This window comes from Roseibium alexandrii DFL-11 (genome assembly GCF_000158095.2).
Classification (GTDB): domain Bacteria; phylum Pseudomonadota; class Alphaproteobacteria; order Rhizobiales; family Stappiaceae; genus Roseibium; species Roseibium alexandrii.
In genome coordinates this window covers 4,270,187-4,325,888 of record NZ_CM011002.1, presented here as the reverse complement: position 1 = coordinate 4,325,888, position 55,702 = coordinate 4,270,187, and the positions used below count along the sequence as shown (strand labels likewise).

The following is a 55,702-nucleotide window of genomic DNA, read 5'->3' as shown; positions in this document are numbered from 1 at the left end:
CACCATCTTCGAAATGGGTCCGCGCGACGGGCTTCAAAACGAAAAACGGTTTGTCCCGACGGAAGACAAGATCGCGCTTGTCGACCGTCTCTCCGAATGCGGCTTCCGCAAGATCGAAGTCACCAGCTTTGTCAGCCCCAAATGGGTGCCGCAAATGGCCGATGCGCAAGAGGTCATGGAAGGCATCCACCGCCATCCGGCTGTTGTCTATTCGGTCCTGACACCAAATGTAAAAGGCTACACTGCCGCCCTGAAGGTCTCCGCTGATGAGGTGGCCATCTTCGGCTCCGCATCTGAGGGCTTTTCGAATAAGAACATCAACTGCTCGGTCGCAGAAAGCATCGAACGTTTCAAGCCGCTGCTCGAAAAAGCCCGTTATGATGAAATGCCGGTGCGCGGCTATGTTTCCTGCGTCACCGACTGCCCTTATGACGGCCCAACGCCGCCCGAAAAGGTCGCCGAAGTCGCAAAGATCCTATACGAGCTTGGCTGCTATGAGATTTCTCTTGGGGACACGATCGGTGCTGCCACGCCCGAAACCATTGGCCGCATGCTCGATGCCGTTCTCGCCGTGGTGCCAGCTGAAAAGGTGGCCGGGCATTATCACGATACCAAGGGCCGGGCGCTGGAGAACATCGAGGTCAGCCTCGACAAGGGCCTGCGCACGTTCGACAGCACCATTGGCGGGCTGGGCGGCTGCCCCTATGCCCCCGGCGCCAAGGGCAACGTTGCAACAGAAGCCGTTGCAGAGCTGATGCAGCGCCGCGGTTTTGAGACCGGGCTGAGACTTGAGAAACTGGCCGAGCTTGCCGAATTCGCAAAATCCCTCCGGAGTGACACCGCATGAGTTTTGAGACGATCTCGATTGAAACGGATGACCGCGGCGTTGCCACGCTGACCCTGAACCGTCCGGAAAAGCACAATTCCCTATCGGCCAGGATGATCGATGAGCTCACTGCAGCGGCAGACCAACTCGGGTCTGATGGCTCGGTTCGTGTTGTTGTCCTGACAGGCGCAGGAGAAAGTTTTTGCGCCGGAGGCGATCTCGCCTGGATGCGCGAGCAGATGGCGGCCGACCGCGACACACGCATGGCAGAAGCCCGCAAGCTCGCCATGATGCTGAAGGCACTGAATGAACTGCCAAAACCTGTGATTGGGCGCGTGCAGGGCCAGGCCTTCGGTGGCGGTATCGGCATGATGAGCGTCTGCGACACTGTGGTTGCCGTCGACACCGCGAAGTTCGGCCTGACCGAGGTTCGGCTTGGCCTGATACCGGCAACAATCAGCCCCTACGTCCTGGCCCGGATGGGTGAAGGCAAGGCGCGCCGGGTGTTCATGTCCGCGCGCATTTTCGGTGCGGAAGAAGCCCGGGATCTTGATCTCGCCGCCAAGGTGGTGAGCGCCGATGACCTTGATGCGGCGATTGAAAAGGAAATCAAACCTTATTTGAGCGCGGCTCCCGCTGCTGTTGCCGCCTCCAAGGCTCTTGCCCGGTCTCTTGGCCCGGTTATCACCGATACGGTCATCGACGATACGATCCGAAGACTTGCGGACACATGGGAAACGCCGGAAGCCAATGAAGGCACATCAGCGTTTTTTGAAAAGAGAAAACCGGCCTGGACGCACTGAGGATCAAGAGCCTATGCGTTCCGGCGGGCGTGCTCGATCAAGGCTGCAATCCGGGCGACATCAAGTTGCTCTGATTTCGGAGCAGGCTCCTCAACGCGGTACATTTTTTCCCGCCGCCTCCGGATCTTCTTGCGTTGCCACTCGCTAATGCCCTCCGGCAAATCCACTTCAGCACGATCCATACCAATCAGGACACGTTGAAGGTCCGGAATGAGCTCGGATGAGATCGTAAATGTGGACCCGTCGTTGCGGCGGAAGACCAGGGTTTTGGTTGTTTCTTCACCGTTCAGGAGCACGGCTTTTTTTCGCCCGCTGGAGCCAATCGTCGACTGGAACCAGGCCACGGCACCCGATGCATGCCACAGCTTTACGCTGACCTTTTCAAGATCGGTATAGGGCACACGCACACGCAAACCGAATTGCGTGAACTCAAAACCATTTCCGAAAAAACGCACCCAAGACGTTTCCTGGCGAACCGCAACCGTGAAGAAAACGAGAGATAAACTGGCCGGGAGCAAGCAAATCAGAGCCAATGCTGCCAAGGCACCCGTTGCCGATGCGAGACCAAGAACCGCGAGCGGCAGAAAGAACAATCCAAACCCAAAACCAATCAGGTCCAGTGTTAGGACAGATGGGCGGGACACTGGCCGGATCGCTCCGGATGCCGGCTGTGGCCGGGGCGGCGCAAGATAGATCGCAGCCGCAGCCACCAGGCACATGATGCTGCTGAGCAGCGTCATAAAGTAAAACCAACCCGCAATGCCGAGCACCGCCAAGCCTAAGGGTAGTATGCGCCGGAGATATTCAAGCCGTGCTGTTTTGCCCACGCCGCGCTCCTTAGGTATCGGGGCGAAATCGCTACACATCCGCTAAAGTTCTGATTCTTTCATTGAATCAACTTGACCGCCCGTAATCAAGACAGACACAGCACTATCCAAAATGATTGTAGGAAAACGGCAAATAATACCGGGAAAATTTGATTTAATCCCGGCATTACAAGTCATCTAGGCGCAGATCCGTGGCTTTGTTTCTTCAGGACGCCTTGCGTTCCCGCTCAATGAAACTGAACACGTCTCTGACCTTGCCGAATTTCGGCTTGTCGATTTCCAGATAGTCGTGCATCAGCATATCGATATCAGCCGCGTTGAAGGGCTTTTTCAAAAAACCGGAGATCCCGACAAAGGCGGCAGATCGTTCGAGGTACGTCGTATCGTTGGTCGACATCATGTAGATGCCAACCTTGCTGGACAAATCCCGAATGGAGCCGGCCAGCTCCAGGCCGTCTATACCCGGCATGTGAAAATCGGTCAGGACCAATTCGAACTTACCGCGAGAAAGCGCTTTCAACGCTGCATCGGCACTGTCTGCGTCAGAAATTTCAAACTCGAAGCGGCTACTCTCCAAGACCTTTCGGGTCAATTTCCGCATTGTTCCAGAATCGTCGACAACCAGGATCGGGTAGGACCGGGTCATCATGCGATAGGTGGCAATTATCTCGGAGATTTCCGCGGGACCAAAGGGTTTCTGAAGGAAATGATAGGCGCCAAAGCGCTTCAGCACTGATTCAGCCTTGTCATCCAGACTACTCGACATCGCCACGGTCAAACAGTCATTCGACTGGGTATCGCGCATTGCCGAAACGACTTCCGGACCGTTCAGGCCCGGCATGTGAATGTCGACGAAGGCGACGTCGATGCGTTTCGCTTGAAGTATCTCGAGGGCGGCCCGGCCATTCGACGCTTGCTCAATCTCGATATAGCGTTCACCACGATGGGCCTGAATGCCTTCCGCAACGATGTCCCGAGCGATTGAGCTGTCGTCCGCGATCATCACGCGTATTATCTTGTGCAGCACGGCTTCCCCATTGCAGAAACGGCCATGCGAACTGATGCCAGTGGCCTAACTATGCAGTTGTTCAAGTAAAGTTATTTCACATCATTCGTATAATTTCGGTTACTGACACCGATACTCAAACAACGCATAAACCTGAACCGACATTCAGTTTTAGCCATCCAACTTCAAGTAGCAACTCAAGCCAAATCTATCGCGTCACAACAACATCCAAAAATGCGAGGGTTTTGTTTTGTTCGATTTGCTTGAGCGCATCTCTCAGAGCTGACTCCAGATCTACCGCCTGCTCGACACGAGCAGCATGGGCGCGGCTGGCCTTGGCGACATGCGTAAAATCCGGCACCGGCGACAGTTGGGTCAACGGCATTCTGTTGCTTCGGGCCGCGTAACCATCCGGATAGTGATCCAGAACAGACTGGCGAACTGCGCCCCATTCCGCATTGTTCAAAACGATCACAAGGATCGGCAGGTCGAGAGCTTCGGCAATCTGATGACAAACCACCGGGTTGGAAAACATGTACGACCCGTCCCCCATGGTCGCCACGATTGTACGGTCGGGAGATCCGAGTTTCATGCCGAGGGCTGCCGGAAAACACCAGCCGAGGCCTCCCGCATGAGGTTCCTGATACCAAGCCTGCCAATGGTTTAAGCTCATTGGAGCTGGAGGACAACCAAGTTCAGATAGCACCGTTGCCTTGCGATCTCCCAATACGCGAGAAAGGCACAAGCTGATCAAATTCTTGGTGATGCCGCCCGTTCCATCGGCTTCAGCGGACGCGAGCACCGCCTTTCTGTTTGCTTTGTTGCGCGCAGCCCATCGAGCCCGTCTAGGCGCTGCACGGACGGACAGTTCGAGCTCATCCAAAGCGGTTTTCAAAGCCACAAGCCCAGGCTCGACGTCCGCTGCGATTGCCAGGTCACACTGGAAATTTCGCACCGGCACTTTGCTGAAGAGTGGATCCTGCCCAAGGTGGATGACTTTGCATCCGGGCTTCAGATTGTGTTTGTCCGGCGCCCAGGGAGCCAGACTGTCGATAACCAGAACAACATCCGCTTCTTCTAAAAGATCGGACGGGTCATTGCCGGCAGCCATGGGGTGATCAAGATCCATCGCAAGCCGCACGGCCCAATACTGGCAAACGGGGATACCCCATCGCTCCGCCATATCGGCAAGAGCTGCAAAGCCGTCTGCGCTACCCGCTCCGCGCTGCGCGAAAATCACTGGATTGTCAGCTTCCGCGATCCACTTTGCGGCCGTAGCAACAGCGACCTGATCAAGTCCGGGCTGCGGTGCGACCATGATGGCAGGCGCCGCCAATTGATCCATCGGGCAAGGCTCGCACAGAACTTCGCGCGGCAGACTGACATAGACCGGACCACGCGGCGTTGTTTCGGCAAGCGCCTTTGCACGGTCAACCGTTTCGACCGCCTGTTCGGGAAACCGCAGCTCATAGTCCCACTTGCAGGCTTCACGAACCAGAGCCGTTTGATCGCGCATTTCCTGTCCCCAGCCGATTGGAACGGTTCGCGATCCGAACCGCCCCTGCTCTGTTGTTGGGGTTCTTCCCGAAAACAGCATCATCGGGATATTTTCGATCGATGCGTTGATCGCGCCTATCGCGCAGTTGGCGAGACCCACATTCGTGTGTGCCATGACCGCAGCCGTTTTACCGGTGCCGAGGTAATAACCGTGCGCCATGCCCATAGCCGCGCTTTCGTGCGGGATGACAATCGCTTCCGGTAAATCGATGTTCTTGGCATCAGCCTCGGCGAGACCTTCAATCACCGGCGGAAAGTCGGTTCCGGAATTTGCAAAAATGTAGTCAATGCCGATCGCCTTCATCCGGCTGAGCAGAGCCCCTCCGGACGCGATGGATACAGTTTCTCCAATTCCGCTTTTGGAGGGACTTGCATCGTTATCGACAACGGGCGGTGCAGTCTTACTCATGAGGAGAGCTCCAAATTTTCAATGGCGGTTTGAACAGCCAGCCGGAAGACCTGCTCGGCCGGGCTCGGCTGGGCATCCGGGCGCGTCATCAGACCTATCGGCCCTTTTGTGATGTCGCTTTCGAAGGGCAGACGGATCAGATCGCCATCAGCCGTTTCATTGCGCACCACACCAGAGGAAATGATCCAGACAGCGTCCGACTGACGCGTATAAATGCGACCGAACGCACCGGACACGGTTTCGATCCGGTTCGGGATTTCCGCTACGCCGTTGGCGATCAAATACCGCTCAACCAAGGGCCGGATGGCCGACCCTTCCGGTGGATAGAGCACCGGCCAGTCGACAATGCGCTTGATGTCCGGCGCCTCCAGGAGCGGATGATCAGCCCGGACAACAAACTCGACACGCTCGGAATAAAGCTGCGTGAAAGAAACCCCTTCCATAGTAACCGGGCGTCCAAGACGGCCGATCACCAGATCGATTTCACCCAGCCGCAAACGCTCGATGAGATATCCATGCGGACCATCAAGGATCTTCAGCATGACCGCTGGGGCCAGATCCCGGAACTCACGGATGGCGGCCGGCAAGAAGCTTCCTGAAACGCTCGGCAAAGCTCCGACGGTCAACGTGGCCCGCGCCTCCTCACCGGCATCGACCACACCGTCTAGGCCCTGCTGGAGGCTGGCTAGGGAAATCTGGGCAAAATGCAGGAACATCTTGCCTTGCGGCGTCAGCGAAATCCCCGCACGGCTGCGGGACATCAATGTCGCGCCAATAGTTTCCTCCAGCTCCTTGAGCGTCTTGGATATGGCCGGTTGGGTAAGGTTCAACTTGTCGGCTGCGAGCTTCAGACTGCGTTCCTGCGCAATCTCGACAAAGCACTGAATGTGCCGGAATTTTATCCGCCGATCGATCATTTACTTATCCATTTTGGAAATCAAATGACCTAATTTGTCATTTTACTTCACCATTTCAGATAAACAATATGCTCAAAAACGCGGGGAGGTCTAGATGCGTACTCAAGTTGTCATTGTTGGAGGAGGTCCCTCCGGGCTCCTGCTGGGGCAACTTTTGCACCTGAAGGGGATCGACGCGGTCGTTCTGGAACGCAAGACCAAGGACTATGTGCTTGCACGGATCCGGGCCGGTATTCTGGAAACGGGTCTGGTCGAACTGATGCGCGAGGCCGGCGTGTCCGAGCGCATGGACAAGGAGCGGTTTGTCCATACCGGCACCTGCATTTCCTATGAAAACGAGATGTTCTCGATCAACTTTGAGGACCTGATCGGCAAGAGCGTCATCGTTTACGGCCAGACAGAGGTGACACGCGACCTCTATGAGGCCCGCGAAGCTTCCGGTGCAAAGACCATCTCCGAAGCAGAGGGGGTGGCAATCCATGATGCCGATACGGACGCGCCCTACGTCACTTACATAAAGGATGGTAGCGAACATCGCATCGACTGCGATTTCGTGGCAGGTTGCGATGGCTTTCACGGGGTTAGCCGTAAAACCATCCCGGATACCGTCCGCAAGGACTATGAGAAGATCTTTCCGTTCGGGTGGCTTGGTATACTTTCCGAAACACCGCCCGTACATGAGGAGCTGATTTACGCCAATTCCGCCCGAGGGTTTGCGCTCTGTTCCATGCGCAATGAAAACCTTTCCCGCTATTACGTTCAATGCGAGCTCAGCGATAAAGTCGAGGACTGGAGCGATGAGGCGTTCTGGGAAGAGCTGAAACGCCGCCTGCCGGAAGACATCGCGGAAAAGCTCGTCGCAGGCCCGTCGATTGAAAAATCAATCGCGCCCTTGCGCTCCTTCGTTAGCGAGCCGATGCGCTGGGGCAGATTGTTCCTCTGCGGCGATGCTGCGCACATCGTGCCTCCGACAGGGGCAAAGGGCCTCAATACAGCTGCATCGGATGTTCGCTATCTCTACCGCGCGCTCTCTGCCTATTACCTCGACAAGGACAGCACCGGCATCGACACCTACTCCGAGACGGCGTTGGCGCGGGTCTGGAAAGCGGAGCGGTTCAGCTGGGCGACCACCAATTTGCTACACCGGTTCCCGGATCAATCCGAGTTTGATCTGAAAATGCAGCGGGCCGAAATTGAATCTCTGCATTACAATCCGACCGCCCAAAAGTGGTTTGCCGAAAACTATGTGGGACTGCCCTACTGATGCGCATCGCACGGCTCACAAATGCGGACATTCACTGGCGGGAAGACGGCGACCCGAACGGGGCACCTGTCGTGTTTGCAAATTCCCTTGGCACAGATTTGCGGCTCTGGGACAAGGTTATCGACCGGCTCCCCGAAGAAGGTTACCGCTACATTCGCTTCGACAAGCGCGGCCATGGCCTCTCTTCCTGCCCCTCTGATGCTTACTCCATGACGGATCTGGTTCAAGACCTGGAAGAGTTGCTCGACCATATCGGCGTGTCGCAATTCTCGCTGGTCGGTCTTTCCATCGGCGGGATGATCGGGCAACTGCTCGCCCACCGTCAGCCAGATCGCATGACCAGACTTATTCTGGCCTGCACAGCTGCAAAAATGGGAACCGCCGATATGTGGCAGGTCCGGATTGCCGCGGTCCGCAAAGGCGGTGTCGAGAGTATCGCCGACGCAGTTCTGGACCGTTGGTTTTCCGGCCCTTTCCGGCACTCTGACGAATGCATTGCCTGGCTCAGCATGCTGAGCCGGACGCCAGCTGAGGGTTACATCGGCTGCAGTGAAGCCCTGGCCGCACGGATCTCACCGCAACAACCGCCGAATTGACGCTCCCGGCATTGGGGATTGCAGGATCTGAAGATCTTGCAAGCCCTCCGGCGCAGGTAAAGGCCACCACAGACCTGATCCGTGGCAGCCGGTTTGTCGAGATAGCGGGCGCTGGTCACCTGCCCTGTGTTGAGCAGGCGGACGTGTTTACGGCCCACTTGCAGGATTTTTTGAAGGAGAGTGCTCATGTCCGACAGGTATGAGCAGGGTTTGATTGTTCGCCGGACGGTTCTGGGCGATGCCCATGTTGATCGCGCCGAGGCTTCCAAGACAGATCTCGACGCACCGTTTCAAACACTGATCACGGAGGCAGCCTGGGGAACGGTCTGGGCATCCGACGGCATCAGCCCGCGTGAGCGCTCCATACTGACGCTGGCCCTCTTGGCAGCTCTCGGGAATTTCGAAGAAATTGCCATGCACATCCGGGCAACGGCCCGGACAGGTGCAAGCAAGCAGGATGTTCTGGAAGCCTTCCAGCATGTCGCGATTTATGCTGGAGTTCCAAGGGCCAATCAGGCACTCAAGATCGCCAAGGACACCTACGCGGACATGGAACGGGAGGAGGCGGGCGAATAACGCCGGCCGGGAGGAAAGCCACAATGCAACCAGGCCCCTATTACCAGCGTGACCGGCAATGGCAGCCGCCTGCGCTGACGTCGGACTACAAGACCAGCGTATCCAGGTCACCACAGTATTCGATGATAAGCCTGGAAACGACGGTCAGCGAAATCACAGGACCCGTCTTTGGGCACAACGACATCGACCCAATCGACAAGGATCTCCTGTCGAACTACGCAAAGCCGGGAGAAAGCCCGATTGGCGAACGCATCATCCTTCATGGGCGGGTTCTCGATGAAAACGCCAAACCTGTGCCGAACACACTGGTTGAAATCTGGCAAGCCAATTCTGGTGGCCGCTACCGACACAAGAAGGACACCTATCTCGCGCCGATCGACCCGAATTTCGGCGGCTGTGGCCGCACGCTGACGGACGAGAACGGGTACTACGCATTCAGGACCGTGAAGCCCGGGGCTTATCCCTGGCGCAATTGGGTCAACAACTGGCGGCCGGCCCATGTCCATATCTCCATCTTCGGTTCCGCTTTCGCCCAGCGTCTGATCACGCAATGCTACTTTGAAGGCGACCCGCTGATCGCTAAATGCCCGATCGTGAATTCCATTCCTAATCCGGATGCGGTTGATCAACTGGTCGCTCGGTTGGATCTCAACGCCACCATCCCCCTCGACACCATCGCGTACAAGTTCGACATCGTGTTGCGCGGGCGCCGGTCAACATTGTTTGAAAACCGGCCGGAGGGGAACTGATCATGCGCCAGACACTGGATTACTTGAAAGAAACCCCTTCCCAGACGGCGGGCCCTTATGTCCACATCGGCCTTGCGCCGGGAGCCGCCGGCTTTGACATCTACGCCCAGGAGCTCGGGCATGACATTGCAGGGCCAAACGCAAAGGGCGAACGCATTCGCGTTGAGGGCCGTGTCATTGATGGCATGGGGTCTCCGATCAAGGACGTGCTTCTGGAAGCCTGGCAGGCAAATACAGACGGCATCTATGCCCATCCGGAACATCTGGGCGAGGTTGAAGACGGGTTCAGGGGTTGGGGCCGCGTCATTCCGGATTTCGACACCGGCAACTGGACCTTCGAGACAGTCAAGCCGGGTGCGGTCACGGATCTGAACGGCCGTCAAATGGCTCCGCATATCAGCCTCTGGATCGTCGCACGAGGGATCAATGTGGGTTTGCAAACCCGGCTTTATTTCTCAGATGAGACATCCGCCAATGCAGCCGATCCGGTGCTCAATCTGATCGAGTGGGAGCGCCGCCGGGCAACGCTGATTGCAGAGCGAACAGACAGCGACGGCACGCCGGTCTATCGGTTTGACATCAAACTGCAAGGCGAAGACGAAACCGTCTTTTTCGACATTTGAGGCGGACATGAGCAAACCCTGCATCATCTGTGTTGCGATCACCGGCTCGTTGCCGACAAAAGAAAACAATCCGGCTGTCCCGGTGACAGTTGCCGAACAGGTTGAAAGCACTCACGAGGCCTTTGAAGCCGGCGCCACCATCTGCCACGCCCATGTGCGCAACGAGGATCAAAGCCCGACTTCGGATCCGGAGAAATTTGCACGGCTGAAGGAAGGTCTTGATAAACACTGCCCCGGCATGATCATCCAGTTCTCGACCGGCGGGCGTTCGGGCGCCGGAAAGGCACGCGGCGGCATGCTCCCGCTTATGCCGGACATGGCGTCCCTTTCCGTTGGATCGAACAACTTCCCGACGAGGGTTTACGAAAACCCGCCAGATCTTGTGGACTGGCTGGCGGCAGAAATGCGGACTTACACCATCAAACCGGAGATCGAGGCCTTCGATCTCAGCCACATTCACCAGGCAGCCGCGATGAACAAGGACGGCCGCATACCAGGCCGGCTTTATATCCAGTTCGTCATGGGCGTGAAGAACGCCATGCCCGTCGATAAGGATGTCTTCGACTATTATATCAAGACCGTCGAACGGCTCGTTCCGGATGCCGAATGGTGTGCTGCCGGCATCGGCCGTCACCAGCTGACCATCAACGAGTGGTCGATCGCGGCCGGAGGGCACACCCGCACTGGACTGGAAGACAACATCCGCCTCGACAAGGACAGGCTTGCCCCGTCCAACGCAGCTTTGGTCAAACAAGCAGTAGAGCTTTGCGAAAAGTATGACCGGCCGGTCGCGGACTGGCAAAAGGCCCGAGAGATCTTGCGAATTCCGCTCAAGGCGGCTTGACGGCCAGAGCATCGGGCGTTTTGATTGAAACGCCCAAAGATGCTCGACCACTTAAGAGCGATCAGCTTTGGGCGTGAAATCGATCCCGATTTACCGCCCGCTGATCTAGTCATAATGTTTCTTGATCAAGCTCCCTTTGTTTGAGCACAGTTTTCATGCCAATCTCCCTGTTTTCCAGCCCGGTTTTTTCCGATCTTTACTCCGACGCCGATCTGGTTTTGCGATTGGATGAGAACGCCGATCTCCTTCACATGATCCGGTTCGAACAGGCTCTTGCACAAGTGCAAGGCGCCCTGGGCATCATCCCGAAAGGTGCGGCTGCAACAATCGTCTCAGCCCTGGAAACCTGTGAGATTGAGCCTATTGCTTTGAGTAAGGGCACGCGGTCAGCTGGAATTCCCGTGCCCGCACTTGTGGCTTCCTTGAGGAAGGTCGCCGGTGACGACGCAGGCAGCTGGCTGCACTGGGGAGCCACTAGCCAGGACGTGATGGACACCGCACTGGTTCTGCAGGCAAAGAGCTGCCTCCATGTCCTCGAAGAGCGCCTTGGCAAACTGATCGACGCACTTGAAACAGAAAGCGTGCGGCATGCCAATCAGCTTCTAGCTGGCCGGACCAGGTCGCAGATTTCAACGCCGATCACATTCGGCTACCGGATTGCAAAATGGGCACACGGCTTAATCGACGCTGAGGCCGACCTGCCAGCTCTTCGCGAGAAAGTTCTGAGAGTCCAGTTTGGCGGGGCTTCCGGCGTTAACAGCGCGGTTGCTCCGGATGGTCCGCGTATCGCGGAGGCTCTTGCCGAGGAACTCAAGCTCCATTTTTCGCCGTCCTGGCACACGAACCGGTCAAACATCCTCGCGCTGTCCGCCTGGCTGCAAGCCCTCACCGCCAGTATTGCCAAGATGGCCGGCGATCTTCTTTTGCTAGGCCGATCAGATATTGCGGAGGTCTCATCGGGAACAGGCGGCGGATCCTCGACAATGCCGCAAAAGGCCAACCCGGTTCAGGCGGAAGCCATTCTGACACTCAACGCCATCGTGCAAACTTCAGCGAGCGGGATTGCGGCAGCGGCCACTCCGGCAGAAGAACGTGACGGCGCGCGCTGGCCACTGGAATGGGCATTTTTGCCCCAGATGCTGATTGCAACCGGCGCGGCCCTCCGCCACGCCCAAGCGCTTGCAGACAGCATGTCCCCGAACCAGGACCGGATTTCTTCTGGCTTGAAGGACCATCCGGAAATCATGGCAGAGGCCGCAAGCTTCGCGCTTGCCAAAAATGGCGTAGCGAGAGCCGAGGCCAAGGACATTGTTGCCAAGGCCGCGTCACAGACTGACTTCAAATCGACCTTGAAGCAACTGGCGCCAGACGGGATCGATTGGGATACCGTTCTTGATCCGGCTACGGTTATTCCGGCCTGCAAGGAAATGACTGCCGAGATATTTGCCCGGCGGTCGAGATAGCCTCTCCGCTTCGCTCCGAACGCGATGTCTGACAGGCCTCAATCCAATGACTGCAATGCGCGCTAACTGAGCACACTTGGCAACCACAGCGTCAGCGCCGGGAAGCTGACAAGCAGCACCACGCGCACCAACTCCGCGCCAAAGAAGGGCGCAACCCCCTTGAACGTCTCGATCATCGGCGTATCGCGGGCCAGGGAGGAAATCACGAATACATTCATCCCGACTGGCGGCGTAATCAGTCCCAGCTCCACCACGATAAGCGCCAGGATCCCAAACCAGATCTTCAGATCTTCAGTGCTCATGCCGAACCCGGCGCCCTCAGCTGCCTGATAGATCCCGCCATTGATCTCGACAAGAACCGGCCAAAAGAACGGGATAACGAGCAGGATCATCGACAGACTGTCCATCAGGCAGCCGAGCAGGATAAGCGCAACGAGCAAAAGGATCAGGACCGTCATCGGCTCAAGACCCGACCCGGCGATCCAGGCGGCTGTTTCCTGAGGCAGGCGCACCCGCGACATGAAAATCTTCAAAAGTTCCGCGCCGAGGATAATCAGATAAATCATACCTGAGGTCGCGGCCGTTTCCTGCAGCGCGCCCAGCATGTCCGGCCAGGACAACTTGCGTTGCAAGAGACCGAAGACCAGCACCAGAAACACACCAGCAGCAGCAGCCGGGGTCGGGTTGAAAAAGCCGAAGTATATGCCGCCAATGACAAGAGCAAAGATCAGCAGAACCGGGATCATTCCGGCCGTTGCCTCAATAAACTCCCGGCGGTCCGGCATGCCGCCTTTCGGGCCAGCCTCCGGCTTGATCGCCACATAGACCGCGATGGTCAGCAGAAACAGAACAACCGCCAGCAGTCCGGGCAGGAACGCGGCCATGAACATCGTCACGATATTCGCTTCAACGATGATTGCGTAAATGATCAGCACAACGGATGGCGGGATCAAAATCCCGAGCACGCCGCCAGCCGCCAATGTCCCGGTCGCAAGGGCCCCGGAATACTTATAGCGGCGCAGTTCCGGCAAGGCGACCTTGCCCATCGTAGAGGCCGTCGCAAGGGACGAGCCACACACCGCCCCGAAGCCCGCACAGCCGGCAATCGCCGCCATCGCCGTACCGCCACGGAGCCAGCCAAGCCACGCGTTTGCTCCCCTGAACAACGCCTGGCTGAGACCTGTCTTGGAGGCGATCGCGCCCATCAGCACGAACATCGGCACGACGGACAGATCGTAGATTGAGAACTGCCCATATGCCAACGTCTTCAACTGGCTGAAGACCAACGCCGGGCCGTTGAGCAGCATGGTTCCGACACCACCGACTAGGATCATGGCGTAGGCAATCGGCATCCGGATCGCAATCAGGATGATCAGCGCGACGAGCCCGCCCACGCCGAGAACAACAGCGTCTGCCATTTATCGTTATCCTTTCGACAGGGCTGATGTGTCACGCATCAAAGTGACAAGCGCTGCAAGGGCCAGCAATACAAGGGATACAAGGATCGGAACGAACGCCATCCAGTGCGGGATCTGCAAGATCGTGGTTGTATAACCGTATTCTCTTTGGTCGAGCATCCCGTGGAACATGCGCCAGATCAGCAGAGACGCAAACCCAAGCGCAACCAGCGAGCCCAGCAGTGTGAAAAACGCGATCAAGCGCTTCGAGGCTCCAGCTGTGAAAATATCCGCTGACACATTGGCGCCCGTCAGCTGGCAATAAGGCAGGAACGCAAAGACTGCGACCGCAACGCCCATTTCCGTCAATTCAAAGTCACCGGGGAGAGGCTTACCGAACATGGATCCAAGGATGGACATCATGTTCACCGCAACGACGGCCAAGAGAACGCCGCCGCCGAGGAGAGCCCACACCGTGATGACCCGGCTGGCAATCCCGGTGAACCCGGAATTGCCTGTTTGGTGATCTGCGGGCATCAGTTGGACGCGTTGTTCGCGACAGCAGCACGGGCCTTGTCCACCAAAGCGGATCCATCGATGCCTTTGCTGGAGACTTCCTCGACCCAGCGGCCGACAACCGGCTCAAGCGCTGCGTTGAATTCCGCTGTCTCTTCTGGCGTCAAGGTGATGTGCGTGTTGCCAGCCTTCACCGCGAGCCCAATGCCAAAATCATCCGCACCAGCCCAGATATCACCGACTTCCTTGGACCAGACAGCATCAGATGCATCGCGGAAAGCTTTCTGGACATCTTCCGGCAAGCTGTCCCAACGGTCCTTGTTCATGGACACCTGGAACACCGTCGTGCCAAAGCGTTCCTTATCAGCACCTTCGATCTGGTAATTGGTCTGCTCCTGGATCTTCAGCGGCGGAATGATCTCCCAAGGGATCATGGCCCCGTCAATCACCCCCTTCTGCAGCGCAGGCGGAAGTTCCGGCACAGGCATCGCAACCGGGGACGCGCCAAGCGCTTCAATCACCCAGGCACCGGTGCGGGTCGGGATCCGGATTTTCTTGTCCTTGAGGTCTGCGACTGACCGCACTTCAGTATCGCGCATATGGATACCCTGACCAGCATGCACATGGAGGAACATGACCTCCACGCCCTTGTAGTCGTCTTTCAGATCACTCTCGAAGAGTTCCTTCAGCGCCAGGTTGGTCGCCGCGGTATCATTCTTGTGCACCCCCGGCAGTTCGAAGACTTCAGAACGCGGGAACAAACCGGGCGTATAACCGTTGACCGTCCAGACGAGGTCGACAACCCCATCACGAACCTGGTTGATCAGCTCAGGCGGACGGCCACCCAAGGTCATCGCCGGATAGATCTCAATGGAGACCTTGCCGCCGGAATTTTCCTCCACCTGCTTGGCCCATGGCACCAGCATCTTGGAGTGTGCCGGGGCTTTTTCACCAAGGAAGTGGTGCAGTTTGAATTCGTGATCTGCAGCCTGAACTGATGTTGCGCCGAGCGCTAATAAGGCTGCGCCGAATACCGTCTTGAAATCCATGATCGTTCCTCCTCCTACGCCGGAAATTCAAGTAAAAGACCAGTCCGGCTGTGGCCGCGCCTCATTCGCGCTTTTGGTTGCCCAAGCTTATCGGGTGCAAGGTGCCGCTAGCGCCCAATTTCTCACCCTATTGAAGCCTATCCCACCATTAAACAGGAGACATGTCTCCTCCCGAATTCAGTTTTTACTAATTCACTTGGTAATGTAAAATGACATAATGTTGGAATTGATTTCCTTTTTTGGAAACTAAACGCTGATTACCCGTGGCATCGACACCAGCCAAACCGCGAGACGTCATCTCAGCCTGTACTCTGCTGAGGGAGCCGCATAGAGTGAGTTGCAGCCCCTCATGAGAACACTACAGGAGATAACTGGATGATGAGCCAACTGTCAGCGCGGATGAGCGTTTTTGCTGCTGCGGCACTTGCGATCGGCTTCAGTGCAGCAGCGCATGCTGACGATGCCATTTCGAAGGTAAAAGCGGCAGCGCCTTTGGCGGTTTGCGAGATAACGCCGAAGGAAAACGGCAAAGCCTACGTCATATGGCATTTGACGGCCTTTGATGAAGACGGCACCCGCTACTACCGGGCGATCACCAGCAACTTGATCGAACTGATCGTCAAACCGGACGGTTCCATCCAGAGCGATGCCAACCCGTGCACGAATGAACTGACATTCTATTCATCCAGTTACCGTTGAGTGGTCAGAATGCAATAAGGGGTGGCGCATCCGCATGCGCCGCCCACTGCTGTTCGCGGATCTGCGCTCTACATAAACAGCAATTAACAGGCAAGAAGTGGCGCAGGTAAGAAACGCGCTCGTGAGGACCGAAGGCCGATAGCGCAAACAAAGAATGGTGCCGCTGATAGGACTCGAACCTACGACCCCATCATTACGAATGACGTGCTCTACCAACTGAGCTACAGCGGCTTGGCTCTTGAGCAACTCCAAGAGACGATCTCAAAGGCAGTCCTTAAAAACTGGCGCTGCCCGAGTGGGCCGCTAATTACCGGAGCTTCGATCCGGATGCAAGGGCTTTTCCGGGTCCGGGAAATGATGACCGAACGTTCAGGTCATCGGTACTTTCCGGATTGAAGCTTCCCTCCCCAGTCTAGTTAAAGAACCGGGGGCGGGAACCTTTCTTCTTGTCGTCCGCGTCCTCGTCATCATCCGTGCCCGGATCATCCGGCATCCGCGAGAGAGGAAATTCAATCGGACGATCTAAGTCCTCGTCTTTGGCCTTTTTCTCATCAGACTTTCCGTCCTCAGATGTGCCATTAACGGCAGCCGCAGGTTCAGCTGCCTGTTTGTCTGGTGTGGCGTCCGAAGCGGCCTTTTCAGGCTCGTCTGTTTTGGCTTTTCCTGCACCGGCATCTTTTTCAGGTGTCGCGGCAGCGGAAGCCTTGTCAGAGGGAGTCGAAGCCGCCGGACCGTCCGGCAAGTCCTTGAGGGGTGGGGCGAATTTCACATCGTCCGTTGTCCCCTCATAGCCTTCCTTCTTGACTGGAGCAGCAGCCGCTTTCTTGTCGGGTTGGGTCTTTGGTGGAGTTTCCGTCTCCTCAGGGGTTTTTGACGGTTCCTCGCTTTGCGGCTCGGCCTTCAACTCAACGACCTTGGCATCGGCAGCCTCTTCCGGTTTTTCATCGGAAGCGTCCTTGCTCTGCGAAGCTGCGGTCACCACCGGCTCGACAGGCTCTGCAGCAGGGTCCTTGGCTAGTGTGGATGCTGGCAGAACAGGGGCCTCAAACAGGCTGTCTTCCAACAGAACACCATCTTCCTCATTGAGGCTGCCCGGCGATGACCATTGGAAAGCATCAAGCTTCCCGGTCACAGGCGACACGGCCTGCCATTCCGAAGACACCACGCCGTCGGCGATCCAGGCCTTGTCGAGCGACGCCTTGACCGCCCGTGCAAGCCAATCGCGCACCCGGCCCTTGTCGCCGGTTTCTGTTTCTTCCACTTCCGCCATCAGGATGAAAGCTGCCCGGGTCGGCTCGGATTGCAGCACTTTCTTCAGCTGTGTGCGGGCTTCTTCAAATTCTCGTGCCTCCAGCGCAGCCTTGGCAATCGCAATGGCCCCTTCTGCGGTGTTGGCCCGTTGAGCCGCCAAGCTCTTAGCGCGCTTCAGGCGGTCAACAGCTGAATCACCTGTGCGTACATGGGAATAGGTTTCGGCCAATTCCGGGTGCGGCGACAACCGCCAAGTCGCTTCGATCACTTTCGACGCCTTGCGGATATCGCCACGGCGGGTCGCCAGCCGAGACGTGATGACAGCGGCCGGCACCAATTCCAGTGCCAAGCCATGCGCTTCCTTTGCAAGCGAGAATGCCCGGTCCGGATCGTTGTCTTCCAGTTTGTGGGCAAGCGCGGTGAGGATGACTGCACGCTGGCGGCGGTAGGCTTTTTTATCCAGGAGCTTGGACGTGTAGTTCCGCTCAAGGGTTTTCAGGGCCTCGTCCCAATGATGGGCGACCGCCTGATACCCGAGAACGGCCTTCCCGGCCCATTCAAGACCCGGCGCTGCCTTCACAGCCTCTTCGGCGTAATGGCGCGCGGCAACCGGTTCCCTCTGGCGTTCTGCCTCGACAAAAAGGCCATGCAAACCGAGCGTCTTTGTATTGGGATCGTCCAGCATGGCTTCAAAACGCTGCCGCGCTTCGCCGTCCTTGCCGGCAAGCTGCGCCGTTTGCGCAAGAAGAAGTTTTGTCGCCGGTTCTTCATTCAGCAGCTTGTCTGCATCAAGACCATAGCGGCGCGCCATTTTGGCATTACCCGTGCCAAGTGCGATCAACCCTTGCGACAAGGCGGTGTAGCCTTTGTCTTTGCGGCGCTGCTTGAAGAAACGGCCCGCTATTTGCGGCGACTTCAGGATCGCGCGGATAACGCCGATAACGACAAGAAACGCGACGAGAACAAGGCCCACCACCAGGGCAACCACCACCGGCGGCTGTTCCCAGACATAGCCGTTCCAGCTGACCGATATCGTTCCAGGCAAGTCCGCCATCCAGGCAAACCCGAGGGCAGCCAAAAACAGCATGGCGAAAAAGATGAGGACGCGGATCATCGGTGTCGCTCCCAAAGTGCGCCGGAACATCCCGGCAAAATAAACTCAATTCCGGCCGGCCGTTGAACGGCCGCCGGCTCAGCTGTCGTTTTTCGCAAGCGCGCTCAGAACTTCCTGAGACGCCTTGTCCGTCAGCGCATCAACTTCAACACGTGCCCCGGCCCGGTTTGTCCAGTCCGCAGCTGCTTCCTGGCCTGCTTGCGGCAGATCCTTGGAGGCCGCCAGGGCCGCGCTCAAATCTCCCTTGGAGACAGCATTTTCCATCCGCCGCAAGACGGCATCTGGCCCGGTGCCGTCTGCATTGCCCGGCCCGCGCACTGCCACCAGTGACCGGGCACTTGCCAGAAAACTCTGAAGGACATCACCGGACTCGTCCGGCTCCGCGAAGGTCTGGTAGACGCTGCGCGCAACATTCGGGAACTGCGCAATCAAGACGGAAACCGGCTCCACACCGGTCTTTGCGTGTGCTTCAAGCGCAGACAGGTCCATATCTGCCGGAAGGCCTGCTTTGACGGCTGCAAGCTCAGTTTCATAAGGACGGCCCGAATCCACCGCCGACTTCAATGCCGACACAGACAAGGCCCGTGCCGCGGTCTCCCGCGCTGTTGCATCGCCCATGGTCGATTCAACTTGTACTAGTCTCTTGGAAAGGCTGTCGAGTTCGGCCCGCAAGTCTTCAAGCGCGGCGTTGTTGGCAGCACCAACGGACTGAATGTCTGCCGAGAGGCTGGAGAGTGTTTCCGTGGCCCGCGCCTGGCTGTCCGCAAGGGTTTTCAGGGACACATCTGAGGTCGACACCGCCGTTTGCGCAGCTTTTGCTGTTGCCTCGGTGTTCTGCAAACGCGTCTGCAGCTCGGTCAGCTGCGTCTCAAAACCTTTGACCTGACCTTCAAGGTCCGTAACGGAACCGGACAGTTTTTCCGTCTCAGACGATGCAGCCGTGGAGCCGCCTTCCAACTCGGTAAGTCGGGACTCAATCGGAGCAAGATCAACGGGTGCTGCGGACTTCACCGTGTCTTCAAGGCTGCTCAACCGGGTTTCCAGCGGCGCCAGATTTACAGGCGTTCCATCTGAAGACGATGCAGCGCCAGAAGCCAGATCGGCCTTCAAGGCATCAAAGTCCTGCTTCAACGCATCGACGGCGCCAGACACATCAGCTCCACCAGACTCGGCAGCTTCTGCCAAAGATTGCTCCACGGCAGAGACTTTGCTCTGCAAATCGGAAAGCGCTCCGCTGACGTCTTGTCCGGAAACTGTCGTTCCAAGTGCACTCAGCTGGCTTTCCAGATCCGAGATTTTCCGTTCCGCTGCGGTCAGGGCTCGGGACATCTCCTGATCCTGCTCAGGTGTCAGCTTGACGATGCCGGCCTGGTAGAGACCAAAGCCCCCGCCGAGCACCAAGACGCCGCCGATCACCGCGGCGATCAGAACACCGAACGCCCCAACGCCGCTGCTTTCTTGAGCTGCTGGCGGATTGGAGAAACTTGCAGACCCGGATGCGGGTTTCTGCGCCGAACTGCTGGAACTGGAAGACGGTTTGCTCGTTGCCGCACTTGCCGATGTCCTGCTCGAACTGCTCTTTCCAGCGTCCGCACCCGGTGTCGTTGGCTTCGATGCGGACTGAGAGGACGTACTGCCGGCGGCCGAACCTGCGGGCTTGGAAGCGGTCGACGAAGACGAAGTCGCAGATGATGCGGCGCTAGACGGACGCGTTGGCGATGATGAAGAACTTGTCGTCGGGGACGTTTTCGAGTCGGCAGGCTTGGACGATCCCGACGCCCCGGTTGCTGTCGAAGACGGTGATTTGTCGCTCACCTTCTCCGGCTTCAGATCAATTGTGACCGGACGCTTTGATCCGGACGACCCTGAACTTGAGGCGGTGCTTCCCGGTTTTGCGGATGAACCGGATCCTTTGCCATCGGATGAAGATATTCCGCCAGGAGTTTTGTTGTCACTTGCCATCTATCTCTCTCCCGCACCCAGCCAGTCCCAAGATCTTAACTATACACGTCTCTTTGCAAAGCGGTAGCACCGCGGCAAAGAGTCTTGCGCGCTGCAAAACAACGACTCCCCCGGTTCGGGTTAACACTCTGCTAACAACAGATCGAAGAGCGCATCTTCACGCGGCGCGCTGGCGATATGGACGTCATTAAAGCCTTGGAGACCTTCTGCTGCTTGACCGGAAATTGCGTAAACCGGCAAATCGGAAAAAATGTGTTCCGGCAAATGTGCGGCGAAAAGCCTCGCGAGGGTTTCACCAGTGCGGCGCGAAAACACCAAAACACCGGCATAGTCTCCATTTGCCAGCCGTGCGAAGACAGTCTTCGGCAGGTCCTGAACAGGCTCCATCCGGTAAACTGGAAGGGTTCGGCAAGTGACGCCGCCCTTTTCCAGAAGTCTCCCGAGATCGCCTGACCGCTGTTCTGCAGACAGATAAAGAACCTTGCACAAGTCAGACCCAGCCGAGGACAAGATCAGGCTGGCCAAACCCGCCACATCGGAATCAGCTGAGCGAACATCTTCAAAACCCGCCTCCCGACAGGCTGAAGCGGTTTTGTCTCCAACAGTGAAGGCAGGCAGAGACGTCAATTGTGTCAGCTGCGCGTGATGAGTGATCGCATCAACAGCCCTGCGGCTGGTGAGCGCCAAAGCGTCAATGCTGGAAAGATCAAAACTTGGCGGCGGACATGGGCGAAAATGCAGCAGGGGCATTTCGTCCGCCTCATGTCCCAAGGCCCGCAACCGATCGGCAGTTCTTTTGCAGTCAGGTCGCGGACGGGTCACAAGAAAACGCATCGGCTCAGTGGCTCGAGAGGAACCCGGGACCCATCTTGGCTTTCAAGGCTTCACCAGCTGCCTGGCCGATTTGAACAGCATCAACTGCGCCGCCGGAGCGAACTTCGTCATGAACCTCGGACCCGTCCGGTTTCAGAACTGTGCCTTTCAAGGTCAATTCGTCGCCGTTCAACAGGGCCAGTCCGCCAATCGGGGTTCTGCAGGACCCATCCAGAACCGCAAGGAAAGCGCGTTCCGCATCAAGACGGATTTGGGTCTCCCGATCATGGATTGCCTGCAACATTTCAAGCGTCCGCTCATCGCCTTCGCGGCTTTCGATGCAGATCGCGCCCTGGCCGACAGCCGGCAGAAAATCCTCGGTTTCGAGAAGGCTGGTCACCTCCTCTTCAAGGCCAAGGCGGCGCAAGCCTGCATAGGCCAGCAGTGTCGCGTCCACTTCACCCTCTGCTAGTTTGCGCAGGCGGGTCTGCAGGTTGCCGCGATACATCACCACTTCAATATCGGGGCGAAGCCGTTTGATCATCGCCTGGCGGCGCAGCGAGCTGGATCCGACCACCGCACCATGCGGCAAATCCATCAGGGTTTTGGCTTTGGGAGACAAAAATGCATCCCGAACATCTTCGCGCGGCAGGAAGGCAGTCAGCGCCAAACCGTCCGGCAGAACGGTCGGCATGTCCTTGGACGAGTGCACGGCCAGATCAATACGCCCATCCAGCATGGCCTCCTCAATTTCCTTGGTGAACAGCCCTTTCCCGCCGACTTCAGACAAGGGCCGGTCCTGGATCTGGTCCCCGGAGGTTTTGATCACCACGATTTCGAAGGCGTCCTCTGGAAGGTCATGGGCAGCCATCAGCCGGGCACGGGTTTCATGGGCTTGAGCCAGAGCCAGCGCGCTGCCCCGTGTTCCGATGCGCAAAGGATTTGATTGCAAGGTTTACCGTCCAAATGCTACGCCCGGCTAAAGACGCGCCGGGTCTGTTCGTTCGTTCTTGTATATGACCTAGCACAAATAACTGCGGCAAGACCAATGACCTTCGTCAATGAAAATCGAGCAGACACCCGATTAACGGTTCTGGGCATCGAGACAAGTTGCGATGAAACCGCAGCTGCCGTGGTGCGCGGACCGCTCGACAAAAACATTCTATCAAATGTCATCCGGTCGCAGATCGACGAGCATACGGAATTCGGCGGCGTGGTGCCGGAAATTGCCGCTCGTGCACACATCGAGATCCTGGACAGAATTGTCGCCGAGGCGTTGCAGAAATCAAAATGTTCCTGGGACGATATTGATGCTGTCGCGGCAACGGCTGGCCCCGGGCTCATTGGCGGTGTGATCGTGGGCTTCATGACTGCCAAGGCGATTGCCATGGCCGCCGGCAAGCCTCTTGTTGGAGTGAACCATCTGGAAGGCCATGCGCTCACCGCGCGCCTGACCGATGATCTGGACTTTCCGTTTCTGCTACTTCTTGTTTCTGGCGGGCACAGCCAGTTTTTGCTCGTACGCGGGGTTGGCGATTATGAACGCCTCGGAACGACCATTGACGATGCTATTGGTGAAGCGTTCGACAAGACCGCGAAACTGCTCGGCCTGCCCTATCCTGGCGGCCCACATGTTGAGAAGATGGCGAAAAAAGGGGACGTGACCCGTTTCAGACTGCCACGTCCGCTGCTCGATCGGCCTGGCTTGGATATGTCCTTTGCAGGTCTCAAGACCGCTCTTCGCACGCAGGCGAAAAAGCTCGAACCGGTCGATGATCAGACTGTTGCGGACTTGTGTGCCGCCTTCCAGCGCGCGGTCGCGGACGTGCTCGCAGCGCGGACAAAATCGGCCTTAGATCTTTTCCGGGAAAGATATCCTGACACGGCACCGGCCATTGTTGTTGCAGGCGGAGTTGCCGCCAATCAGGAAATCCGGGCGAGCCTTCTGAGCGCGGCGAATGACGCCGAGGCCCGTTTCATCGCGCCCCCCATGGCGCTTTGCACGGACAATGCTGCGATGATTGCCTGGGCCGGAATAGAACGCCTGCTGCAAGGCCCTGTCGATGACATGAAGCTGCCGCCCCGTCCGCGCTGGCCCCTCGATCAGTCCAACGCGGGTGTGCTGGGGGCCGGAAAAAAAGGCGCGAAAGTCTAGAAGCCCTTAGAGACCGGGCTCCGGTAAGGCGCGGATCTGCGCAAGGGCGGCGTTCACTTTCAAATCAAGCATTGTGTGACCGATTTCCGCGCTGGCGAGGGACGGTTCTCCGATGACGCCGGTTTCACCGGTCGTTTTCAGCACGCCGTGAACAGCGTTGGTGAGATTCCGTACTCCATCGGCATTCAGTGCCATCACTTCGGATGTATCCCTTATGCCGGCATGCGTCCCGATCTGCTCTAAGCTGAACCCTTGTTCTTGAAGCTTAGCGATTTGCCCGTTTGTTTCAGGAAAATAGTAATTGCTGATCTGAAAAACCTGGGCCGGGGCAGACGACCACCAACCACCCCGCATCCGGTCGGCCGCAGCCTTCTGACCACGCTGGGTGCTGCCGCTGTCACCAATGAAGTAAACCCGTGTGAACCCGTGTTGCAGCAAGCTTTTCGCGGTACTCACCAAGATGTCTTCAAAGGTCTCTTCCGATATCGTCAAGGTCCCGGGAAACCGCATGTGCCCCGTCGGCGGATCGATATCCCCTTCCGGAACATAGGTCACAACTGGGGCAACCAGCGTCTTGCCAAGCAGTGATGCCAACGCGCCAGAGGCGTATCGCACTACGATATTGTGCTTCCCAAGCACCATGTGCGGACCGTTTTGCTCTGTTCCGCCGGAGGGAACAATCACTTGAGTATATCCAGCATCCAGCGCCTTCCTGACCTCTGTCCAGGTTAAGTCCTCAAGATGCAGGGAGGGCGGGCTATAGCCCTCGTCAGCCGCACTGTCTTGCGTTGGTCCGAGAAGGCATAAGAGGCACGCTGCTATGACGGAGAACACTTGCTTCACTCGTCTGCTTATCCGCCGCCACGCCCAAATAAACGGCTTCCACAACATCTCGTGAGAGGCGTGAAAAGGATTGGCCTCATGCCCATCAATTCCGAATTTGAAGGTCTCTTTTTCTTTCGGAATATAGAGCGTCCCGAACAGCCAGTCCCACCAGGAGAACACCAGCCCCATGTTCTTGTCCCAATGCCGGACTTCACTGCTGTGGTGGATCTGGTGCATGGCCGGGCTGACCAAATGACCGCTCAACCAGGCGGGATACGACAGCCAGATGTGCGAATGACGCAAGTTGTAGCCGAACAGGTAGAAAAGAAAGATCCCTGCGTTGATCCCAAGAATTGCGAATATGTCAGGCGCGGGCCCGACAAACATCAACCAGAGCGCACGGGCGCCCGCTTCGCAGATGACCACTGCTGCACCCGTTACGATCAGATCAACGGGCGACATCCGGAAAACTGTAAGCGGCGTCAACACCTCTGCAGAGTGATGAACCTTGTGGAACTCCCAAAGGATCGGGACCTTGTGCTGCAGGTAGTGCGTGAAAAAAACTGCAAAATCGAAGGCCAGCAGGAGCAGAAAGGAAAAAGCAAGAATGGACCAAAAACTATGGTCCGTTGCTTCGCCCGCTTGCAGCGTTGCAGGCTCAACCCAAATGCCATGGATGCTCGTCCCCAGCCAAGCCAAGGGAACGGCAACGAGAACACCCTTCAGCAATGCCATCCAGAAGTAATAGAGGTAATCCTGCTTTGCAGACGGGTGCAGATAGATGTCTTTTGGGAAACAGTATTTGAGAAACGCAACGGTCGGTTTGCGGAAGCGATAAACGACATAGACGATCGTCAGCGTGCTGAAAACATAGAGGACAAAAATGCGCTCGCCGGGAACGCCGATCGCCACGATGGACCGAAAAAGGGTCGCGACTGCAATTTCGATGTGTTCCATGACCAACGCCGCTGCGGTTTTCGACATACCAGCGATAGGTCAGACTGGTTAATCTCCGGTTAGGAATCACGTTGACAATCAATCTTTACCAAGCGTTCTTCAGCGAAAATCAGGCTGAGGTGGAAGCCGGTCAAACCGGCCCTGGTGTTAACCGACAACCCGGTGCCCACGTCCACGCATGCAGTTCATGACGATCTGTTTGCGTTCCCCATGCGCGTTGAGAGCACCGCCGCCAGCCCCTATAGCCCCTCCGGCCAAGGCCCCGGCTACCGCGTTCCCGGCAGCATTTTTTCCATCGTCGTCTTCTACAGCTCCCAGCACCCCACCGATTGCGGCACCAGCCAAAGCAGCCATCTTGGTTTCGTCATTAAACAAACGCCGCTGTTCGGCAAGTGCTTTACAGTCTCCGAGATCCTTTTCGTAGGTATACCCCATCGGCCCGTCGACGATCGGCCGGTAATTCGAACCGGTTTGACCGCAGGCCGTCAGACTAACAACCAAGACTGCAGTCACGGAAAGGCGCGGGAAAAGAGTACCAAAATTCATCTGTGGGGCTCCGGTAAGCAATAGAGTGGGTCGAAAGACCCCTGCCGCGGGAGATCTGATAGTTGATCCGAATCTTAAACTCAATCATTTTTTATTGTTTTACGATAATTTTTCAATTTGAAATTCATCCTAGTAACGACTTAGGCAATCAAATCAGGCAGATATGCATCTTGGTCTTTTTCTGTCCGGGCGGGACTGATACGAAGCAGGCACCACAGCGCGCAGCGGAACCCCTGATGAAGATCTTTCACAAAGCCTATGTCTATCTGACCTGCGGACCGGAGCTCTTGGTATTCGAAGAAGCCGACAATCCGCGGCCGGATCTTCAGGTCCCGGGCGGAACGCTGGATCCAGGCGAAAGTTATCTTCAAGGGGCCATACGCGAATTTTCCGAGGAGACTGGACTAACCTTGGATATCGCTCTCGAATCGTTCGCCGACCAGGATCACTTCATCGACAATGTGCCCGGAATTCTCGATGGCCTTCATCGCAGGCGGCATTTTCACGGCACCATTCCGGAAAAACCCGCTGACGAATGGGAACATTTTGAAATGACGCCAAGCGCGGGTGGAGCACCGATCCGGTTCCGCCTGTTCTGGATTGATTTGTTCTCAGAAGAAGCGCCGCCCGAGACCCGTTTTTTTGAAGGGTTTGGAGCGCAGCTTGAAGCACTACGGTCGCGCATGGAAGGGCAGATCAATGGGAGCCGTTAAGTCGATCGGTGTCATCGGCGGCGGCGCCTGGGGCACCGCGCTGGCATTAACTGCGGCTCGGGCCGGAACCACTGTGCGCCTCTGGGCGCGGGATCCTGCAACAGTCTCTGAAGTCAGGACCAAGCAGCAGAACACAAAGTATCTGCCGGGGATCACGTTCGATGAAGACCTGAATGCAACCTCGTCTTTGAAAGAAGTCGCCGATGCAGATGCGATTCTGCTTGTGACACCGGCACAATCCACCCGGGCCATTCTCAGTGCTCTCAAAGAGACCGGCAACGTGCGCGGGCCTGTTGTTTTATGCGCAAAGGGCATCGAGCAGACCACCGGCAAGCTTTTGTCGCAGGTGATGAAGGAAGAGCTACCCGGCATAGAACCCGGAGTATTGTCCGGGCCCAGTTTTGCTGATGACGTCGCAAAGGGCCTCCCGACAGCAGTTACCGTTGCCGCACACACGGCAAAAACCGCACTGAGCCTTTGCGAAGCGCTGCAATCGCCCTGCTTCCGGCCCTATGCCTCAATCGATGTCCTCGGAACACAAATTGGTGGTGCGCTCAAGAACGTCCTTGCCATCGCTTGTGGCGCAGTGGCCGGAAGAAAACTTGGCGCCAGCGCGCAAGCAGCATTGACGGCACGCGGATTTGCGGAACTGAACAGGCTTGGAAGCGCGATGGGGGCACAGGGTGAGACACTGACAGGCCTGTCCGGTCTGGGTGACCTTGTACTGACCTGCTCCTCTACCCAGTCGCGCAATTTCTCATTCGGAATGCGGCTCGGTGAAGGCTTTATGGCCTCGGAGCTGATCGCCGCCGGCGGCAAGCTGGCTGAAGGGGCATATTCGGCGCAAGTCGCTGTCAAACTGGCTCAAAAGCACGAGATTGAGGTGCCCATTTGTGACACCGTCGCCCGGATGGTCAGCGAAGACATGACGATCGACGAGGCATTGAACACGCTCATGGCCCGGCCGCTGAAATCAGAAACTGATTTTTTCTGAGACGCCGGGCAATGCAAAACACATCAGCATGAAAAGGCTGCCCTTCTCGGCAGCCTTGTCTTCATGAGGTTGTGCTTTCAGGCTCTTTTTCCAGTTTCCAGCCTCTTTCGGCCAGCCTATGCCAAATGGCTGCAGCGATATGACCCGTCATCAAGATCAAAAGAGCGAAAGCAGCTCGATGATGCAAAGACTGCGGCGGGGTTTGGGCTAGAAGTTCAGGGTCGGGAATGTTGCCGCTGAGAATCTCGGGCGCAGCGCCTGTCAAACCCAACATGCCCACCCCGCTCACAAGAAGAACTACGGGCAGAACGCGTAGAAAGCCGTGAACCGTCTTTGCGGCCCAATTTATCCCTTTTGATTGGCGCGCTAATGTCGAAGCCTGTTCTCCCGCGACCAGCCAGACGGCTAAACGGACCAGGGACAACAATCCGGCCAGCAAACCAGCCGCGAGATGGACCCTTAGGAACTCCCCGCTAAAGGATTGTATCTGCTGCGCCCCATAGCCCGTCGCAAGTGCCAACGCCACGAACACAGCAATCAACCAGTGAAGAGTTCGGTTTTTTGAATCGGCTCGAACCATCACGACCCATCCTCCTGTTCGATCGGCACATAGAGAGCTGCATGAAACACAATTCCCTTGAGCGCCCCCACAGCAGCGCTTTCCCGGTATTTTTGGATAGCCGCAGCGTAGTCATCGGCACTTTCCCATCTTGCAACGTTCACAAGCCGGAACCTCGCTTTCGGCATGATTGATCTGTGAAGCTGGGTTTCGATGTAGCCCGGCTGGGTCTCCAGAAACGCGCGCGCAGATCTCCATCCTTCAATCGTTGTTTCAACCTGGTCCGCAGGCACTTCAAACGCATTGATAAGTGTAACCGGTTCTTTGGGCGCCAACTCCTGTGCGGGCGCTTGAGTGGAAACTGACAGGGCAGTTGCAGCGATGGCGAGAGTTCGGCTGGTCCGTTTACTGAGCATTTGCGATCTCCATTAAATAGCAAGCTATATTTGTTTATATAGTATGCTATGTATCGTATATGCAAGGCATGACATTCGAAAAAAATTCCTCAGCCGGCTATCTGGCAAATCATATGGCGCGCCTGTTTGCGGCCGGCCTTCAACGGCGGATCAAGCCCCTCGGGCTAGCAACAGGGCAATTTCCGGCACTTGTCGCGCTGTGGCAGAAGGAAGGCCAGACGCAAAAAGACCTGGTAGCCGCGCTGGACATTGAGCAGGCAACTCTTGCAAACACCTTGTCGCGTATGGAGCGCGACGGCCTCGTGATACGCAAACCGTGTGACGAAGACGGCCGCGTTCAGCGCATCCATCTCACACCTAAGGCGCGTGCACTCAAGGACGATGCCATAGGTGCCGCCATGGCTCAAAACGCCGTTGCGCTGGACGATTTCACGGAAGAGGAAACCGCGCAGTTTCTGGAGTTTATGCGCCGGGCAATTGCCTCAATGCAGTCCCGCTGAGGACCCTGGCCTCACGCGGGCTGGATCAGATCCCATTTGTTTCCAAACGGATCCTGAAACACGGCCACTGTGCCATAAGGTTCGCGCCGCGGCGCCTCCAGAAACTGGACACCCCTCTCCGACATAGCGGCGTAGTCCCGATCGAAGTCATCGGTTGTTAAAAACAAGAAAACCCGCCCGCCGGCCTGGTTGCCGATGGCCGCCTGCTGCTCTGGCCCATCTGCCTTGGCGAGGAGAAGCCGCGTTTCCACGCTACCAGGAGGAGCGACGAGAATCCAGCGCTTGCCAGGCTCCAGCTCCGTGTCTTCAATCAGCTGACATCCGAGCACGTTGACGTAGAATTCCAACCCTTCGTCATAGTCCGGTACGAGAAGTGATACGACGCTGATAAACTGTTTCATGAATAAGCCATTCTGCGGAAACTAAGTTCGCACCGCTATCACGGGCAACAGTCGTTTCCAACGCCGCATTTGCAAGCATCCAACGGAGTTCCCACCCCCTAACCTGCTGCGGTCTGCCTAGATCAGGCAGCCTTGTCCTGATCGTTTTCCCAGATGTCGCTGTTTAAAAAGTCGTCGACCGCCTTGCTCAGGGAACTGCTCACATCCGCCAAGAGTCGGCTGAGCTCTTCGACTTCATTGGAACTGCCGCGCGTTTCCGTGATGGCATTTTGCAGGACATTGACGTTTTCAGTTGCGCTGCGGCTGCTTTGGGCCGCGCGCGCCATGGCCTCGCTGATTTCACCTGTTGCAGCGCCTTGCTCCTCTACCGCGGAGGCAATTCCCGCGGTCACCTCTTCAACCGTATCCATGTGTTTGCCGATGGACTGGATTGCCTCTACAGCACGGTTGGTGGACGATTGAACGGCTGCAACTTGCGATGAAATCTCGTCGGTTGCCTTGGCGGTTTGCGTCGACAATTCTTTCACCTCGGCAGCCACGACGGCAAAGCCTTTCCCGGCCTCACCGGCACGGGCCGCTTCTATCGTTGCGTTCAACGCAAGAAGGTTGGTTTGCTCGGCAATGTCCCGGATCATATTGATAACATCGCCGATCTTTTCCGCAGTTCCGGCGAGCTCCTTGACATCGGTATCCGTCGATTTTGCCGTCTCGGCTGCTCCACGGGTGATGCTCAATGCGCGGGTTGTGTGTTGATTGATCTCCTGAATGGAAATCCTGAGTTCCTCTGCAGCGGAAGCCGACGACTGAACGCTATCGTCAGACAGCCGTGCCGCTGCGAGCGCTCCGTCAGCGGAGTCTGAAGATGCCTCCGCGATCCCCACCAGTTTTTCCGACGTCGCACTCATCACGTCCGTTTGCGCCGACAGCTGCGACTGGATGTCAGAGATCTGAGTTTTGAAACGGTTGACCAGCCTGTCCATCTCGGATCTACGCACGTCTTCCTGCGCGCGGCGTTCCTGCGCCGCAGCCTCGCCTCGCTTGACCTCAAGGGCATTGTCACGAAACACCTTCATCGCCCGTTTCATATCCCCGAGCTCGTCAGCGCGGTCGTCATCCTCAACCAGCGTGTCGAGATGTCCATCGATCAGGTCCCGGATATTGCGGATCAATTGTCCAAGCGGGCGCGTGAAGGTCAATGCCAGCAGATATCCACCCACTCCGGCAAAGGCGAACAAGACAACACCCGCAATCCCCATCCAGAACTTGAGATCGGTCAAAGGCCTCATTGCTTCGGCTTCGGACTGCATTGCCAAAACCGCCCATGTCACACCTTGGTACTCAAAGGACTTGCCGACCTGAATAAAACGCCCATCCCGGTGCGCTGGACCGATCATGACTTTCGTCTGGCCATTCAAGGCAGCATCGGAAGTTTCGGTTTGGAATTGGGTTTCAAGTATGTCGTTCTCATCCGTGAACCTGGAATTGTTCCGCAGAAACCCGTTCGACCCGACAATCAGCGTTTCGCCGCTGTCCCCCAGTCCCGCAGACCGGTTCATCAATTGGTTAATCCGGTCGATCGGCATTTGGAAGACGAGAACACCGGCTCTCTCGCCATCTTTGATCATGGGCATGGAGATGAAACTGGCCGGTGCACCATGGCTCGGTCCGTAGGGCGCAAAATCATAGAAATGGATTGCATCCACCGGACCGCCATTTGCCGCACGGAACGCTCGCCCGAGATCAGTATCAGACCACGGACCCTCCGCCTTGAAATTGGTCGCGTAATCTTCTTCCTTGAAGACCGTATAAATTAGATCGCCATTCGGGTTGAACAAGAAAACATCATAGTAACCGCGCTCGAGCAAAAACTCCCGAAACCAGGGATGAAACTCCGCGTGAGCGGCATCATAGGCGGTATCGCCACCGCCTGTATCAAGGAGATGTTTTTCTCCTAGCGGGTGCGGATTGTCGCGAATGTAGGCAGCCTTGAGAATCTCCGTATGATCGCCGTCAATCTGTTGCCAGGCGTTATCAAAGGCTGCCAAGGCATCGTGTGCAAAGGGAAGCGTGCTGACGAGCTTTAGATCTGCTTCTATGGTGTGCAAATAATCTGTCAGCTCGCTGACCCGATTGGTTGCAATCGCTTTCAACCGATCCTTTGTCAGCTTTTGAATTTCGCTGGATGCAGAAAAATAACTGCTGAGGCCAATGCCCGCGCCAACGGCCAGTGCAAAACCCAGTATTGCAGCTGGAATCTTAAAACGAATAGACAAACGATCCCACATGGAACCCTCCTTAACTACACGCTAAAGTTGGTGAGTACGGTTAATACATTATTAAATCAGAAGTTGCTGAAATGAGATTTGATACAACCTCAGCATATTTCTCTAAGGCAGCACCAGAAAGAACTCAGAAGGGTCGATATAAATTCGGGTAACTTGAAATTACCCTCAAAACCGTTCGGCGTTGGGCTGCAGTTAGCGATCACCGAATCCGATTCCCAAAAATTACTGCGCACGGCGGTAGACTGATACGTTTGTAAAGCTGGCAACGTCGACGAGGTGGACCGTTTGGGTCACTGTCAGCGTACGCCCATCTTCGGAGAGTTCGCGCGCCGCCTTCATGATGGTGAGACCTCCTCGCCGGGCCTCGGACACCAGATTGCGGTCATTTGCAAAGACCAGCCGCATGGCATCGACCAAACCGCTCTTCCCGAGCTTGACCTCGGGCCCATCGGGAACGCCTTCGAAGCTGTCGTTGGTGACAGCCCCATCGGCTGAAACCTGGTTCATGGTGAAGACCGCCATGCCGAAATTGTCTTCAATCTTCAACGTCGCGCTTTTGGGCGGGTCGCCTTGCTCGAATTCACTGGCGTCGGAATCGAGGATCCAGGTGCCGATAAACGGAGCGATTTTGTCTTCGATCATAACAGTCTCAGGTCGAACAAAGGAAAAGCCGCCACCGGGATACCCGGTGACGGCCTTGGGTGCAAACAGTGATTTGTTTAGCCCTTAAGAGCCTCCAGTTCAGCGACGATGGCATCGCCCATTTCGGCAGTCGGCACAGTGGCTTCGCCTTCAGCTGCGATGTCCTTGGTGCGCAGGCCTTTGTCCAGAGCGTTGGCGATGGCCTTGTCCAGAAGATCAGCCGCGGCAACTTCCTCAAAGGAATAGCGCAGAGCCATTCCAAAGGATGCGATCATCGCAATCGGGTTGGCGGCACCCGTGCCGGCAATGTCCGGAGCAGAGCCATGAACCGGCTCGTAGAGCGCCTTACGCTTGCCGGTCTTTGCATCCGGCGCCCCGAGTGAGGCCGACGGCAGCATGCCCAAAGAACCGGTCAGCATGGCAGCAACATCTGACAGCATGTCGCCGAACAGGTTGTCGGTGACGATCACGTCGAACTGCTTCGGCCAGCGCACGAGCTGCATGCCACCGGCGTCCGCCAGCATGTGCTCCAGAGTGACGTCTTCAAAGCCGTTCTTGTGAGTTTGCGTAACGACCTCGTTCCAGAGGACGCCGGACTTCATCACGTTCCGCTTTTCCATGGACGTGACTTTGTTATTCCGGGTGCGCGCCAGCTCGAATGCGACCTTGGAAATGCGCTCGATTTCGTAGGTGTCATACACTTGCGTATCGACACCACGTTTCTGGCCGTTGCCGAGATCGGTAATTTCCTTCGGCTCTCCGAAATAAACGCCACCGGTCAGTTCCCGAACTATCAGGATGTCCAGGCCTTCAATTATGTCTTTCTTGAGCGATGATGCATCGGCAAGTGCCGGATAACAGATAGCCGGGCGCAGATTGGCGAACAGCTCCATGTCCTTGCGAAGGCGCAGAAGACCGGCTTCCGGGCGAACTTCGTAGGCCACATTGTCCCACTTCGGACCGCCGACCGCACCGAAGATCACAGCATCAGCGGCCATGGCTTTCGCCATATCCTCTTCGGAAATGGATTGACCATGCGCATCATAGGCGGACCCGCCCACAAGACCTTCGTCAGTTTCAAAAGCCATGCCGCCTTTGGCGTTAAACCAGGCAATGACCTTTTTCACTTCGACCATGATTTCCGGGCCGATGCCGTCTCCCGGCAAAAGCAGCAAGTTTTGAGAGCCCATTTGGCGTACCATCCCGCAGATTTTAGAAACAGATGGCGTTGGGTTACCGCGCTTGCCGCTCTCTGGCAAGGCACGGGATGTTGCAAAGAACTCAAGCAATGCCTACGGAAAGGTCAAGCGCGCTGCTTAGTTCCAAACAGGCCTCAGTGCACGGGCTGCTGGAAAAGTTGTCCGAGCGTTGCTTCGGCAATCCCGACCGAATTGCCTTTCGCTTCACTCTTCAAGCTTGCGATCTGGCGGCCCAGGATGTCCTTGCGGTCGACACTCAGGCCGACCGGCAAGTGCAAAATGGCTGCCGAACAGCGCAAAAGCGGAAATTTCCTTGAAATACCATGGCGGTCAGACGCCTCGATGTACCCCTGAAGCCGGTCCGCCGCATCGTAGAGACTCTCTGCCTGGTGGCGGAACTCTTCCTGCAGATCATAGACCATGCGGCGCATTTCCTCCGACGTTCTGCCGCGGGCGCCAATAAAGAAATCGTCCCCACCAATATGGCCGGCAAACACGTTTTCACTGGTCGCCATACGCTTCATCAATTCGGAGAACAGCAGCAGTGCCCGGTCTCCAAGAGTGAACCCATAGGCATCATTGAACGGTTTGAAGTTGTCGAAATCGAGATAGCAAAATGACCGCTCAATGTCCGGGCTCTGGGCATCGTTCTGGACATATTGGATGATCAGCGCGTTGCCCGGCATTTTGGTCAGCGGGTTTTGGTTCTCCGCTGCCCGCATACGGACTTCATTTGAGATTTTCAGCAAGGATGTCGTTGTCAGGAATCCGCTGTATTTGCCGTTTTTGGTAATGATGATGCCCCCGGCCTCATCATCTTCATCCGCGACCATCGCGACGAGCTGATCGAGCGGTGTATTGACGTTGGCCACCGGACACCGGTGCGTAAACGCTGCCAGGCTGTTGCTCATCACCGGGTTCAGCAAGAGATCCCGGCCAAAGGGCATATAAACGAAAGTCTTGATATCCTTTTCCCGGATCAGGCCGCGGGGTTCACCGCTAGAGTTGATCACCGGAATAAACGGATTGGCCCGGCCAGCCCGCAACAGATTAAGGACTTCCTCCATCCGGGCGTTGTCCTGAAGCGGGACGAGCGGTCTGATCTCGCGGGCCACCAGATCAGCGTCGTCCCGCGGCATCATCGGTGTGCGTTTCACAGCTGTGGCCACAACGGGATAACGGATTTCGGCTTCTTCCAGATCCTGGAATGGCCGCGACACCAGATACCCCTGGATCAAGTCGCAACCGATCGCCTTGCAAACCGCAAGTTCCTGCGTGGTCTCAACACCTTCTGCGACCACCCGCATCCCAAGGACATGAGCGATATCGACGACCGTTTTGACCATCAACCGTTTGCGGGAGTCGGTGTTGATTGACTGAATGAAGAACCGGTCCACTTTCAGAATATCAGGCTCAACCTCATACAAGGATTTCAGCTGCGCGTATCCGCGGCCATAGTCGTCGATTGCGAAACCGAACCCGAGTTCGCGTCCACGTTTGGTGAACTCGTTCAGCCGGCACGTCTCATTGACGTCCCCTGTTTCGCTGACCTCCAGGATAATTTGCGCGGCGGACAAATCACCCTCGTCCAGCAGCAGCCGGGTTTCGTCGAACAAAAAGCCGTCGACATCCAACAAGCGGGCATCGACGTTCAGGAACAGTTTTGTCTTGCCTCGATTGGGCATGGCGACAAACTTCCGGATCGCCTTTTTCCTCAAAAGACATTCCAGCTCGACCAGAACACCAGCATCTGCTGCGAAATCAAAGACATCACAAGGCGTTTGAAATCCCAGTTGCCCCACATTGCGCAGCAACGCTTCAAACCCATATCCGTCGCCAGAATGCGCATCAACTATGGGCTGAAACGCATAATCGAGGAGCGTTTCTGCGCTTTCAAGGAACGCATGCGTACTTGGAAATCCATTCAGCAATGGGACAAACGCCGGTTGTGCCGTCATAAAGTAAGCCTTGTTTTTCAAGGTGTTGACGGTTGAAGCTTATCCGCGGCGCACCGCCAATGTGTGTAACTTAGACGGCAAAATTACTTGTTGGTTATCAATTGGTTACGGCAACAAAAAACCGTTTCATTCCAATGCTTTGTAATTGTTAAAATTGACACTATCTGATTTGAGTTCCGAAGCCGCTGCTTTTTTTGAAACTCGACGTTTCGTCGGCGTTAATTTTTTGCCTGAGGCGATCAGATTCTAAGTCGTTGAGCCCGCTCAATACTCCATCAAATAATGCCCAACGCCTGAAGCATCAGGTTCAACGCAAGGGCCGTCATCACCCATCGGAATCCTTTTTTGAACGCCTGCTCATTCATCCGCCCAAGCAGTTGGCTGCCTGCTAGCGTTCCAAGAAATCCGCTGACGATCATCGCAACAATCAGACCAATCCAGGGTGCGAATGCAAAACCCAGAAGGCCGAACACAGCAATCTTGAAGACGTGCATCATCATGGCCGTAATCGCTTGATTTGCAACGAATTGATGGCGGGTGAGGTCGAGTGTGGACAGCACCGATCCGCCAATCGGCCCGGCCGCACCGAAAAACATGGAGAGGAACGTCGACGCAAAACCGGCGCCGGCCATGGCCCGTTTTTTCATACCGCCCAATTTCGGCGGCTTGCCCCAAACCACCCAGACGACAAACAAGGCGATCCCCGCTTTCAAGATAGCAGCTGGCAATTGAACAGCGATTGAACCTCCCAGCGCCGCCCCCGCAGCAGCTCCAATTGCGAACCAAACCGCAATCAGCCAATCGACATGTTTGACCTGAACCATCGCCCGGCCCGCATTGGAGCCGAACTGGACGACGCCGTGCACGGGAACCAGGGCATTCAGCGGCATGACCAGCGCCATGATCGCAATCAGAGCAATGCCCCCACCCAAACCAACAGCAGCCGTCAAAGCAGATGTGAGGAAGCTGCAAGCAACCAGCAGCAGCGTTGCCAGCCCCGACAGGTCTTGAGGAACGATGAAGTCAACCGGGCTCACGTTGTCACGACCATCGTGTGTTTGCGTAATTGAGCGCCTCGCGAACATCGAGCTGGCGCGTGGAATTGCCACTGCGCACGTAGAAGATCGATAATTTGCCCTCTTCGAGGTAAACAGCGCGGGGTGCGGGCCGGATGATGATCATCGCAACATCTTCCCCGCCGACCATAGAAAACACCGTGTGAATGTAAGGGCACAAATCGCCCCCAAGGTTCTTCGAGACGATATCGTTGACAGTCCGCTCAAAGGCATCGTGATCCGGGCTGCGCAAGGTGGCAAGATCTTTGGCAAGGCCGAGCGGTTTGCCATCGTCATCGACACCAACAATCAGGTGCCCGCCTTTGGCGTTGAAGAACCCGGCGATTGTTTTCGCAATCACCTTCTCCAACCCGCGATTGATCCTGTTTTCCTGAACATCCCACCGGAGTGAAGATTTGAACTCGACCCGATCGGTTTCACCCTGCGCAATCAGTTGCGGAACAAGAGCGATTTGTTCCTCACGAAGGGATTTGTACGCCTCACTGGCCCGCAAATAATTGCGGGTGAAGACACCAAAGGCAAGACCCACAATGGCGCCGACAAGTGTGTAGGCAACCGCGACGTCCCAGTGACGGGGCAAGAGCGCAAACCACAAACGGGCATTCAAGAACTCGATGAGCCGCGGTGCCGTTTCTGAAAAACGCGCCAGTTCCCACCAAACCACCACAAGATTGAGCGGATGAATAACAAGAACACCGACGATGGCGCCAACAAGCACATAAGTCGGGATGATTGGCAGGCGGGAAGATAGAAAGGACACGGCAGGAACCCGAAATGAAAACGCCGGAAGAACTCCGGCGTTTTCTAGCACAAATGATCAGGCAGCGCGCGGCATGGCCGTTTCAACCAGTTTGACCCAATAGGAACAACCAACAGGGATGAGTTCGTCATTGAAGTCATAGGCCGGATGATGCAGCCCGGCGCTGTCGCCGTTGCCGGCAAAGATGAAGGCACCCGGACGTTCTTCCAGCATGAAAGAAAAGTCTTCACCGCCCATCATCGGGTCAATCGACCGGTTGACTTTGCCTTCTCCGGCGATGATTTCGGCGATGCCAGCTGCAAAGTCGGTCTGCTCATCATGGTTGGCCGTAACCGGATAGCCGCGCAGGAACGTGAGCTCTGCGGAGGCGCCAAATGCATCGGCAACAGAGGTCACGATCTTGTTCATGCGCTCTTCTGCCAAATCCCGCATCTGCGGGCTCAAGGTGCGAACGGTTCCGCGCAAGGTGACTTCCTGCGGGATCACGTTGAAGGCATTCCCACCGTTGAAAACAGTTACCGAAACAACAATAGAATCCAGCGGGTTGGCGTTCCGGCTCGCAATCGTCTGCAGGGCATTGACCATGTTCGTGCCGGTCACGATCGGATCGATGGTTTCATGCGGCTTGGCCGCGTGACCACCGCGCCCGGTGATGACGATCCGGAACTCATCGGTCGCGGCCATGATCGGCCCCTTGCGGATCGCGAACTCGCCAACCGGCATGCCCGGGAAATTGTGCATGCCGTAAACTTCATCGATCGGCCAACGGGTCATAAGACCATCATCGATCATGGCTTTTGCGCCAGCGCCGCCTTCTTCGGCTGGCTGGAAGATCACGACAACCGTGCCGTCGAAATTACGGGTTTCAGACAGATACTTTGCAGCGCCCAGAAGCATTGCAGTATGGCCATCATGACCGCACGCATGCATTTTGCCCGGCACTTTCGAAGCGTAGGGTTTTCCGGTGATTTCCTCGATCGGAAGCGCATCCATGTCCGCGCGCAGTCCGATCGTCTTGCCAGTACCGCCGTTCTTGCCCTTGATCACGCCGACAACACCGGTTTTGCCGATGCCAGTTACGACTTCATCCAGACCGAAGCTTTCCAAGAGCTCGGCTACCTTGCCGGACGTGCGGACCGTTTCGTAGAGGATTTCCGGATTTTCGTGGAAGTCGCGGCGCCACGCTGTGATCTCATCAGCCAGATCTGCGAGGCGATTTACGATGGGCATGAAGAACTCCTTGAAAAACTTCAATTTTGAAGGGGTGTCCGCGTCGGCGCATGATGTGCGGCCAAAACGGAAGAAACTGTCAGTTGATGGAAAATGTCACACATGCGAACGGTTTGGCAAGGATCTCCGTGCCTGGACCGGACTTCAGGATTGATTTTCCGCCACCTTGTAGACACGCGTCTTCTTTATTTCGTTGTCCTCCAACTGACCAACAACAGGCACTTGGTATTCGCACAGTTCCTTGAGCCGTTCGTTCGGCAGATAGGACCGGCCGGGATCACCGACATATACCTCAATTCCGGCTGCCATAAGCTTATCCAAGAATATCAGGACCTCATCAGCCATATGCCGGTCGTAGAACACATCTCCGCAAAACACGACATCGACATCTGGAACGGAAGACCGGGTGATATCCCCTTCGGCAAACGTTGCGACCACACAGTTCAGTTCGGCATTAAGCCGGGCCGCCGCGATCGCAAATGGGTCAATGTCGACCCCGTGACAAGAGCCCGCACCGGCCATTTTTGCCGCAATGGCAACCAGGCCGGACCCGCACGCAAAATCCAACACGCGCTTCTGATAAACCACTTCAGGGTGATCTAGCACATAGCGGGCAAGGCCTTGCCCCCCAGCCCAGGCAAATGCCCAGAAAGGAGGAGCCAGACCAAGCTCACCAATCTCCTCTTCGGTCTTTTGCCAAAGGTCCATCGCCTCATCAGCAACATGAAGAGAGATCTCTTCCGTATGCGGCACGGGCCGTATCCGGGTTTCTTCCCGGATAAACTTTTCGGGATCGGTAATTCTGGCCAAAAGCACTTCCAAAGACCGGGTGTCGGATCAGGCTGGCTTGGACATTCCGCCCATTTCGCAGACGATCTTCCATTCTTCTTCCGTGACGGGCTGAACGGAAAGGCGCATGGACGTCACCAAGGACATTTTTTCCAAACGCGACTCCGCCTTTACCTGAGCCAGTGTCACCGGCTTCGGCATGTCGCAAACAGCCTTGAAATCCACGCATTCCCAGCGCGGATCATCGATTGTTGTGTCCGGGTGTATATCGCTGCAGACCTCGACAACACCGACCACTTCCTTGCCGATGTTGGAGTGATAAAAGAAAGCCTTATCGCCAATTTCCATGGCCCGCATGTTGTTGCGCGCCTGGTAGTTGCGAATGCCGTCCCATTGTTCACCGGCATCGCCCTTGGCTTTTTGCTGTTCCCAGGACCACTTGTCCGGCTCGGATTTGATCAACCAGTACTGCACTTATGCGTTCTCCGGGTTTTTCACGACCCAGTTCCAGGGACGGATTTCGACACTCTCAAACAATCCGGCTTTTGCGTAGGGATCTTCTTCGGAAATCGCAAGCGCTTCATCCCGGTTGGCCGCTGCAATCACCACAAGGGACCCGGTCATGTTGCCGTCGTCATCCATGAACGGCCCAGCTGCCTTCAGGCCATCCCCCATGCCTTTCAAGAAGGCGAGATGTGCTTCGCGGTTATCAAGACGTGTTTGCAAGGCACCGGGTTTGTCGGTGCAGATCAGGGCATAAAGCATTGACGGTTTCCCATTAGACAGAGTGACGCTGAACCTAGTGCGCTGCCTTAGCAAACTCAATGCCGCCAGAAAACTCTTCGAACCACTGATGCGGCAAAAACATGCGTTTCATTTACACCCTGAAAGCGTTGAGGGAAACAGGATCAGAGCCTTGAAAGCCAGATTGCAAAATCACACTTCTGAAAAGCGCTCGACAAGCGGGGTAGGAGAGTGTTTCTTAGCTCTCCCGGCCATTGTCTTTCCTGCCGGGCGCTTTGTGATTGGATTTTCATGTCTATTGGATTTGTGCGCTCGGCCGTTGTGCTGGGCCTTTTGGCCGTTGTTGGTCCCTTCGCCATTGACCTTTATCTGCCGGCCATGCCGCAGATCGTTGCCGATTTGAACACGGACGATGCGGCTGTCCAGTTTACGTTTACCGTGTATTTCATAGCGTTCGGTTTGGCGCAGCTGATCTATGGCCCCCTTGCCGACCGATATGGCCGGCGCCTGCCCGTGTTTCTCGGTCTCGTTGTCTACATTATCGGGTCCTTGATGTGTGCCTGGGCTGCAGAAGTTGATGCCTTGACGCTCGGCCGGCTGGTTCAGGCGATTGGGGCAGGCGCGCCCATGGTGATCGTGCGCGCTGTTGTCCGCGATCTGCATACCGGCACCGAGGCAACCCGTCTTATGGCTCTGGTCATGCTGGTCTTCAGCATCTCTCCGATGCTTGCGCCCTTGGCAGGCAGTGTGCTCATCACATTCGGCAGCTGGCGTCTGATTTTCCTGACCCTTGGCGTTCTGGCCTTCGCATCGATGGTGATGATTTATTTCCAGCTCCCGGAAACACTGCCGCGCGAGCGGCGCAGCAAAATTGATGCAGCCGCTTTGGTTCGCAGCACGATTTATCTCTCCGGCGACGCACGCTTTTTGGGACTGACTTTGATTGGCGGATTTGCATTGGCGAGCTTCTTCGTATTCATCGCCGCCGCACCGCTGGTTTACATGACCCAGTACGAGCTCACACCGACCGGTTTCAGCATCGTCTTTGCCATCAATGCGGTTGGCTTCTTTGCCTCATCTCAGTTCGCCGCCCCCTTGGGCGAGCGTTTCGGCATGGCCCGTGTTGCCTTCGTCGGCGTCGGCGGTTTTACCGCTGCAACAACAACGCTGTTTCTGCTGGTCTGGTCTGGGTTAGATGGCCTTCCGATTTTGATGGCACTGCTTTTCGTCGCCAACTCGTTTCTGGGGCAGGTCATCGCTCCTGCGATGGTCATGGCTCTCGAAGACCACGGCGAACATGCAGGGATGGCGTCCTCGCTCGGCGGCACGCTGCAAATGGTGGCGGGCGGTGTGATGATCGGCCTCTGCACACCGTTCTTTGATCGAACCGCCTTGCCGCTGACGGGGGCGATCGCAGCTTGCGCCATCATCACTCTGGCGCTTGCGCTTGTGACATTCCGGCCGGCGCGCCGCGGAGACGCCCCGGCCGAATGATTTGGTTCAGCTGGCGCTGCCGATCTCGTCCAGCTTTTTCTGCAGGGACAATTTATCGAGCGACGTCAACGGCAAGCTTGTAAAAATCGAAATACGGTTGCTCAACATCCGGAAAGCCTCGGCAAAAGCCAGTTGCCGTTCGGTCTCGTTGCCCTCCACCGCCACAGGATCGGGCACCCCCCAATGCGCACTCATCGGTTGCCCAGGCCAAACCGGGCAACTTTCCTTGGCCGCATTGTCACAGACCGTAAAGACGAAATCCATTACCGGGGCGTCCGGGGCCGCGAATTCGTCCCAGCTCTTTGAGCGGACTTCTTCAGTTTTGTAATTCATCTTTCCAAGGAGCGCCAAAGCTTCCGGCCGTACAGATCCGGAAGGCGTGGAGCCTGCAGAAAAGGCCTTGAAACGGCCTCGGCCATCGCGGTTCAGGATCGCCTCGGCCATGATGGAGCGAGCGGAATTGCCCGTACAAAGAAAAAGGACATTGTAGGCTTTATCAGTCATTACAAACCTTCCCGATGGTCTTCAATTGACGTTGTCTCGGTTTGGCAGGTCACGATGTCCATGACCTGCGCACATAAATCCGGGTGGCCACCACAACAATCAGCCAGCAGAAACGTCAGAAGATCGCGCGTCCGGTCCATATTCGCGAAATACCGGATGCTGCGGCCTTCCCGTTCGTTCTTCACGAGTCCTGCCTGAAGCAGAACACTGAGATTTGCGGACATGGTGTTTTGCCGGACACCCAAAACCTCTCCGATTTCTCCGGAGTTCATCCCGTCCGGCCCGGCCTTGATCAAAAGGCGAAAGACATCCAATCGTGTTTTCTGGCTCAGAGCGCCGAAGGCCCCCAATGCGAAATTTATATCCATAAATCATGATATATTGATTTATAAGTGACTGGCAAGGTGTTTTGCATGCTTGTTCGACCCTGTCCCGGCAGGCCTTTGTCGGAAAAACCGCTTGAGTCGACTGAAAAGAACTGATCCTCTCTCCTCATCGGGATCAATCTCATCCAACAATCAAAGCGTTGATCCCAAACGCATTGCTTCGACAGCGAAATAAACAGTCGAAAGAAGCCCGAATGTCAGAAGCAGTTTTCCCGGTGACCGAATTTGAAGATCGTGCAGATCGGGCTCAGCGCTTGATGCGTGAACAGGGTCTCGACGCGCTCCTGTTCACCACAGAGGCGGAAGTCCGATATTTCACAGGGTTTCGAACGCTCTTCTGGCAAAGTCCGGCGCGGCCCTGGTTCTGTATACTTCCCCGAACCGGCAAACCCATCGCTATCATCCCGCAAATCGGCGCGCATTTGATGGCAAGCACCTGGGTCGATGATATCAGGACCTTTGCGGCGCCCCACCCAACGGACGAAGGTGTCGGCCTCTTAAGCGATGCGCTCAACCCCTACGCGGTGGTCGGGATGCCGATGGGCCGCGAGAGTTCCCTGCGCATGCCACTCATTGATTTTGAACGGATCAAGGTCACCCTTCCCGGCACTGAATTCCGGGACGCCAGTGCGCTTGTCCAAGCCCTGCGCCACATCAAGTCGGAAACTGAGATCGCGATCCACCGGGAAATCTGCCAGATCGCTTCGCGCAGCTTTGAAAGCGCGCCAAACTTGTTTCGCGAAGGCCAAAGCCTGAAGAGCGCCTTTCGAAGGTTCAAGATAGATCTTCTGGAGCGGGGTGCGGATGATGTGCCGTATCTTGTCGGCGGCGCCGGCCCGGGAGGGTATGGCGATGTGATTTCGCCGCCCACCGATGCACCACTTAAATCAGGTGATGTGCTTATGCTCGACACGGGCGCAGTCAAGAACGGCTATTTCTGTGACTTTGACAGGAATTATGCGATCGGCCATGCCAGCGATGCTATCCGGCAAGCCCATCGAAAACTTGTCGAAGCGGCAAATGCCGCGGCCGCCATTGCCCGGCCGGGCAAAACCTGCGCGGATCTTTTCAATGCCATGACCGATGTGCTTGGACAATCAGACGGCGGCGTCGGACGGATGGGGCATGGCCTCGGCATTCAGCTAACGGAAACACCGTCCCTCACTGCATTCGACACAACGGTCCTTCAGGAGCGGATGGTTCTGACACTGGAACCGGGCCTTGATCTTGGGAAGGGCAAGATGATGGTGCATGAGGAAAACATCGTCATACGCGACGGCGCACCGGAATTTCTGAGCACTCCTGCCGAACCGGACATCCCGGTTCTTTGACAAAAAAGAGGAAGACCCTCATGCAGCTTAGTTTCGAAACAGACGCAGGCCTTGCACACAAGGCGGCTCTCGGCTTGATCGTTTTGCAAGCGGACGAAACCATCGAAAACGAGTTCCGGCCGCTGTTTGATCAGGATGGCGTGACGCTCAATCACACGCGCATCGAAAGCGCCCCGGAGGTCACCTCCGAAACCCTGATACGCATGAAATCGCAACTGACAGGGACTGCTGCTCTTCTGCCAGGTGCCCGTGATCTGGATGTCATTGGCTATGCCTGCACTTCGGCGTCCACTGTCATCGGCTCGGACGCCGTTGCGGCAGCTGTCCGAAAAGCCCACCCGACTACCAAGGTCACCAATCCGGCCGCAGCTGTGCTGGCCGCACTGGAGCACTTGAACGCAAAAAAGCTCGGGGTGGTCACGCCCTATATCGCCGAAGTTTCCGAAGCGGTTGTTTCGCTGCTTAAAGACAATTGTCTTACCGTTGTGAACCTGGGCTCGTTTGGTCAATCAGAAGAAGCCGTCGTGGCCCGAATTTCTCCAGCATCGGTTGAAGAAGCCATTTGCTCGGTCGGCAGTGCTCCGGAAATCGATGCCGTATTCGCCTCTTGCACCAACCTGCGCACCTTTCCGGTTCTCAAAGCCTGCGAAGCAAAACTGGGCAAGCCGGTCATCAGTTCCAACTCAGCGCTCGCCTGGCACATGATGCGGCTTGCCGGACTTGAGACCAAAGGGCGCGGACCGGGCCAGCTGTTCGATTGATCTGACAAACCGTCGCCTTTCAGCAACAAACGAAAACCTAAAGACCGGATCTGGCCGCTTTGCGTATTGACTCTCAAGGTTTTCCGGGCAAAAAGAGCGCCGTCTCGAATTTTGTCGAATGTGAGTTTCCGATGACCCGGCTGAAAGCCGACATTCTGGATATGATGTCTGAAGCCCTTGCCAGCGTGACCTTCATGCGCGGCGGGACGATGACGCCTGCCAAAACCACATTCAAGCACACGACAAAAACTACCAAGACCACCGCTTAAGGTGCCGCTCATCCCGCCTCCCCGGGGATGGGAGGCGCCAGGAAGCTGGCATGCCTGATGACCTGGGCAGCTGGTGAAGCGGGGAGACGGACAAGGACAGTCACATGGGTTTCAAGATCGCAATCGCTGGGGCAACCGGAAACGTTGGCCGGGAGATGCTGGATATTCTCGCAGAGCGCGGCTTTCCGGCGGACGAAGTCGTCGCGCTGGCGTCCCGCCGCTCCCAAGGTACCGAAGTCTCTTTTGGCGATAAAACGCTGAAGGTCCAGGCGATGGAGAATTATGATTTCTCCGATACCGACATCTGCCTGATGTCCGCTGGTGGCACCATTTCCAAGGAATGGTCCCCACGGATTGGTGCAAAGGGCTGCGTTGTGATCGACAATTCGTCCGCCTGGCGCTACGACGCGGAGGTGCCGTTGATCGTTCCTGAAGTGAACGCCGATGCCATCACCGGCTTCACCAAGAAGAACATCATCGCCAACCCGAACTGCTCCACCGCACAGCTCGTTGTTGCGCTGAAGCCGCTTCATGATCATGCCAAGATCAAGCGCGTTGTCGTTTCCACATACCAGTCGGTTTCCGGTGGCGGCAAGGACGCCATGGAAGAGCTGTTCAACCAGACCCGCGCCGTGTTCGTGAACGACCCGATCGAGCCGGAAAAGTTCACCAAGCGGATCGCCTTCAACGTCATCCCGCACATCGACGGCTTCATGGAAGACGGCTACACCAAGGAAGAATGGAAGGTGCTGGCCGAAACCAAGAAGATGCTGGATCCGGCCATCAAGGTGACCTGCACCGCGGTTCGTGTGCCGGTCTTCATCGGCCACTCCGAAAGCGTCAACATCGAGTTCGAAAACGAGATCACGGCAGAAGAGGCCCGCAACATCCTGCGTGAGGCTCCAGGCTGCCTCGTCATCGACAAGCACGAGGACGGCGGCTACATCACGCCGTATGAGTCGGCTGGCGAAGATGCGACCTACATCTCCCGGATCCGCGAAGATGCGACCATCGAGAACGGCCTCAACATGTGGGTTGTCTCCGATAACCTGCGCAAGGGCGCGGCGCTCAACACGGTACAGATCGCCGAGGTTCTGGTGAACCGCGGCCTGATCACTCCGAAAAAGGCAGCAGCCTGATCCTTTTAAACGGGCGCCCTCCGGCGCCCGTTTTTCTTCTCCTGCCAGAAATTTTCAAAACAAGGAGCCCGGCTCAATGCCCGAGGCTTTTTCCGGATCCTTTCAGGATTTCCTGACAACCAAAACTGATGCCCGGTTTACCGACTGGCTTGCCGCCCGCGCCGAACCGCACTGGAGCGCAGCCACAGGTCATGCCTTCACCAGGGCCATCGGCGACGGCACCATGCCGGATGACGCCTATGCCCGGTATCTGATTGAAGACTATACCTTCATCACCGATCTGGCTTCCACTCTGGGCTATCTCGTCGCCAAAGCACCCTCCATGCGCTCCAAGGCGCGGCTCTCGGGATTCCTGGCTTTGCTGACGTCTGAAGAAAACGACTATTTCCTGCGCTCGTTTGAAGCGCTTGGCGTCTCTCCTTCCGTCTATGAAACAGCTGCACAGGGTCCTGTAACCCGTGCGTTCGCGGATATGCTTCTCACCTCATCCGGCAAAGGCACCTATGCCGAGGGCCTTGCCTGCCTCCTGTGCGCGGAGTGGTCCTATCTGACCTGGGGACTGCGCGAAGCACAAAAGCCACGCCCGCAACACTTCTATCTCGCCGAATGGATCGATCTGCATGCAGTCGAGGGCTTTGAAACTTTCGTCAACTGGATCCGCGAAGAGATGGATGCCGTTGGTAGCCCGCTTGGCGCAGAGGAACAGGAGCGTCTGGCGGAGATCTTTACCCGCATGAGCATGCTTGAAACGGCGTTTTTTGACGCGGCCTGGACGGGCGAAGCAACTCTTCCGGCTGATCTTGCCGTGCGGTCTTAAGAACAATGTTTGTCTATGAAGCTGCCGCTCTTGGTGCCGCCGCCCTTTGGGCTCTGACCGGCTTGATATCGGCGGGGCCGGCGCAGCACTTAGGTGCGATTGCCTTCAATTGCACCCGCATGGTGCTCGTCGCGCTGATGTTGATTGCCTGGGTGGCGTTCACCACCGGTTGGGGATCAATCAGCGCCGACCATATTGTGCCTCTGATGCTCTCCGGCGTGATCGGGATCTTCATGGGCGACACGGCGCTTTTCCTGACGCTGAACCGAATGGGCCCGCGCCGAACCGCGATGCTGTTTTCGCTGAATGCGCCGATGTCGGCGATCCTTGGCTGGCTGCTCTTGAACGAAGATCTGACGGTCACACAGATCCTCGGCATTCTCATCACCTTCAGCGGCGTGCTGCTGGCAATCCGCTTCGGTAAACGCAAATCCCAGCTGCACCAATGGGAGAGCATTCGCGGGCCGCTGTGGGCCGGCATCTTGCTGGGACTGGCCGCGGCCCTGTCGCAGTCCATCGGCTCGTTGATCGCCCGGCCGGTGATGGAAACCGGCGCCGATCCGGTCGCCGCCTCCAGCCTTCGGGTCGGAATGGCTGCGCTCTGCCTCCTGGCATTAACCCGCCTTCCAGTATCCTGGGTGAAACCGGCAGGCCAATTTACCCCGTCCCTCGTTGGCCTGATTGCGCTCTCCGGTGTCCTGGGCATGGGCGTCGGCATGACGCTCATCCTGTTCGCGCTGTCCGGCGGTGAAGTCGGCATCATCGCGACCCTTTCCGCAACCACTCCGGCCCTCATGCTGCCGATGCTCTGGTGGCGCACCAAGGAGATCCCGGCACTTGGCGCCTGGGCCGGTGCAAGCCTGGTTGTTGTGGGAAGCGCGTTGCTGTTTGCGAGTTAACGTCGCGAAGGCGCCTACGCTGCCTGCACCACCATCTCAATTTCGATTTGTAAGTCTGGACTTGCGAGTTTGGCAACGCCAACTCCCGTGAGGCTCGGACGCGCTCCATTCAAAAATACCGTGAGCTGCTTCATGGCCTCGGACAGCGTTTCGTCTGTCAGATCGGTAACATAAATCCGCATCTGAACAATGTCATGGGGCATTGAGCCAATCGCCTCCAAGGCCCGTTCCAAGTTTCTAACTACAAGGGCTGTTTGTTCGGAAAACGTCGTAGGGGTTGGTGTTCCATCGGCGCCCCAGGCAACTTGGCCAGACACAAAAGCAAGTCGTTTCGGTTCGACAATTGAAATCTGCGAATATCCGATTTTGCCGGCATCTGGTAGTTCGATTGGATTTAGGCGCTGAAGTGTGTCTGACATTTGGAAACCCTTTGCTTATACGATTGGGCTTCTCTTTACGCGATTTCATTAGCGATTTATTTTCGCAATAGTAACGATATTTTTTCGCTAGTTAGCAGGCAGATATGATTGGATCGCGGGTCAATGACATTCTGATTTTCATGTCGGTAATCGATAAGAACAGTTTTGTCGCTGGAGGAAAAGCGTTTGGCCTTACCCGGTCAACGGCAGGCAAGGCAGTTGCGCGACTTGAAGATCACTATGGAACCCGCCTGCTCAACCGAACAACCCGGGCGATATCGCTAACACCGGAAGGAGAGGACCTTTATCGGCACGGAATGCAAATACGCGCTGCAATCGAAGAAACAGAAACCACATTGCAAAACTCGGCCGGCACACCGCGAGGCACCTTGCGCATTGCTGCCCCTGGAGCGATGGGGCGAAAACTCTTGTTATCGACCGTTCAGCGTTACCTTAGGGATTGGCCTGACATCCAGATCGAAATCAGCTTCTCAGATCGCGTCGAAAACGTCGTCGCTGACAATTATGACTTGGCCCTTCGGATTGGCGTCACCGAACCGGACCAGGGACTGATAATGCGGACACTGTTGATTGATCGAGCAGTGCTCTGCGCCGCACCAAGTTACTTTGCTGATCGCACTCGACCCCAATCCATCGAACAACTCGGACCGCTGGATCTCATTTATTTTGGAACACATCCGGAAAAGCAGTGCTGGCATCTGAGTGAAGAAGAGGGCGTTTGGACCCGCGTATCCGGCCGTTCCCGACTTCGAGTCGATAATGCCAGCGCGTTGCGAGATGCGGGTTTGGCCGGTTTGGGAATCGTTCTCCTGCCAAGACTGCTTGTCGAAGACGAACTGGCGAATGGTCAATTGGAAACTGTTCTACCGAATGTGTCCTGCGGTTCCATTCCTATCCTCGCGCTTTATCCGCAAAGGAAACACCTTGAACCACGTGTCCGAAAGTTCCTCGATCTCTTGTTCAAAGACCTTGACCGGTTCCGGCAGCACCGAGAAAACCCGGGGCTGACGGAGCCCCCGTCAGTTACATCAGATCCGGCATGAACGGCAGATCTGTTTTGCCGATGTCGATCCCGGCCTGCATATAGAGCGTCGAAAGCTGGCCCCGGTGATGGGTCTGGTGGTTGAACATGTGCGTCAGGCACACCCAGCGCGGCCGCATCCGGGTCTGACCGTCACTGCGACTGGTCCATTCCAGGGTCCCGGCCAGCCACTCTGAAGTCAGTCCACCAGAAAATTCTTCAATGTCGGCACAGATCTCGAAATGCGCGGCCTTGAGGGCTTCGTAATCCTCGAAGATATCGACGCCCATGCCACCGACCTTGTAATCCCGGCCCGTGAAGTGGCGCATCCAAGCGCGATCGCCAAAAAGCAGATGATTGAGCGTGGAATGAACGGATTTGAAGAAAGCACCGCGGTCTTCCCTGCGATCTGGATCGCTCATCTTGTCAGCGGCGATATAGGCTTTGTCCGTCATCCAGGTGTTGTACTTGGCAAGACGCTGGTAGATCGCAATATCAGTTGTCATGGAATGGCCTTGGAGCAGGTATCAGAACTTGAACCGCTTGATGCCAAAAAACTGCTCACCCGGCTAGGCCCAATCAAGCAACCCGTACTATTCAGCGGCGACCGTCGGGATCGGCATGGCTTCCGGGCCGTCTGCGGTTTCAAAACGCTCTGTGACCGGATCCATCACCCGGAGCTCGGCAGACCCGATGTCGAACCAGGCGCCATGCAGTTTCAACTCCCCTGCCTCAACAGCTTCTTTTACAAATGGAAAGGTCATCAGGTTCTTCAGCGATTGCCGAACGCCCGCATATTCCATGGCCAACTGCGGATCTTCGATCTTGTCGACCGGCATACATGCCATTGAGATCGCTGCAGGTTCCAGAAGCTTGATCCAGCGCCCAATGAAGCCCTTCTGCGCGTGGTCCTGATTGGCGCTTTCGCGGAAGGCCTGGATGCCCCCACACTTGCAATGGCCCATAACCACGATGTGCTTCACGTGAAGACCGGTCACGCCATATTCTATGGCCGCGCTTGTGCCGTGCTGGCCTTCGGTGGCCTCGAACGGCGGTACGAGATTGGCAACGTTCCGCACGACAAACAACTCACCCGGGCCTGCCCCGAAGATGCCTTCCGGGGTCACACGGCTGTCGCAGCAGGACACCACCATGACTTCCGGCGTCTGTCCGTATATCGCGAGATGTTCCTGGATTTCCTTGTCGCGCAAAAAGCCCTTGTGCAGATAACGGCTGTATCCGTTGAGCAATTCGGATGGGAATGCCATCGCCGTGATCTCCTGAGCATTGGCGCACGCAGTGCAGTTCAACAGTTTTACGGGATCACTCGGGCACACCCAATCAGGGGAAGTACGTACACGCCCTCAGCAAAAGTGGCTAAAGGTCTGGTGTGCGGGGGCCTTAGAAGCGCTCGGCGCGCAGAACCTGGCAATCGGACACGCAGACTACGCCGATATGCCGTTCAACCACGCCAAATGCAGCTTCCAGAAGCTCATCCAGACGTTCCGGACGGATGATGCAAATAATCGAGACCATGCCGCCGGCACGGGACACCTGCCCCTCGCGGCTCCACCGGCCAGACCGGCCACTGCCCCCGAGTACCGGCAAAATCGTATAGCCGGTGACCCCTGCGCGGTCGAGCGCATCCGTCAAACGCGTTTCCATCGGTGCTTCGATCGTGATTTCGACCCGCTTGGCCTGTTTCATTTCCATGGCTTATCCCCCCACTGCCTGCGCGACACTTAAGTACAGCGGTATGCCAAGTGTCAGATTGAATGGAAAGGTTATTCCAAGCGACATGGTGAGATAAATCGACGGATTGGCCTCAGGCAAGGCCACACGCATGGCCGCAGGCACCGCGATATAGGAAGCTGACGCGCTCAAGGTCATCAAAAGAACCGCCCCGCCGGTCGACAGACCGATCAGGCTGGCAGCGATCAATCCGGCAGCCGATCCCAGCACCGGCATCAGGATGCCGAAGCTGATCAAGCCTGGACGCAGCTGGTGAGCGCTGGCCCGCAATCCGCGGCCCGCAACCAGCCCCATGTCGAGGAGGAACAGGCAGAGCACGCCTTTGAACGGCGAGACAATGAAACTCTCGATTTCCTTGAGACCGTCTTCGCCGGTCAGGAACCCGATCAGGAACGAACCGACCAACAGCACAATCGAACCATTGAGCAAGATCTCACGCCACAGGCCTTGCGTATCCTGTTCACGCTCCTTGGCTTCCGCGCTGGAGGAGAACCGTGCAACGATCCAAAGCGCGGACAGAATAGCCGGCGCTTCCATCACAGCGGCCACAGCCACCAAATAGCCTTCGCTGGCAATCCCTTGGCTTTGCAGGACAGAGGTTGCCGCAACGAAGGTCACAATCGAGATTGAGCCGTAGTGGCCGGCGACAGCAGCTGCATCCACCGTGCTTAACCGTGTCATTCCACGCAGAAGAGCGAACGCCAGGAACGGCAGCGCAAAGGACAGGATCAGTCCAGCGATCAGAGACAGGATCAGGGTCGTATCAATACCGTGCGCACTCACGCTCACCCCGCCCTTGAAGCCAATGGCAAAGAGCAAATAGATCGACAGGGATTTGGCGGCCGCTTCCGGGATCGTCAGGTCGGAGCGGACAAAAGCCGCTCCCAAACCAAGCGCGAAAAACAAGATGATAGGCGACAAAAGGTTCTGCGCCGCCAATCCAAGAATTGTTTCGATCACCTCTGGTCGCCCCTGCTTGATCTGATTTTTGCGAGCCAACCGGCACGCTCAAAGATACGTAGGATCACCTACGCCGCGCGGTATGAGGCGTTTCCCGGCGGATTTCAAGGAAAAACAGCCCTGATTGCACCCGATTGACTAAGCCTCACGCGGCTCAAGTCGCGACATTTACTGCGTGCGGTGGCTCTTCACCGTCCGGGTGGTCTTCATAGGCATGCCTGACGTTCTGCGGCGGCACTTTGTCGACCGGTCCGGGCAACGGATGAACAGGTCCGTGATCCACGCCAGGCTCAAGAACTTCAAGAGCTGCAGCCTTATAGGCAGCAATCCCGTCGAGGGTATGATCTACAGTGTGATGATCGTCAATGAGAACGGCCGGGTCTTCATTCGAGGAACCGGTATCTTGATCCTGGCGCTCTGCGGTACGCTGTTTTTTGCGGCCATATCCGGTGCCATCACCGTCCCGGTCCGCGGGATACTCTGTCGCATGCGCCACGACCTGGGCCGCGATGGGCCTTTCAATCGTCGTCGCCATTTCGGCCTCCTGGCCTTCACAGATTAACCGCCTTCTGGCGGATTCCCAAGAGTATTACCTCGAACCATTAACAATTGTTTACGCTAAGTTAACCTACTGTTCCAAAAGGAGCAAAACTGGCGTTGTGTGGAATAAACTCACGCGGCCTTTTCAGCCGAACCGCCAACGATCTTGACGACATCGGCCATGATGTCGGTCAGCTGGAAGTCCTTGGGCGTATAGACCGCAGCAATTCCCATCGCTTTCAGCTGCGCAGCATCTTCATCCGGGATGATACCGCCGACGACAACAGGAATGTCATCCGCGCCCGAAATTCTCAAAAGATCCATGACATCACGCACCAGCGCCAAATGGGATCCGGAGAGAATGGACAGGCCGATCACGTGAACGTCTTCTTCGACCGCCGCATTGACGATCTGGGCCGGGGTCAGGCGAATGCCCTCGTAAACGACTTCCATGCCGCAATCCCGCGCCCGCACGGCAATCTGCTCCGCCCCGTTGGAATGCCCGTCCAGCCCCGGCTTACCGACGAGGAACTTGAGACGCCGGCCGAGTTTTTCTGATGCAGCTTCCACATCCGCCCGCACTGCGGCCAGATCACCGGCATCGTCGCTAACGGATTGCCCAACGCCTGTTGGAGCCCGGTATTCACCAAAGACCTCCCGCAAGGTGCGGCCCCATTCACCGGTGGTGACACCAGCTTTAGCCGCAGCAATGGACGGTTCCATGATGTTCCGCCCTTCCTGTGCTGCCGCGCGCAGTTCGGAAATGGCCGCATCAACAGCTGCCTGATCCCGCGCCTCACGCCAAGCCTTGACCTTCTCGATGGCCTCGCCCTCGACATGCTCGGGCACTGTCAGAATGCCGCCGTCTTCGCCAGCGGCCAGTGGCGATGGCTCGGTCTCAGTCCACTTGTTGACACCCACGACCACCTGATCACCGCTTTCGATCCCGGCAAGGCGCGCCGAATTGGCCTCGACAAGCTTGCGCTTCATGTAGCTGGATTCAACAGCTGCAACCGCCCCGCCCATCGCGTCAATGCGCGCGAGTTCCTCACGGGCTTCGTCTTTCAGGTCTTCCACTTTGCGGGTAATTTCCGCAGACCCGTCGAAGATGTCCGCATACTCCAGGAGGTCGGTCTCATAGGCGAGAATCTGTTGCATTCTGAGCGACCATTGCTGGTCGAAAGGACGCGGCAGGCCCAGCGCCTCGTTCCAGGCCGGCAACTGAACTGCACGCGCGCGCGCGTTCTTGGACAGAACCACGGCCAGCATTTCAACAAGAATCCGGTAGACGTTGTTTTCCGGTTGCGGCTCCGTCAGGCCGAGCGAATTGACCTGAACGCCATAACGGAACCGGCGGTAGCGCTCATCTTCCACGCCGTAGCGCTCGCGGCAAATCTCGTCCCAAAGCTCTGTAAAGGCGCGCATTTTGCACATCTCAGTGACAAAGCGCATGCCTGCATTCACGAAAAACGAAATCCGGCCAACCGCCTTTGGAAAATCTTCCTCAGGGATCGCTCCGCTGGCCTTCATGCTGTCCAAAATCGCAACGGCCGTTGCCAGCGCGAAGGACAATTCCTGGACCGGTGTCGCGCCTGCTTCCTGCAAATGGTAGGAGCAGACATTCATCGGGTTCCACTTCGGCATGTTGGAATAGGTCCACGAAATGACATCCGTCGTCAGACTGAGCGACGGCGCCGGCGGGAACACATAAGTACCGCGGGACAGGTATTCCTTGATGATGTCGTTCTGTGTTGTGCCGGAGAGAAGCTTGCGGTCTGCGCCCTGCTCATCCGCCGCGGCTATATAAAGCGACAAAAGCCACGGCGCGGTCGCGTTGATCGTCATGGACGTGTTCATGCGCTCCAGCGGGATCTCGTGAAAGAGTGTCCGCATATCGCCGAGATGGGCAACCGGCACACCGACCTTGCCAACTTCACCGCGCGCCAAAAGATCATCCGGATCATAGCCGGTTTGTGTGGGTAAATCGAAAGCCACGGACAGTCCGGTCTGCCCCTTGGCCAAATTGCCCCGGTACAACTTGTTGGATTCGGCGGCTGTGGAATGCCCCGCATAGGTGCGGAAGATCCAAGGACGGTCCCGCTCTACCTTGCCATCGCCTGCTGCGCTCATGCCGCTTCTCCTCCTAAGGCCTTATTTTGCCAGTCTTCTTTTCCCTGTAGCACCTGATTTACCGGTCCATTTCCCAAGACCAACAGTGTGCCGGAGTTTGCGCACGCGCGAAACCCTTCTCTTGCAATGCAAAATACGACTGGCCAAAAAACGCAAGTTAAGCAATAGTCGTATAGATACGTATCCATTTTTGAACAATAGTTGCGCAAATTGGGGTTTTGCCCCGACAGAGCCTTTTGCATATGCGAAAGAAAATCGCGCCAAAGACAGCCCTGGGAGGGGAGAGTGACAGCAACAGCGCAAGCCAATGACAACCAAACGCGGGGAGACGCTCCGTTGAAAGATCTCTACGAAATCGGCGAAATCCCGCCGCTCGGTCACGTTCCTAAAAACATGTATGCGTGGGCGATCCGCCGGGAACGTCACGGCGCTCCGGAAGACGCGATGAAGCTTGAGGTCGTGCCGACCTGGGAACTGGACAGCCATGAGGTTCTGGTTCTCGTGATGGCCGCCGGTGTCAACTACAACGGCATCTGGGCCGGCCTTGGCGAGCCGATCAGCCCGTTCGACGGCCACGGCGCCCCGTTCCACATTGCAGGTTCGGATGCATCCGGGATCGTTTGGGCCGTCGGTGACAAGGTAAAACGCTGGAAAGTCGGCGATGAGGTCGTCATCCACTGTAACCAGGACGACGGCGACGACGAGGATTGCAACGGCGGCGACCCGATGTACTCCAATTCCCAGCGCATCTGGGGCTACGAGACCCCGGACGGGTCCTTCTCCCAGTTCACCCGGGTTCAGGCGCAGCAGCTGATGCCGCGTCCAAAGCACCAGACTTGGGAAGAAAGCGCCTGTTACACGCTGACCCTCGCGACCGCCTACCGCATGCTCTTCGGTCACCACCCGCATGAACTGAAGCCAGGCCAGAACGTCCTGGTTTGGGGCGCATCCGGCGGTCTTGGGTCCTATGCGATCCAGCTGATCACGGCAGCCGGCGCCAACGCCATTGGTGTCATCTCCGATGAAGACAAGCGTGACTTCGTTATGGATCTGGGCGCAAAGGGCGTCTTGAACCGCAAGGACTTCAATTGCTGGGGCCAGCTGCCGAAGGTCGGCTCACCGGAATATGCTGACTGGTTCAAGGAAGTGCGCAAGTTTGGCAAAGCGATCTGGGACATCACCGGCAAGGGCAACAACGTCGATATCGTCTTTGAGCACCCGGGCGAAGCTACGTTCCCAGTCTCGACGT

At 56.7% G+C, this 55,702-nt stretch carries 60 protein-coding genes and 1 tRNA gene (2 of these 61 cut by a window edge); 25 read left to right on the top strand and 36 right to left on the bottom strand.

Annotated features, from left to right (window positions below; all coding sequences use genetic code 11):
• Together SADFL11_RS20065 and SADFL11_RS20060 are read left to right on the top strand one after the other, a co-directional pair.
• Nucleotides 1-847: the 3' portion of a hydroxymethylglutaryl-CoA lyase gene (locus SADFL11_RS20065; RefSeq protein ID WP_008192893.1), read on the top strand. The gene continues 14 nt to the left of window position 1, outside the view; the window shows 847 of its 861 coding nt (coding positions 15-861); its start codon lies beyond the left edge, outside the window; it ends in the stop codon at nt 845-847.
• Nucleotides 844-1,629, top strand: a complete 786-nt coding sequence (locus tag SADFL11_RS20060; RefSeq protein WP_008195123.1) for a crotonase/enoyl-CoA hydratase family protein — start codon at nt 844-846, stop codon at nt 1,627-1,629. Before SADFL11_RS20065 ends, SADFL11_RS20060 begins: the two co-directional genes overlap by 4 nt.
• An 11-nt stretch (nt 1,630-1,640) precedes the next feature.
• On the opposite strand, the gene SADFL11_RS20055 is transcribed toward SADFL11_RS20060, so the two are convergent.
• The 4 genes from SADFL11_RS20055 to pcaQ form a co-directional block, all read right to left on the bottom strand.
• A complete protein-coding gene (locus SADFL11_RS20055) occupies nt 1,641-2,456 on the bottom strand; it encodes a hypothetical protein (RefSeq protein WP_050776006.1) in 816 nt (271 codons plus the stop codon).
• 205 nt (nt 2,457-2,661) lie between these two features.
• Complete coding sequence (locus SADFL11_RS20050; RefSeq protein ID WP_008191967.1) at nt 2,662-3,483, bottom strand: response regulator; 822 nt, start codon at nt 3,481-3,483, stop codon at nt 2,662-2,664.
• A gap of 187 nt (nt 3,484-3,670) precedes the next feature.
• Nucleotides 3,671-5,428 carry a thiamine pyrophosphate-requiring protein gene (locus tag SADFL11_RS20045; protein ID WP_008194189.1) on the bottom strand — a complete coding sequence of 586 codons (1,758 nt, stop codon included), beginning with the start codon at nt 5,426-5,428 and terminating at the stop codon, nt 3,671-3,673.
• Entirely contained in the window at nt 5,425-6,345 is a 921-nt protein-coding gene (gene pcaQ, locus SADFL11_RS20040; protein ID WP_008190966.1) for a pca operon transcription factor PcaQ, read from the bottom strand. The genes SADFL11_RS20045 and pcaQ overlap by 4 nt, the downstream gene beginning before the upstream one ends.
• A gap of 94 nt (nt 6,346-6,439) precedes the next feature.
• Between pcaQ and pobA the strand changes: the two genes are divergently transcribed.
• The 7 genes from pobA to SADFL11_RS20005 all read left to right on the top strand — a co-directional run bounded on the left by pobA (nt 6,440) and on the right by SADFL11_RS20005 (nt 12,460).
• Nucleotides 6,440-7,609, top strand: coding sequence for a 4-hydroxybenzoate 3-monooxygenase (gene pobA, locus SADFL11_RS20035; protein WP_040451059.1), 1,170 nt, complete (start codon nt 6,440-6,442; stop codon nt 7,607-7,609).
• Entirely contained in the window at nt 7,609-8,205 is a 597-nt protein-coding gene (locus tag SADFL11_RS20030; RefSeq protein ID WP_209002658.1) for an alpha/beta fold hydrolase, read from the top strand. The genes pobA and SADFL11_RS20030 overlap by 1 nt, the downstream gene beginning before the upstream one ends.
• Nucleotides 8,206-8,391: 186 nt before the next feature.
• A complete protein-coding gene (gene pcaC, locus SADFL11_RS20025) occupies nt 8,392-8,781 on the top strand; it encodes a 4-carboxymuconolactone decarboxylase (protein ID WP_040451060.1) in 390 nt (129 codons plus the stop codon).
• 23 nt (nt 8,782-8,804) lie between these two features.
• Complete coding sequence (gene pcaH, locus SADFL11_RS20020; protein ID WP_008192842.1) at nt 8,805-9,530, top strand: protocatechuate 3,4-dioxygenase subunit beta; 726 nt, start codon at nt 8,805-8,807, stop codon at nt 9,528-9,530.
• Nucleotides 9,531-9,532: 2 nt separating this feature from the next.
• The gene (gene pcaG, locus SADFL11_RS20015) at nt 9,533-10,153 is read left to right on the top strand and encodes a protocatechuate 3,4-dioxygenase subunit alpha (RefSeq protein ID WP_008195502.1); all 621 of its coding nucleotides are present in this window, start codon (nt 9,533-9,535) and stop codon (nt 10,151-10,153) included.
• A 7-nt stretch (nt 10,154-10,160) separates the two neighbouring features.
• Nucleotides 10,161-10,997, top strand: a complete 837-nt coding sequence (locus SADFL11_RS20010) for a 3-oxoadipate:acetyl-CoA acetyltransferase (protein ID WP_008194056.1) — start codon at nt 10,161-10,163, stop codon at nt 10,995-10,997.
• Between the two features lie 155 nt (nt 10,998-11,152).
• On the top strand, nt 11,153-12,460 hold the full coding sequence (locus SADFL11_RS20005) for a lyase family protein (protein WP_008197039.1): 1,308 nt from the start codon (nt 11,153-11,155) through the stop codon (nt 12,458-12,460).
• Nucleotides 12,461-12,522: 62 nt separating this feature from the next.
• Here the strand turns inward: SADFL11_RS20005 and SADFL11_RS20000 are convergent, their stop codons facing one another.
• From SADFL11_RS20000 to SADFL11_RS19990, 3 genes are read right to left on the bottom strand one after another with little or no spacing between them, the layout of a single operon-like run.
• Nucleotides 12,523-13,878 carry a TRAP transporter large permease gene (locus tag SADFL11_RS20000; protein ID WP_008193686.1) on the bottom strand — a complete coding sequence of 452 codons (1,356 nt, stop codon included), beginning with the start codon at nt 13,876-13,878 and terminating at the stop codon, nt 12,523-12,525.
• 6 nt (nt 13,879-13,884) lie between these two features.
• The gene (locus SADFL11_RS19995) at nt 13,885-14,394 is read right to left on the bottom strand and encodes a TRAP transporter small permease (RefSeq protein ID WP_008197118.1); all 510 of its coding nucleotides are present in this window, start codon (nt 14,392-14,394) and stop codon (nt 13,885-13,887) included.
• On the bottom strand, nt 14,394-15,422 hold the full coding sequence (locus tag SADFL11_RS19990; RefSeq protein WP_008197394.1) for a TRAP transporter substrate-binding protein: 1,029 nt from the start codon (nt 15,420-15,422) through the stop codon (nt 14,394-14,396). Before SADFL11_RS19990 ends, SADFL11_RS19995 begins: the two co-directional genes overlap by 1 nt.
• Nucleotides 15,423-15,797: 375 nt before the next feature.
• Here SADFL11_RS19990 and SADFL11_RS19985 point away from each other — a divergent pair, with 375 nt between their 5' ends.
• On the top strand, nt 15,798-16,121 hold the full coding sequence (locus SADFL11_RS19985) for a hypothetical protein (protein ID WP_040451061.1): 324 nt from the start codon (nt 15,798-15,800) through the stop codon (nt 16,119-16,121).
• A gap of 155 nt (nt 16,122-16,276) precedes the next feature.
• On the opposite strand, the gene SADFL11_RS19980 is transcribed toward SADFL11_RS19985, so the two are convergent.
• From SADFL11_RS19980 to SADFL11_RS19970, 3 genes are all read right to left on the bottom strand, one after another.
• A tRNA-Thr gene (locus SADFL11_RS19980) sits at nt 16,277-16,352 on the bottom strand.
• Between the two features lie 181 nt (nt 16,353-16,533).
• Nucleotides 16,534-18,486, bottom strand: a complete 1,953-nt coding sequence (locus tag SADFL11_RS19975; RefSeq protein ID WP_040452586.1) for a heme biosynthesis protein HemY — start codon at nt 18,484-18,486, stop codon at nt 16,534-16,536.
• Nucleotides 18,487-18,564: 78 nt separating this feature from the next.
• On the bottom strand, nt 18,565-19,902 hold the full coding sequence (locus SADFL11_RS19970; RefSeq protein WP_008190690.1) for a COG4223 family protein: 1,338 nt from the start codon (nt 19,900-19,902) through the stop codon (nt 18,565-18,567).
• A 58-nt stretch (nt 19,903-19,960) separates the two neighbouring features.
• Between SADFL11_RS19970 and SADFL11_RS25345 the strand changes: the two genes are divergently transcribed.
• The gene (locus SADFL11_RS25345; protein ID WP_008188820.1) at nt 19,961-20,110 is read left to right on the top strand and encodes a hypothetical protein; all 150 of its coding nucleotides are present in this window, start codon (nt 19,961-19,963) and stop codon (nt 20,108-20,110) included.
• Between the two features lie 33 nt (nt 20,111-20,143).
• A complete protein-coding gene (locus SADFL11_RS19965) occupies nt 20,144-20,515 on the top strand; it encodes a hypothetical protein (protein ID WP_008191748.1) in 372 nt (123 codons plus the stop codon).
• Nucleotides 20,516-20,568: 53 nt separating this feature from the next.
• Here SADFL11_RS19965 and SADFL11_RS19960 read toward each other — a convergent pair whose 3' ends face one another.
• On the bottom strand, nt 20,569-21,282 hold the full coding sequence (locus tag SADFL11_RS19960; RefSeq protein WP_008192483.1) for a uroporphyrinogen-III synthase: 714 nt from the start codon (nt 21,280-21,282) through the stop codon (nt 20,569-20,571).
• A 4-nt stretch (nt 21,283-21,286) separates the two neighbouring features.
• Nucleotides 21,287-22,213, bottom strand: a complete 927-nt coding sequence (gene hemC / locus SADFL11_RS19955; RefSeq protein ID WP_008192927.1) for a hydroxymethylbilane synthase — start codon at nt 22,211-22,213, stop codon at nt 21,287-21,289.
• A 96-nt stretch (nt 22,214-22,309) separates the two neighbouring features.
• Between hemC and tsaD the strand changes: the two genes are divergently transcribed.
• The gene (gene tsaD, locus SADFL11_RS19950; RefSeq protein WP_008193879.1) at nt 22,310-23,416 is read left to right on the top strand and encodes a tRNA (adenosine(37)-N6)-threonylcarbamoyltransferase complex transferase subunit TsaD; all 1,107 of its coding nucleotides are present in this window, start codon (nt 22,310-22,312) and stop codon (nt 23,414-23,416) included.
• Nucleotides 23,417-23,422: 6 nt separating this feature from the next.
• Here tsaD and SADFL11_RS19945 read toward each other — a convergent pair whose 3' ends face one another.
• Together SADFL11_RS19945 and SADFL11_RS19940 are read right to left on the bottom strand one after the other, a co-directional pair.
• Nucleotides 23,423-25,198, bottom strand: a complete 1,776-nt coding sequence (locus tag SADFL11_RS19945; RefSeq protein WP_167579012.1) for a creatininase family protein — start codon at nt 25,196-25,198, stop codon at nt 23,423-23,425.
• 147 nt (nt 25,199-25,345) lie between these two features.
• Complete coding sequence (locus SADFL11_RS19940; RefSeq protein ID WP_040451062.1) at nt 25,346-25,744, bottom strand: hypothetical protein; 399 nt, start codon at nt 25,742-25,744, stop codon at nt 25,346-25,348.
• A gap of 236 nt (nt 25,745-25,980) precedes the next feature.
• Here SADFL11_RS19940 and SADFL11_RS19935 point away from each other — a divergent pair, with 236 nt between their 5' ends.
• Both SADFL11_RS19935 and SADFL11_RS19930 read left to right on the top strand, forming a co-directional pair.
• Nucleotides 25,981-26,457 carry an NUDIX hydrolase gene (locus SADFL11_RS19935; RefSeq protein WP_008195538.1) on the top strand — a complete coding sequence of 159 codons (477 nt, stop codon included), beginning with the start codon at nt 25,981-25,983 and terminating at the stop codon, nt 26,455-26,457.
• Nucleotides 26,444-27,451 carry an NAD(P)H-dependent glycerol-3-phosphate dehydrogenase gene (locus SADFL11_RS19930; RefSeq protein ID WP_008195662.1) on the top strand — a complete coding sequence of 336 codons (1,008 nt, stop codon included), beginning with the start codon at nt 26,444-26,446 and terminating at the stop codon, nt 27,449-27,451. The genes SADFL11_RS19935 and SADFL11_RS19930 overlap by 14 nt, the downstream gene beginning before the upstream one ends.
• A gap of 61 nt (nt 27,452-27,512) precedes the next feature.
• On the opposite strand, the gene SADFL11_RS25875 is transcribed toward SADFL11_RS19930, so the two are convergent.
• Both SADFL11_RS25875 and SADFL11_RS19920 read right to left on the bottom strand, forming a co-directional pair.
• A complete protein-coding gene (locus SADFL11_RS25875) occupies nt 27,513-28,031 on the bottom strand; it encodes a cytochrome b/b6 domain-containing protein (protein WP_040451063.1) in 519 nt (172 codons plus the stop codon).
• On the bottom strand, nt 28,031-28,426 hold the full coding sequence (locus SADFL11_RS19920) for an antibiotic biosynthesis monooxygenase family protein (RefSeq protein WP_008190306.1): 396 nt from the start codon (nt 28,424-28,426) through the stop codon (nt 28,031-28,033). Before SADFL11_RS19920 ends, SADFL11_RS25875 begins: the two co-directional genes overlap by 1 nt.
• Before the next feature lie 68 nt (nt 28,427-28,494).
• Here SADFL11_RS19920 and SADFL11_RS19915 point away from each other — a divergent pair, with 68 nt between their 5' ends.
• On the top strand, nt 28,495-28,926 hold the full coding sequence (locus SADFL11_RS19915) for a MarR family winged helix-turn-helix transcriptional regulator (RefSeq protein WP_040452592.1): 432 nt from the start codon (nt 28,495-28,497) through the stop codon (nt 28,924-28,926).
• An 11-nt stretch (nt 28,927-28,937) separates the two neighbouring features.
• Here the strand turns inward: SADFL11_RS19915 and SADFL11_RS19910 are convergent, their stop codons facing one another.
• The 11 genes from SADFL11_RS19910 to SADFL11_RS19860 all read right to left on the bottom strand — a co-directional run bounded on the left by SADFL11_RS19910 (nt 28,938) and on the right by SADFL11_RS19860 (nt 40,031).
• Nucleotides 28,938-29,327 carry a VOC family protein gene (locus tag SADFL11_RS19910; RefSeq protein WP_040451064.1) on the bottom strand — a complete coding sequence of 130 codons (390 nt, stop codon included), beginning with the start codon at nt 29,325-29,327 and terminating at the stop codon, nt 28,938-28,940.
• Nucleotides 29,328-29,449: 122 nt separating this feature from the next.
• Nucleotides 29,450-31,612 (bottom strand): methyl-accepting chemotaxis protein, encoded by a 2,163-nt coding sequence (locus SADFL11_RS19905; RefSeq protein ID WP_008195334.1) that lies wholly within the window; start codon nt 31,610-31,612, stop codon nt 29,450-29,452.
• 222 nt (nt 31,613-31,834) lie between these two features.
• Nucleotides 31,835-32,254 carry a hypothetical protein gene (locus SADFL11_RS19900; RefSeq protein ID WP_008196827.1) on the bottom strand — a complete coding sequence of 140 codons (420 nt, stop codon included), beginning with the start codon at nt 32,252-32,254 and terminating at the stop codon, nt 31,835-31,837.
• A 77-nt stretch (nt 32,255-32,331) separates the two neighbouring features.
• Complete coding sequence (leuB, locus tag SADFL11_RS19895; protein WP_040451065.1) at nt 32,332-33,444, bottom strand: 3-isopropylmalate dehydrogenase; 1,113 nt, start codon at nt 33,442-33,444, stop codon at nt 32,332-32,334.
• A gap of 143 nt (nt 33,445-33,587) precedes the next feature.
• Nucleotides 33,588-35,411, bottom strand: a complete 1,824-nt coding sequence (locus SADFL11_RS19890) for a GGDEF domain-containing protein (protein ID WP_134853094.1) — start codon at nt 35,409-35,411, stop codon at nt 33,588-33,590.
• 275 nt (nt 35,412-35,686) lie between these two features.
• Nucleotides 35,687-36,448, bottom strand: a complete 762-nt coding sequence (locus SADFL11_RS19885; protein WP_008191527.1) for a sulfite exporter TauE/SafE family protein — start codon at nt 36,446-36,448, stop codon at nt 35,687-35,689.
• Between the two features lie 4 nt (nt 36,449-36,452).
• Nucleotides 36,453-37,247 carry an AlbA family DNA-binding domain-containing protein gene (locus tag SADFL11_RS19880; protein ID WP_008193859.1) on the bottom strand — a complete coding sequence of 265 codons (795 nt, stop codon included), beginning with the start codon at nt 37,245-37,247 and terminating at the stop codon, nt 36,453-36,455.
• 57 nt (nt 37,248-37,304) lie between these two features.
• Nucleotides 37,305-38,477, bottom strand: coding sequence for a M20 aminoacylase family protein (locus SADFL11_RS19875; RefSeq protein ID WP_008197011.1), 1,173 nt, complete (start codon nt 38,475-38,477; stop codon nt 37,305-37,307).
• Between the two features lie 144 nt (nt 38,478-38,621).
• Complete coding sequence (locus SADFL11_RS19870; RefSeq protein WP_008195255.1) at nt 38,622-39,287, bottom strand: class I SAM-dependent methyltransferase; 666 nt, start codon at nt 39,285-39,287, stop codon at nt 38,622-38,624.
• Between the two features lie 27 nt (nt 39,288-39,314).
• Entirely contained in the window at nt 39,315-39,740 is a 426-nt protein-coding gene (locus SADFL11_RS19865; RefSeq protein WP_008188972.1) for an EVE domain-containing protein, read from the bottom strand.
• On the bottom strand, nt 39,741-40,031 hold the full coding sequence (locus tag SADFL11_RS19860) for a YciI-like protein (protein WP_040451066.1): 291 nt from the start codon (nt 40,029-40,031) through the stop codon (nt 39,741-39,743).
• A 210-nt stretch (nt 40,032-40,241) separates the two neighbouring features.
• Between SADFL11_RS19860 and SADFL11_RS19855 the strand changes: the two genes are divergently transcribed.
• Complete coding sequence (locus tag SADFL11_RS19855) at nt 40,242-41,504, top strand: multidrug effflux MFS transporter (protein ID WP_228198224.1); 1,263 nt, start codon at nt 40,242-40,244, stop codon at nt 41,502-41,504.
• Nucleotides 41,505-41,510: 6 nt separating this feature from the next.
• Here SADFL11_RS19855 and SADFL11_RS19850 read toward each other — a convergent pair whose 3' ends face one another.
• On the bottom strand, nt 41,511-42,008 hold the full coding sequence (locus tag SADFL11_RS19850; RefSeq protein ID WP_040451067.1) for an arsenate reductase ArsC: 498 nt from the start codon (nt 42,006-42,008) through the stop codon (nt 41,511-41,513).
• On the bottom strand, nt 42,008-42,376 hold the full coding sequence (locus tag SADFL11_RS19845; RefSeq protein WP_008191997.1) for an ArsR/SmtB family transcription factor: 369 nt from the start codon (nt 42,374-42,376) through the stop codon (nt 42,008-42,010). Before SADFL11_RS19845 ends, SADFL11_RS19850 begins: the two co-directional genes overlap by 1 nt.
• A 212-nt stretch (nt 42,377-42,588) precedes the next feature.
• On the opposite strand from SADFL11_RS19845, the gene SADFL11_RS19840 reads away from it, so the two are divergent.
• The 6 genes from SADFL11_RS19840 (at nt 42,589) to SADFL11_RS19820 (ending at nt 47,610) form a co-directional block, all read left to right on the top strand.
• Nucleotides 42,589-43,725 carry a M24 family metallopeptidase gene (locus SADFL11_RS19840; protein WP_008190559.1) on the top strand — a complete coding sequence of 379 codons (1,137 nt, stop codon included), beginning with the start codon at nt 42,589-42,591 and terminating at the stop codon, nt 43,723-43,725.
• Between the two features lie 20 nt (nt 43,726-43,745).
• A complete protein-coding gene (locus SADFL11_RS19835) occupies nt 43,746-44,486 on the top strand; it encodes a maleate cis-trans isomerase family protein (protein ID WP_008191292.1) in 741 nt (246 codons plus the stop codon).
• A gap of 131 nt (nt 44,487-44,617) precedes the next feature.
• Nucleotides 44,618-44,755 (top strand): hypothetical protein, encoded by a 138-nt coding sequence (locus SADFL11_RS25340; protein ID WP_166672820.1) that lies wholly within the window; start codon nt 44,618-44,620, stop codon nt 44,753-44,755.
• A 104-nt stretch (nt 44,756-44,859) separates the two neighbouring features.
• Nucleotides 44,860-45,894 carry an aspartate-semialdehyde dehydrogenase gene (locus SADFL11_RS19830; RefSeq protein WP_008194809.1) on the top strand — a complete coding sequence of 345 codons (1,035 nt, stop codon included), beginning with the start codon at nt 44,860-44,862 and terminating at the stop codon, nt 45,892-45,894.
• Nucleotides 45,895-45,970: 76 nt separating this feature from the next.
• Entirely contained in the window at nt 45,971-46,711 is a 741-nt protein-coding gene (locus SADFL11_RS19825; protein ID WP_008191285.1) for a TenA family protein, read from the top strand.
• A 5-nt stretch (nt 46,712-46,716) separates the two neighbouring features.
• Nucleotides 46,717-47,610 carry a DMT family transporter gene (locus tag SADFL11_RS19820; RefSeq protein WP_008194356.1) on the top strand — a complete coding sequence of 298 codons (894 nt, stop codon included), beginning with the start codon at nt 46,717-46,719 and terminating at the stop codon, nt 47,608-47,610.
• A 14-nt stretch (nt 47,611-47,624) separates the two neighbouring features.
• On the opposite strand, the gene SADFL11_RS19815 is transcribed toward SADFL11_RS19820, so the two are convergent.
• The gene (locus tag SADFL11_RS19815; RefSeq protein WP_008189511.1) at nt 47,625-48,029 is read right to left on the bottom strand and encodes a RidA family protein; all 405 of its coding nucleotides are present in this window, start codon (nt 48,027-48,029) and stop codon (nt 47,625-47,627) included.
• 104 nt (nt 48,030-48,133) lie between these two features.
• On the opposite strand from SADFL11_RS19815, the gene SADFL11_RS19810 reads away from it, so the two are divergent.
• Nucleotides 48,134-49,093: a LysR family transcriptional regulator gene (locus tag SADFL11_RS19810; RefSeq protein WP_008190908.1), complete on the top strand. Its 960-nt coding sequence runs from the start codon at nt 48,134-48,136 to the stop codon at nt 49,091-49,093.
• Here SADFL11_RS19810 and SADFL11_RS19805 read toward each other — a convergent pair.
• The 6 genes from SADFL11_RS19805 to SADFL11_RS19780 all read right to left on the bottom strand — a co-directional run bounded on the left by SADFL11_RS19805 (nt 49,074) and on the right by SADFL11_RS19780 (nt 54,453).
• Nucleotides 49,074-49,577 (bottom strand): DinB family protein, encoded by a 504-nt coding sequence (locus tag SADFL11_RS19805; protein WP_008194746.1) that lies wholly within the window; start codon nt 49,575-49,577, stop codon nt 49,074-49,076. The two genes, SADFL11_RS19810 and SADFL11_RS19805, sit on opposite strands and share 20 nt — an antisense overlap.
• 87 nt (nt 49,578-49,664) lie before the next feature.
• A complete protein-coding gene (locus tag SADFL11_RS19800) occupies nt 49,665-50,339 on the bottom strand; it encodes a carbonic anhydrase (RefSeq protein ID WP_008191448.1) in 675 nt (224 codons plus the stop codon).
• 133 nt (nt 50,340-50,472) lie between these two features.
• A complete protein-coding gene (locus SADFL11_RS19795) occupies nt 50,473-50,784 on the bottom strand; it encodes a P-II family nitrogen regulator (RefSeq protein ID WP_008196415.1) in 312 nt (103 codons plus the stop codon).
• A gap of 3 nt (nt 50,785-50,787) precedes the next feature.
• Entirely contained in the window at nt 50,788-51,783 is a 996-nt protein-coding gene (locus tag SADFL11_RS19790; RefSeq protein ID WP_228198223.1) for a sodium-dependent bicarbonate transport family permease, read from the bottom strand.
• Between the two features lie 154 nt (nt 51,784-51,937).
• Nucleotides 51,938-52,318 (bottom strand): hypothetical protein, encoded by a 381-nt coding sequence (locus tag SADFL11_RS19785; protein ID WP_040451068.1) that lies wholly within the window; start codon nt 52,316-52,318, stop codon nt 51,938-51,940.
• A 137-nt stretch (nt 52,319-52,455) separates the two neighbouring features.
• Nucleotides 52,456-54,453, bottom strand: coding sequence for a protein meaA (locus tag SADFL11_RS19780; RefSeq protein ID WP_008188575.1), 1,998 nt, complete (start codon nt 54,451-54,453; stop codon nt 52,456-52,458).
• Nucleotides 54,454-54,738: 285 nt separating this feature from the next.
• Here SADFL11_RS19780 and ccrA point away from each other — a divergent pair, with 285 nt between their 5' ends.
• Nucleotides 54,739-55,702, top strand: partial view of a crotonyl-CoA carboxylase/reductase gene (gene ccrA, locus SADFL11_RS19775; protein WP_040451069.1) — the 5' portion only. Its footprint extends 332 nt past the window's final position; 964 of the gene's 1,296 nt are visible here — the first part of the coding sequence; its start codon is at nt 54,739-54,741; its stop codon lies off the right edge, out of view.

Coding starts and splice junctions, on each gene's coding strand:
- SADFL11_RS20060 (WP_008195123.1), top strand. CDS start 844: ATGAGTTTTGAGACGATCTCGATTGAAACGGATGACCGCGGCGTTGCC.
- SADFL11_RS20045 (WP_008194189.1), bottom strand. CDS start 5,428: ATGAGTAAGACTGCACCGCCCGTTGTCGATAACGATGCAAGTCCCTCC.
- pcaQ (WP_008190966.1), bottom strand. CDS start 6,345: ATGATCGATCGGCGGATAAAATTCCGGCACATTCAGTGCTTTGTCGAG.
- pobA (WP_040451059.1), top strand. CDS start 6,440: ATGCGTACTCAAGTTGTCATTGTTGGAGGAGGTCCCTCCGGGCTCCTG.
- SADFL11_RS20030 (WP_209002658.1), top strand. CDS start 7,609: ATGCGCATCGCACGGCTCACAAATGCGGACATTCACTGGCGGGAAGAC.
- pcaC (WP_040451060.1), top strand. CDS start 8,392: ATGTCCGACAGGTATGAGCAGGGTTTGATTGTTCGCCGGACGGTTCTG.
- pcaH (WP_008192842.1), top strand. CDS start 8,805: ATGCAACCAGGCCCCTATTACCAGCGTGACCGGCAATGGCAGCCGCCT.
- pcaG (WP_008195502.1), top strand. CDS start 9,533: ATGCGCCAGACACTGGATTACTTGAAAGAAACCCCTTCCCAGACGGCG.
- SADFL11_RS20010 (WP_008194056.1), top strand. CDS start 10,161: ATGAGCAAACCCTGCATCATCTGTGTTGCGATCACCGGCTCGTTGCCG.
- SADFL11_RS20005 (WP_008197039.1), top strand. CDS start 11,153: ATGCCAATCTCCCTGTTTTCCAGCCCGGTTTTTTCCGATCTTTACTCC.
- SADFL11_RS20000 (WP_008193686.1), bottom strand. CDS start 13,878: ATGGCAGACGCTGTTGTTCTCGGCGTGGGCGGGCTCGTCGCGCTGATC.
- SADFL11_RS19995 (WP_008197118.1), bottom strand. CDS start 14,394: ATGCCCGCAGATCACCAAACAGGCAATTCCGGGTTCACCGGGATTGCC.
- SADFL11_RS19990 (WP_008197394.1), bottom strand. CDS start 15,422: ATGGATTTCAAGACGGTATTCGGCGCAGCCTTATTAGCGCTCGGCGCA.
- SADFL11_RS19985 (WP_040451061.1), top strand. CDS start 15,798: ATGATGAGCCAACTGTCAGCGCGGATGAGCGTTTTTGCTGCTGCGGCA.
- SADFL11_RS19975 (WP_040452586.1), bottom strand. CDS start 18,486: ATGATCCGCGTCCTCATCTTTTTCGCCATGCTGTTTTTGGCTGCCCTC.
- SADFL11_RS19960 (WP_008192483.1), bottom strand. CDS start 21,282: ATGCGTTTTCTTGTGACCCGTCCGCGACCTGACTGCAAAAGAACTGCC.
- tsaD (WP_008193879.1), top strand. CDS start 22,310: ATGACCTTCGTCAATGAAAATCGAGCAGACACCCGATTAACGGTTCTG.
- SADFL11_RS19945 (WP_167579012.1), bottom strand. CDS start 25,198: ATGGAACACATCGAAATTGCAGTCGCGACCCTTTTTCGGTCCATCGTG.
- SADFL11_RS19940 (WP_040451062.1), bottom strand. CDS start 25,744: ATGAATTTTGGTACTCTTTTCCCGCGCCTTTCCGTGACTGCAGTCTTG.
- SADFL11_RS19935 (WP_008195538.1), top strand. CDS start 25,981: ATGAAGATCTTTCACAAAGCCTATGTCTATCTGACCTGCGGACCGGAG.
- SADFL11_RS19930 (WP_008195662.1), top strand. CDS start 26,444: ATGGGAGCCGTTAAGTCGATCGGTGTCATCGGCGGCGGCGCCTGGGGC.
- SADFL11_RS25875 (WP_040451063.1), bottom strand. CDS start 28,031: ATGGTTCGAGCCGATTCAAAAAACCGAACTCTTCACTGGTTGATTGCT.
- SADFL11_RS19920 (WP_008190306.1), bottom strand. CDS start 28,426: ATGCTCAGTAAACGGACCAGCCGAACTCTCGCCATCGCTGCAACTGCC.
- SADFL11_RS19915 (WP_040452592.1), top strand. CDS start 28,495: ATGACATTCGAAAAAAATTCCTCAGCCGGCTATCTGGCAAATCATATG.
- SADFL11_RS19910 (WP_040451064.1), bottom strand. CDS start 29,327: ATGAAACAGTTTATCAGCGTCGTATCACTTCTCGTACCGGACTATGAC.
- SADFL11_RS19905 (WP_008195334.1), bottom strand. CDS start 31,612: ATGTGGGATCGTTTGTCTATTCGTTTTAAGATTCCAGCTGCAATACTG.
- SADFL11_RS19900 (WP_008196827.1), bottom strand. CDS start 32,254: ATGATCGAAGACAAAATCGCTCCGTTTATCGGCACCTGGATCCTCGAT.
- leuB (WP_040451065.1), bottom strand. CDS start 33,444: ATGGGCTCTCAAAACTTGCTGCTTTTGCCGGGAGACGGCATCGGCCCG.
- SADFL11_RS19890 (WP_134853094.1), bottom strand. CDS start 35,411: ATGACGGCACAACCGGCGTTTGTCCCATTGCTGAATGGATTTCCAAGT.
- SADFL11_RS19875 (WP_008197011.1), bottom strand. CDS start 38,477: ATGCCCATCGTAAATCGCCTCGCAGATCTGGCTGATGAGATCACAGCG.
- SADFL11_RS19860 (WP_040451066.1), bottom strand. CDS start 40,031: ATGCTTTATGCCCTGATCTGCACCGACAAACCCGGTGCCTTGCAAACA.
- SADFL11_RS19850 (WP_040451067.1), bottom strand. CDS start 42,008: ATGACTGATAAAGCCTACAATGTCCTTTTTCTTTGTACGGGCAATTCC.
- SADFL11_RS19845 (WP_008191997.1), bottom strand. CDS start 42,376: ATGGATATAAATTTCGCATTGGGGGCCTTCGGCGCTCTGAGCCAGAAA.
- SADFL11_RS19840 (WP_008190559.1), top strand. CDS start 42,589: ATGTCAGAAGCAGTTTTCCCGGTGACCGAATTTGAAGATCGTGCAGAT.
- SADFL11_RS19835 (WP_008191292.1), top strand. CDS start 43,746: ATGCAGCTTAGTTTCGAAACAGACGCAGGCCTTGCACACAAGGCGGCT.
- SADFL11_RS25340 (WP_166672820.1), top strand. CDS start 44,618: ATGACCCGGCTGAAAGCCGACATTCTGGATATGATGTCTGAAGCCCTT.
- SADFL11_RS19830 (WP_008194809.1), top strand. CDS start 44,860: ATGGGTTTCAAGATCGCAATCGCTGGGGCAACCGGAAACGTTGGCCGG.
- SADFL11_RS19825 (WP_008191285.1), top strand. CDS start 45,971: ATGCCCGAGGCTTTTTCCGGATCCTTTCAGGATTTCCTGACAACCAAA.
- SADFL11_RS19820 (WP_008194356.1), top strand. CDS start 46,717: ATGTTTGTCTATGAAGCTGCCGCTCTTGGTGCCGCCGCCCTTTGGGCT.
- SADFL11_RS19815 (WP_008189511.1), bottom strand. CDS start 48,029: ATGTCAGACACACTTCAGCGCCTAAATCCAATCGAACTACCAGATGCC.
- SADFL11_RS19810 (WP_008190908.1), top strand. CDS start 48,134: ATGATTGGATCGCGGGTCAATGACATTCTGATTTTCATGTCGGTAATC.
- SADFL11_RS19805 (WP_008194746.1), bottom strand. CDS start 49,577: ATGACAACTGATATTGCGATCTACCAGCGTCTTGCCAAGTACAACACC.
- SADFL11_RS19800 (WP_008191448.1), bottom strand. CDS start 50,339: ATGGCATTCCCATCCGAATTGCTCAACGGATACAGCCGTTATCTGCAC.
- SADFL11_RS19795 (WP_008196415.1), bottom strand. CDS start 50,784: ATGGAAATGAAACAGGCCAAGCGGGTCGAAATCACGATCGAAGCACCG.
- SADFL11_RS19785 (WP_040451068.1), bottom strand. CDS start 52,318: ATGGCGACGACGATTGAAAGGCCCATCGCGGCCCAGGTCGTGGCGCAT.
- SADFL11_RS19780 (WP_008188575.1), bottom strand. CDS start 54,453: ATGAGCGCAGCAGGCGATGGCAAGGTAGAGCGGGACCGTCCTTGGATC.